This window comes from Streptomyces sp. ISL-11 (assembly GCF_018614525.1).
GTDB lineage: Bacteria > Actinomycetota > Actinomycetes > Streptomycetales > Streptomycetaceae > Streptomyces.
Genome location: NZ_JAGGOL010000047.1, coordinates 1 through 57,671 on the forward strand (window position 1 = coordinate 1; position 57,671 = coordinate 57,671).

General features: G+C 71.8%; 45 protein-coding genes, 1 tRNA gene and 1 pseudogene (1 of these 47 running past the window's edge). 33 read left to right on the forward strand and 14 right to left on the reverse strand.

What is annotated here, in order from left to right:
• The 22 genes from J7E86_RS11895 to J7E86_RS12000 form a co-directional block, all read left to right on the forward strand.
• Window positions 1–1,546, forward strand: a 1,546-nt coding sequence (locus J7E86_RS11895) for a DUF5941 domain-containing protein (protein WP_215081568.1), incomplete at its 5' end; no start/stop codon positions are given.
• Window positions 1,543–2,280, forward strand: a complete 738-nt coding sequence (locus tag J7E86_RS11900) for a sugar phosphate nucleotidyltransferase (RefSeq protein WP_215081569.1) — start codon at window positions 1,543–1,545, stop codon at window positions 2,278–2,280. The genes J7E86_RS11895 and J7E86_RS11900, both read left to right, overlap by 4 nt.
• On the forward strand, window positions 2,268–3,329 hold the full coding sequence (locus J7E86_RS11905; RefSeq protein ID WP_215081570.1) for an iron-containing alcohol dehydrogenase family protein: 1,062 nt from the start codon (window positions 2,268–2,270) through the stop codon (window positions 3,327–3,329). Before J7E86_RS11900 ends, J7E86_RS11905 begins: the two co-directional genes overlap by 13 nt.
• Entirely contained in the window at window positions 3,307–4,092 is a 786-nt protein-coding gene (locus tag J7E86_RS11910; protein WP_215081571.1) for a CDP-alcohol phosphatidyltransferase family protein, read from the forward strand. The genes J7E86_RS11905 and J7E86_RS11910 overlap by 23 nt, the downstream gene beginning before the upstream one ends.
• Window positions 4,089–4,985: a glycosyltransferase family 2 protein gene (locus J7E86_RS11915; protein ID WP_215081572.1), complete on the forward strand. Its 897-nt coding sequence runs from the start codon at window positions 4,089–4,091 to the stop codon at window positions 4,983–4,985. The genes J7E86_RS11910 and J7E86_RS11915 overlap by 4 nt, the downstream gene beginning before the upstream one ends.
• 78 nt (window positions 4,986–5,063) lie before the next feature.
• Window positions 5,064–5,999, forward strand: a complete 936-nt coding sequence (locus tag J7E86_RS11920; RefSeq protein ID WP_215081573.1) for an ABC transporter permease — start codon at window positions 5,064–5,066, stop codon at window positions 5,997–5,999.
• A complete protein-coding gene (locus tag J7E86_RS11925) occupies window positions 5,992–6,783 on the forward strand; it encodes an ABC transporter ATP-binding protein (RefSeq protein WP_215081574.1) in 792 nt (263 codons plus the stop codon). The genes J7E86_RS11920 and J7E86_RS11925 overlap by 8 nt, the downstream gene beginning before the upstream one ends.
• 420 nt (window positions 6,784–7,203) lie before the next feature.
• The gene (gene hpnC, locus J7E86_RS11930; RefSeq protein ID WP_215081627.1) at window positions 7,204–8,103 is read left to right on the forward strand and encodes a squalene synthase HpnC; all 900 of its coding nucleotides are present in this window, start codon (window positions 7,204–7,206) and stop codon (window positions 8,101–8,103) included.
• Window positions 8,100–9,050, forward strand: a complete 951-nt coding sequence (hpnD, locus tag J7E86_RS11935; protein WP_215081575.1) for a presqualene diphosphate synthase HpnD — start codon at window positions 8,100–8,102, stop codon at window positions 9,048–9,050. Before hpnC ends, hpnD begins: the two co-directional genes overlap by 4 nt.
• A gap of 91 nt (window positions 9,051–9,141) precedes the next feature.
• Window positions 9,142–10,608 (forward strand): hydroxysqualene dehydroxylase HpnE, encoded by a 1,467-nt coding sequence (gene hpnE, locus J7E86_RS11940; protein WP_215081576.1) that lies wholly within the window; start codon window positions 9,142–9,144, stop codon window positions 10,606–10,608.
• Between the two features lie 71 nt (window positions 10,609–10,679).
• Window positions 10,680–11,744, forward strand: a complete 1,065-nt coding sequence (locus tag J7E86_RS11945; RefSeq protein WP_215081577.1) for a polyprenyl synthetase family protein — start codon at window positions 10,680–10,682, stop codon at window positions 11,742–11,744.
• Between the two features lie 117 nt (window positions 11,745–11,861).
• Window positions 11,862–13,886 (forward strand): squalene--hopene cyclase, encoded by a 2,025-nt coding sequence (gene shc / locus J7E86_RS11950; protein ID WP_215081578.1) that lies wholly within the window; start codon window positions 11,862–11,864, stop codon window positions 13,884–13,886.
• Complete coding sequence (locus J7E86_RS11955; RefSeq protein WP_215081579.1) at window positions 13,886–14,542, forward strand: 1-hydroxy-2-methyl-2-butenyl 4-diphosphate reductase; 657 nt, start codon at window positions 13,886–13,888, stop codon at window positions 14,540–14,542. The genes shc and J7E86_RS11955 overlap by 1 nt, the downstream gene beginning before the upstream one ends.
• A 5-nt stretch (window positions 14,543–14,547) precedes the next feature.
• Window positions 14,548–15,570: an adenosyl-hopene transferase HpnH gene (gene hpnH, locus J7E86_RS11960; RefSeq protein ID WP_215081580.1), complete on the forward strand. Its 1,023-nt coding sequence runs from the start codon at window positions 14,548–14,550 to the stop codon at window positions 15,568–15,570.
• Window positions 15,571–15,575: 5 nt separating this feature from the next.
• A complete protein-coding gene (gene ispG / locus J7E86_RS11965; RefSeq protein ID WP_215081581.1) occupies window positions 15,576–16,742 on the forward strand; it encodes a flavodoxin-dependent (E)-4-hydroxy-3-methylbut-2-enyl-diphosphate synthase in 1,167 nt (388 codons plus the stop codon).
• A gap of 105 nt (window positions 16,743–16,847) precedes the next feature.
• Window positions 16,848–18,809, forward strand: a complete 1,962-nt coding sequence (gene dxs / locus J7E86_RS11970) for a 1-deoxy-D-xylulose-5-phosphate synthase (protein ID WP_215081582.1) — start codon at window positions 16,848–16,850, stop codon at window positions 18,807–18,809.
• Window positions 18,806–20,215 (forward strand): aspartate aminotransferase family protein, encoded by a 1,410-nt coding sequence (locus J7E86_RS11975; protein WP_215081583.1) that lies wholly within the window; start codon window positions 18,806–18,808, stop codon window positions 20,213–20,215. The genes dxs and J7E86_RS11975 overlap by 4 nt, the downstream gene beginning before the upstream one ends.
• A 903-nt stretch (window positions 20,216–21,118) precedes the next feature.
• On the forward strand, window positions 21,119–21,454 hold the full coding sequence (locus J7E86_RS11980) for a MerR family transcriptional regulator (RefSeq protein WP_215081584.1): 336 nt from the start codon (window positions 21,119–21,121) through the stop codon (window positions 21,452–21,454).
• Window positions 21,455–21,835: 381 nt separating this feature from the next.
• Window positions 21,836–22,039 (forward strand): cold-shock protein, encoded by a 204-nt coding sequence (locus tag J7E86_RS11985; protein ID WP_215081585.1) that lies wholly within the window; start codon window positions 21,836–21,838, stop codon window positions 22,037–22,039.
• A gap of 323 nt (window positions 22,040–22,362) precedes the next feature.
• The gene (locus J7E86_RS11990) at window positions 22,363–23,874 is read left to right on the forward strand and encodes a DEAD/DEAH box helicase (RefSeq protein ID WP_215081586.1); all 1,512 of its coding nucleotides are present in this window, start codon (window positions 22,363–22,365) and stop codon (window positions 23,872–23,874) included.
• Between the two features lie 45 nt (window positions 23,875–23,919).
• On the forward strand, window positions 23,920–24,324 hold the full coding sequence (locus J7E86_RS11995; RefSeq protein WP_215081587.1) for a CBS domain-containing protein: 405 nt from the start codon (window positions 23,920–23,922) through the stop codon (window positions 24,322–24,324).
• Window positions 24,325–24,378: 54 nt separating this feature from the next.
• Window positions 24,379–24,690, forward strand: a complete 312-nt coding sequence (locus tag J7E86_RS12000) for an SCO5918 family protein (RefSeq protein WP_215081588.1) — start codon at window positions 24,379–24,381, stop codon at window positions 24,688–24,690.
• Window positions 24,691–24,796: 106 nt separating this feature from the next.
• Here J7E86_RS12000 and J7E86_RS12005 read toward each other — a convergent pair whose 3' ends face one another.
• The gene (locus J7E86_RS12005; RefSeq protein WP_215081589.1) at window positions 24,797–25,156 is read right to left on the reverse strand and encodes a hypothetical protein; all 360 of its coding nucleotides are present in this window, start codon (window positions 25,154–25,156) and stop codon (window positions 24,797–24,799) included.
• 97 nt (window positions 25,157–25,253) lie between these two features.
• On the reverse strand, window positions 25,254–26,057 hold the full coding sequence (locus J7E86_RS12010; RefSeq protein WP_215081590.1) for a tyrosine-protein phosphatase: 804 nt from the start codon (window positions 26,055–26,057) through the stop codon (window positions 25,254–25,256).
• Between the two features lie 211 nt (window positions 26,058–26,268).
• Here J7E86_RS12010 and J7E86_RS12015 point away from each other — a divergent pair, with 211 nt between their 5' ends.
• Window positions 26,269–27,060, forward strand: coding sequence for an SGNH/GDSL hydrolase family protein (locus J7E86_RS12015; RefSeq protein WP_215081591.1), 792 nt, complete (start codon window positions 26,269–26,271; stop codon window positions 27,058–27,060).
• A gap of 64 nt (window positions 27,061–27,124) precedes the next feature.
• On the opposite strand, the gene J7E86_RS12020 is transcribed toward J7E86_RS12015, so the two are convergent.
• Window positions 27,125–27,583, reverse strand: coding sequence for an ATP-binding protein (locus J7E86_RS12020; protein ID WP_308312568.1), 459 nt, complete (start codon window positions 27,581–27,583; stop codon window positions 27,125–27,127).
• A 190-nt stretch (window positions 27,584–27,773) separates the two neighbouring features.
• Between J7E86_RS12020 and J7E86_RS12025 the strand changes: the two genes are divergently transcribed.
• Genes J7E86_RS12025 through J7E86_RS12035 form a run of 3 tightly spaced genes read left to right on the forward strand, consistent with a single transcriptional unit; the run spans window position 27,774 to window position 29,761 of the window.
• Complete coding sequence (locus tag J7E86_RS12025) at window positions 27,774–28,640, forward strand: helix-turn-helix transcriptional regulator (RefSeq protein WP_215081592.1); 867 nt, start codon at window positions 27,774–27,776, stop codon at window positions 28,638–28,640.
• Between the two features lie 3 nt (window positions 28,641–28,643).
• A complete protein-coding gene (locus J7E86_RS12030) occupies window positions 28,644–28,916 on the forward strand; it encodes a DUF397 domain-containing protein (RefSeq protein WP_374223793.1) in 273 nt (90 codons plus the stop codon).
• Window positions 28,913–29,761, forward strand: coding sequence for an SAM-dependent methyltransferase (locus tag J7E86_RS12035; protein ID WP_215081593.1), 849 nt, complete (start codon window positions 28,913–28,915; stop codon window positions 29,759–29,761). Before J7E86_RS12030 ends, J7E86_RS12035 begins: the two co-directional genes overlap by 4 nt.
• 73 nt (window positions 29,762–29,834) lie before the next feature.
• On the opposite strand, the gene J7E86_RS12040 is transcribed toward J7E86_RS12035, so the two are convergent.
• Window positions 29,835–30,401: a carboxymuconolactone decarboxylase family protein gene (locus tag J7E86_RS12040; protein ID WP_215081594.1), complete on the reverse strand. Its 567-nt coding sequence runs from the start codon at window positions 30,399–30,401 to the stop codon at window positions 29,835–29,837.
• Between the two features lie 150 nt (window positions 30,402–30,551).
• On the opposite strand from J7E86_RS12040, the gene J7E86_RS12045 reads away from it, so the two are divergent.
• The 3 genes from J7E86_RS12045 (at window position 30,552) to J7E86_RS12055 (ending at window position 34,023) form a co-directional block, all read left to right on the forward strand.
• Window positions 30,552–31,208: an alpha-ketoglutarate-dependent dioxygenase AlkB gene (locus tag J7E86_RS12045; protein ID WP_215081595.1), complete on the forward strand. Its 657-nt coding sequence runs from the start codon at window positions 30,552–30,554 to the stop codon at window positions 31,206–31,208.
• Window positions 31,209–31,470: 262 nt separating this feature from the next.
• Window positions 31,471–32,646, forward strand: coding sequence for an MBL fold metallo-hydrolase (locus J7E86_RS12050; RefSeq protein WP_215081596.1), 1,176 nt, complete (start codon window positions 31,471–31,473; stop codon window positions 32,644–32,646).
• Window positions 32,647–33,135: 489 nt separating this feature from the next.
• Window positions 33,136–34,023, forward strand: coding sequence for a chitosanase (locus J7E86_RS12055; RefSeq protein ID WP_251019018.1), 888 nt, complete (start codon window positions 33,136–33,138; stop codon window positions 34,021–34,023).
• Between the two features lie 59 nt (window positions 34,024–34,082).
• On the opposite strand, the gene J7E86_RS31860 is transcribed toward J7E86_RS12055, so the two are convergent.
• The gene (locus J7E86_RS31860; RefSeq protein ID WP_215081597.1) at window positions 34,083–37,211 is read right to left on the reverse strand and encodes an amidohydrolase family protein; all 3,129 of its coding nucleotides are present in this window, start codon (window positions 37,209–37,211) and stop codon (window positions 34,083–34,085) included.
• 403 nt (window positions 37,212–37,614) lie between these two features.
• Between J7E86_RS31860 and J7E86_RS12065 the strand changes: the two genes are divergently transcribed.
• A tRNA-Pro gene (locus J7E86_RS12065) sits at window positions 37,615–37,691 on the forward strand.
• Between the two features lie 316 nt (window positions 37,692–38,007).
• Here J7E86_RS12065 and J7E86_RS12070 read toward each other — a convergent pair.
• The 4 genes and pseudogenes from J7E86_RS12070 to J7E86_RS12085 form a co-directional block, all read right to left on the reverse strand.
• Window positions 38,008–39,267 (reverse strand): phosphatase PAP2 family protein, encoded by a 1,260-nt coding sequence (locus J7E86_RS12070; protein ID WP_251019019.1) that lies wholly within the window; start codon window positions 39,265–39,267, stop codon window positions 38,008–38,010.
• 152 nt (window positions 39,268–39,419) lie between these two features.
• Window positions 39,420–39,962: pseudogene (locus J7E86_RS12075) on the reverse strand (transposase family protein).
• Window positions 39,963–40,248: 286 nt separating this feature from the next.
• Window positions 40,249–41,121 (reverse strand): hypothetical protein, encoded by an 873-nt coding sequence (locus J7E86_RS12080; RefSeq protein ID WP_215081598.1) that lies wholly within the window; start codon window positions 41,119–41,121, stop codon window positions 40,249–40,251.
• Window positions 41,118–41,462, reverse strand: coding sequence for a hypothetical protein (locus J7E86_RS12085; protein ID WP_215081599.1), 345 nt, complete (start codon window positions 41,460–41,462; stop codon window positions 41,118–41,120). The genes J7E86_RS12080 and J7E86_RS12085 overlap by 4 nt, the downstream gene beginning before the upstream one ends.
• A gap of 96 nt (window positions 41,463–41,558) precedes the next feature.
• Between J7E86_RS12085 and J7E86_RS12090 the strand changes: the two genes are divergently transcribed.
• A complete protein-coding gene (locus J7E86_RS12090) occupies window positions 41,559–42,617 on the forward strand; it encodes a magnesium and cobalt transport protein CorA (protein ID WP_215081600.1) in 1,059 nt (352 codons plus the stop codon).
• 53 nt (window positions 42,618–42,670) lie between these two features.
• Here the strand turns inward: J7E86_RS12090 and J7E86_RS12095 are convergent, their stop codons facing one another.
• The 3 genes from J7E86_RS12095 to J7E86_RS12105 are packed head-to-tail and all read right to left on the reverse strand — an operon-like array spanning window position 42,671 to window position 45,563.
• The gene (locus tag J7E86_RS12095; protein ID WP_215081601.1) at window positions 42,671–43,612 is read right to left on the reverse strand and encodes an alpha/beta fold hydrolase; all 942 of its coding nucleotides are present in this window, start codon (window positions 43,610–43,612) and stop codon (window positions 42,671–42,673) included.
• The gene (locus tag J7E86_RS12100) at window positions 43,609–44,589 is read right to left on the reverse strand and encodes an NAD-dependent epimerase/dehydratase family protein (RefSeq protein ID WP_215081602.1); all 981 of its coding nucleotides are present in this window, start codon (window positions 44,587–44,589) and stop codon (window positions 43,609–43,611) included. Before J7E86_RS12100 ends, J7E86_RS12095 begins: the two co-directional genes overlap by 4 nt.
• On the reverse strand, window positions 44,586–45,563 hold the full coding sequence (locus J7E86_RS12105; RefSeq protein WP_215081603.1) for an alpha/beta fold hydrolase: 978 nt from the start codon (window positions 45,561–45,563) through the stop codon (window positions 44,586–44,588). Before J7E86_RS12105 ends, J7E86_RS12100 begins: the two co-directional genes overlap by 4 nt.
• A 190-nt stretch (window positions 45,564–45,753) precedes the next feature.
• Between J7E86_RS12105 and J7E86_RS12110 the strand changes: the two genes are divergently transcribed.
• Window positions 45,754–47,523, forward strand: a complete 1,770-nt coding sequence (locus J7E86_RS12110) for an AMP-binding protein (protein WP_215081604.1) — start codon at window positions 45,754–45,756, stop codon at window positions 47,521–47,523.
• 66 nt (window positions 47,524–47,589) lie between these two features.
• Here J7E86_RS12110 and J7E86_RS12115 read toward each other — a convergent pair whose 3' ends face one another.
• Window positions 47,590–54,984, reverse strand: a complete 7,395-nt coding sequence (locus J7E86_RS12115; protein ID WP_215081605.1) for a type I polyketide synthase — start codon at window positions 54,982–54,984, stop codon at window positions 47,590–47,592.
• Window positions 54,985–55,251: 267 nt separating this feature from the next.
• Here J7E86_RS12115 and J7E86_RS12120 point away from each other — a divergent pair, with 267 nt between their 5' ends.
• Entirely contained in the window at window positions 55,252–56,304 is a 1,053-nt protein-coding gene (locus J7E86_RS12120) for a 3-oxoacyl-ACP synthase III family protein (protein ID WP_251019020.1), read from the forward strand.
• Window positions 56,305–56,636: 332 nt separating this feature from the next.
• Here J7E86_RS12120 and J7E86_RS12125 read toward each other — a convergent pair whose 3' ends face one another.
• On the reverse strand, window positions 56,637–57,671 hold the 3' portion of the coding sequence (locus J7E86_RS12125) for a PP2C family protein-serine/threonine phosphatase (RefSeq protein WP_215081606.1). The gene runs 93 nt beyond the window's last position; only the last 1,035 of its 1,128 coding nucleotides appear in the window; its start codon lies beyond the right edge, outside the window; the stop codon is at window positions 56,637–56,639.

Genomic DNA, 57,671 nt, shown 5'->3' on the forward strand with positions numbered 1-57,671 from the left:
CACGCACGCGGTCGCCGCCGCGACGGCCGGTGGCCCCGGGGCGACCGGAGCCCCCGCGAGCCTGCCCGACGCCCTCGCCGACCGGCTGACCGCCGACGGCGTCGCCCTGCACCGCCCGGACCTGGGCGTGCTCGTCGCCGCCGTGCCCGACGACGCCGAGGCCCGCGCCAAGACCCGGGCCGAGGTCGAGGCCGTCGACGACGAGGCCGTACGGCTGCGCACCGCCGTGAAGTCCCGCGACGGGTTCTTCACCACCTTCTGCATCAGCCCGTACTCCCGCTACCTCGCCCGCTGGTGCGCCCGCCGCGGCCTCACCCCCAACCAGGTGACCACCGCCTCGCTGCTCACCGCGCTGATCGCGGCCGGCTGCGCGGCCACCGGCACCCGGCCCGGGTTCGTCGCGGCCGGCGCGCTGCTGCTGTTCTCCTTCGTCCTGGACTGCACCGACGGCCAGCTCGCCCGCTACTCCCTGCAGTACTCCACGCTCGGCGCCTGGCTCGACGCGACCTTCGACCGCGCCAAGGAGTACGCCTACTACGCGGGCCTCGCCATCGGCGCGGCCCACGGCGGCGGCCACGACGACGTCTGGGCGCCGGCCCTCGGCGCGATGGTCCTGCAGACCTGCCGGCACGTCGTCGACTTCTCGTTCAACGAGGCCAACCACGACGCCGCCGCCAATACGAGCCCCACGGCCGCCCTCTCCGACCGGCTCGACAGCGTCGGCTGGACCGTCTGGGTGCGCCGCATGATCGTGCTGCCCATCGGCGAGCGCTGGGCGATGATCGCCGTCCTCACCGCGCTCACCACGCCCCGCGTCGTCTTCTACGCGCTGCTCGTCGGCTGCGCGCTGGCCGCCTGCTACACCACCGCTGGCCGCGTGCTGCGGTCCCTGACGCGCAAGGCCCGGCGCACCGACCGCGCCGCCCGGGCGCTGGCCGACCTCGCCGATTCCGGGCCCCTCGCGGAGGCCGTGAGCGGCAGCGTCGGGCGGAGGGTGCCCGCGAGCTCCTACAGCGCGCCCTTCTGGGCCGCGCTGGCCGCGGCCTCGCTCCTCGTGGGACCCCTCTTCGCGGACAACGGCGGCACGTGGTGGGCCGTCCTCCAGGCCGCCGGCTACGCCGTCTTCGCCGGTCTGGCCGTCGCACAGCCCCTCAAGGGCCCCCTGGACTGGCTCGTGCCCCCGGTCTTCCGGGCGGCGGAGTACGGGATCATCCTCGTCCTCGCGGCGCGGTCCGGTGCCCCCGGCGCCCTTCCTGCGGCTTTCGGCCTCGTGGCCGCGGTCGCCTACCATCACTACGACACGGTGTACCGCATCCGCGGCGGCACCGGCGCCCCCCCGCACTGGCTGGTGCGGGCGATCGGCGGGCACGAGGGACGGGTCCTGGCGGTCACGACCGCCGCCGCCCTGTGGCATGACCAAGGTTTCACCATCGCGCTGACGGTCCTCGCGGCCGCCCTCGCGATCGCGGTGCTCATCGAGAGCATCCGCTTCTGGGTGTCCTCCGGGGCGCCCGCAGTACACGACGAAACAGGAGAACCCGCATGATCGGCCTCGTGCTGGCCGCCGGCGCCGGACGGCGTCTGCGTCCCTACACCGACACTCTGCCCAAGGCCTTGGTGCCGGTGGACGGTGACACCACCATCCTCGACCTCACCCTGGCCAACTTCGCCGAGATCGGTCTGACCGAGGTCGCGATCATCGTGGGCTACCGCAAGGAAGCCGTGTACGCGCGCAAGGAGGCCCTGGAGGCCAAGTACGGCCTCAGCCTCACCCTGATCGACAACGACAAGGCCGAGGAGTGGAACAACGCCTACTCCCTGTGGTGCGGCCGTGACGCCCTCAAGCACGACGTGATCCTCGCCAACGGCGACACCGTGCACCCGGTCTCCGTCGAGAAGACCCTGCTCGCCGCCCGCGGCAACGGCCGGAAGATCATCCTCGCTCTCGACACGGTGAAGCAGCTCGCCGACGAGGAGATGAAGGTCGTCGTGGACCCCGACAAGGGCGTCCAGCGCATCACCAAGCTGATGGACCCCGCCGAGGCCACGGGCGAGTACATCGGTGTCACCCTGATCGAGGGCGAGGCCGCCGCCGACCTGGCGGACGCCCTCAAGGTCACCTTCGAGCGCGACCCCGACCTCTACTACGAGGACGGCTACCAGGAGCTGGTAAACCGCGGCTTTACGATCGACGTGGCCCCCATCGGCGATGTGAAGTGGGTCGAGATCGACAACCACGACGACCTCGCCAAGGGCCGGGGGATCGCGTGCCAGTACTGACGAGGCTCATCCCCTCGCCGGTCGTCGTCGACATCCGGGCCGGAGCGCTGGACGATCTGGCGAAGATCCTCGCCGATCAGCGGATCTCCAGCTCCGGCAAGCTGGCCATCGCCATCAGCGGCGGCTCCGGGGCGGTGCTGCGCGAGCGGCTCGCCCCGGCGCTGCCCGGCGCCTCCTGGTACGAGGTCGGCGGCGGCACCCTCGACGACGCCATCCAGCTCGGCGACGCCATGAAGAAGGGGCACTACGACGCGGTCGTGGGCCTCGGCGGCGGCAAGATCATCGACTGTGCGAAGTACGCCGCCGCACGGGTCGGCCTGCCGCTCGTGGCGGTCGCGACGAACCTGTCGCACGACGGCCTGTGCTCGCCGGTCGCCACGCTCGACAACGACGCGGGCCGCGGCTCGTACGGGGTGCCCAACCCGATCGCCGTGGTCATCGACCTCGACGTCATCCGCGAGGCACCCGTCCGTTTCGTCCGCTCCGGCATCGGCGACGCGATCTCCAACATCTCCTCCGTCGCGGACTGGGAGCTCTCCCACCGCGAGACGGGCGAGTCGATCGACGGCCTGGCCGCCGCCATGGCCCGCCAGGCCGGCGAGGCCGTGCTGCGCCACCCCGGCGGCGTCGGCGACGACAGCTTCCTCCAGGTGCTGGCCGAGGGCCTGGTCCTCACCGGCATCTCGATGTCGGTGGCCGGCGACAGCCGCCCCGCCTCCGGCGCCTGCCACGAGATCAACCACGCCTTCGACCTTCTCTACCCCAAGCGCGCGGCCAGCCATGGCGAGCAGTGCGGCCTCGGCGCCGCCTTCGCGATGCACCTGCGCGGGGCCTGCGAGGAGTCCGCGCTGATGGTCGAGGTGCTGCGGCGCCACGGCCTGCCGGTGCTGCCGCAGGAGATCGGCTTCAGCGCCGAGGAATTCGTCAAGGCGGTCGAGTACGCCCCGCGGACCCGCCCCGGGCGCTACACGATCCTGGAGCACCTCGACCTCTCCATCGACCAGATCAGGGACGCTTACGCCGACTATGCCAAAACCGTCACTAGCTGAACTCCGCCCGGTCGTTCACCCCGGCGGTCTCAAGGACCGGCGCAGCGGTGAGCACTGGGCCGGGCGCATCTACATGCGGGAGATCTCGCTGCGGTGCACCCGGGTCCTGGTCAACACCAGGCTCTCGCCCAACGGATACACCGGCCTGATGATCCTCGCCGGCATCGCGGCGGGCGCGGCACTGCTGGTGCCGGGCCTGACCGGAGCGATCCTCGGGGCGCTGCTCATCCAGCTGTACCTGCTGCTGGACTGTGTGGACGGCGAGCTCGCCCGCTGGCGCAAGGTCACCTCGACCACCGGTGTCTACCTCGACCGGGTCGGCCACTACCTCTCCGAGGCCGCCCTCCTGGTGGGCTTCGGCATCCGCGCGGCGGACGTCTTCCACCGCGACGGTTCCGCCACGCAGTGGCAGTGGGCGCTCCTGGGCACGGTGGCCGCCCTCGGCGCCATCCTGATCAAGGCCGAGACGGACCTGGTCGACGTGGCCCGCGCCCGCAGCGGCATGGCCGCGGTCGAGGACTCCGCGGCCACCCCCCGCTCCTCGGGCATGGCCCTGGCGCGGAAGGCCGCAGCCGCCCTGAAGTTCCACCGGCTGGTCGGCGGCGTCGAGGCGTCGCTGGTGATCCTGGCCGCCGGGATCGCCGACGCGGTCCACGGCGACCTGCTGTTCACCCGGATCGCCGTGGTCGCTCTGGCCGCCATCGCGGTACTGCAGACTGTGCTGCATCTCGTGTCCATCCTCGCTTCGAGCAGGCTCAAATGAGTGCTTCCTCCCTGCGGCTCGGCGCGGTTGTCCTCACCATGGGCAACCGCTCCGCGGAGCTGCGCGCACTGCTGGAGTCGGTCGCCAAGCAGGACGGTGACCCGATCGAGGTCGTCGTCGTCGGCAACGGCTCCCCGCTGCCCCCGCTGGCCGTCCCGGGCCTGACCGTACGGACCGTCGAGCTGTCGGAGAACGTCGGCATCCCGGCCGGCCGCAACGTCGGCATCGAGGCGTTCGGCCCCGCCGGGCGCGACGTCGACGCCCTGCTCTTCCTCGACGACGACGGGCTGCTGCCGGGCCAGGACACCGCCGAGCTGTGCCGGCGGGCGTTCGCCGACGACCCGAAGCTGGGCATCATCAGCTTCCGGATCGCCGACCCCGACACCGGGGTCACCCAGCGCCGCCACGTCCCCCGGCTGCGCGCCTCGGACCCGATGCGCTCCTCGCGGGTGACCACCTTCCTCGGCGGCGCCAACGCCGCCCGTACGAGGGTCTTCGCCGAGGTCGGCGGCCTGCCCGACGACTTCTTCTACGCGCACGAGGAGACCGACCTGGCCTGGCGGGCCCTCGACGCCGGCTGGCTGATCGACTACCGGTCGGACATGGTGCTGCACCACCCGACCACCGCGCCCAGCCGCCACGCGGTCTACCACCGCATGGTGGCCCGCAACCGCGTCTGGCTGGCCCGCCGCAACCTCCCGGCCCCCCTGGTCCCCGTCTACCTCGGGGTCTGGCTGCTGCTGACCCTGGCCCGGCGGCCGTCGCCGGCCGCGCTGCGGGCCTGGCTCGGCGGTTTCAAGGAGGGCTGGGCGACTCCCTGTGGTCCACGGCGCCCCATGAAGTGGCGTACCGTTTGGCGCCTGACCCGACTGGGTCGGCCTCCCGTGATCTGACAAGCTCGTGTCTGAGAGCATCGGGCGCGAACCGGGGCCACACCCCGGCAGCGCACCTTGAGGACGAAAGTGTCAACTGTGAGCGAGACAACGCACGACAGTGCGGTCGCCATGAGTGCCCCGCCATCACCCGACGACGGACTCCCCGCCGGCGAGCTGGCCAGGAAGTACGGCCTCGCGGTGAGCGGTGCCCGGCCCCCGCTGGGGGAGTACGCCCAGCAGCTGTGGGCGCGGCGGCACTTCATCCTCGCGTTCTCCCGGGCGAAGCTGACCGCGCAGTACAGCAAGGCGAAGCTCGGCCAGGTCTGGCAGGTGGCCACGCCGCTGCTGAACGCGTCGGTGTACTTCCTCATCTTCGGCGTGCTCATGCAGCAGAGCAAGGGCCTGGGGATCAGGACGTACATCCCCTTCCTGGTGACGGGCGTCTTCGTCTTCACCTTCACCCAGAGCTCGGCGATGGCGGGCGTGCGCGCCATCTCGGGCAACCTGGGGCTGGTGCGGGCGCTGCACTTCCCCCGGGCGGCGCTGCCGATCTCCTTCGCCCTGCAGCAGCTCCAGCAGCTGCTGTACTCGATGGTGGTGCTCTTCCTCTTCCTGCTCGGCTTCGGTCACCTCCCGAAGCTGACCTGGCTTTTGATCGTCCCGGTGCTGGTGCTGCAGTTCTGCTTCAACACCGGCCTCGCGATGATCCTGGCCCGTGCGGGCAGCAAGACCCCGGACCTCGCGCAGCTGCTGCCGTTCATCACCCGTACCTGGATGTACGCGTCCGGCGTGATGTACAGCCTGACCGACGCGCTGCAGAAGGCGAAGGCCCCCGCGTGGGTGGTCGACGTGCTCAGCGCCAACCCCGCCGCGGTCTACATCGACCTGATGCGCTGGTCGCTGATCGAGAACCACAGCAAGATCCACCTGCCGCCGCACGTGTGGGCCCTGGCCGTCGGCTGGGCGCTGCTCTTCGGCGTCGGAGGCTTCGTGTACTTCTGGAAGGCTGAGGAGCAGTACGGCCGTGGCTGAACAGAACCCCACCGGGGCCCCCGCCCCCCGTATCCCCACCGTGATCGCGGACGACGTCCACATCGTCTACCGCGTCTACGGCGGCAACACCGGCCGCGGCAGCGCGACCGCCGCGCTCAACCGGCTGGTCCGCCGGACGCCGGGGGCCGGCGTCCGGGAGGTGCACGCGGTCAAGGGCGTCAGCTTCACCGCCTACCGCGGCGAGGCCATCGGCCTGATCGGCTCCAACGGCTCCGGCAAGTCGACCCTGCTCAAGGCCATCGCCGGGCTGCTGCCCGCCGAGCGCGGCAAGGTCTACACCGACGGCCAGCCGTCGCTGCTGGGCGTCAACGCGGCCATGATGAACGACCTCACCGGCGAGAAGAACGTGATGCTCGGCGGCCTGGCCATGGGCATGAGCCGCGAGCAGATCAAGGCGCGCTACCAGGGGATCGTCGACTTCTCGGGCATCAACGAGAAGGGCGACTTCATCACCCTGCCGATGCGCACGTACTCCTCCGGCATGGCGGCCCGCCTGCGGTTCTCCATCGCGGCGGCCAAGGACCACGACGTGCTGATGATCGACGAGGCGCTGGCCACCGGCGACCGGTCGTTCCAGAAGCGCTCCGAGGCCCGCATCCGCGAGCTGCGCAAGGAGGCCGGCACCGTCTTCCTCGTCAGCCACAACAACCGGTCCATCCGTGACACCTGCGACCGGGTGCTGTGGCTGGAGCACGGCCGGCTGCTGATGGACGGACCGACCGAGGAGGTCGTGCGGGCCTACGAGAAGGAGACGGCCCGCTAGGGGCTGTCCGGCCGGCCGCCCGGGCCCCCGCCGCCCCGCGCGGCCGGGGGCCTTGACCTATCCGTAACGATCAACTCGCTTATTGTCAGGGCCGATTCGCCCCTCGCGTGGCATTGTATGGATCAAGCACCTACCCGGTGGCGCGGCGCACAGCTGTACGGCGTACGCTGTACCGTGCTGATTTGCGCAGAAGCGGGGCGATACCGGTGTATCCCGCCGGGATAAACCCCGGCGAAGAGGCGGCAGGCGCCCAGGGGGCGCAGGGCGGCCGTGGGGCGCCCGCCCTGCGGCGTGTCCGAAATAGGATGTTCTGGGTCGGCAGTGTAGAACGGGAGATGTGACGGCAATGGCTACGGGAACTCTCCAGCTCCGAGGCGCTCACGCCGTCGCCGACCGTGTGACGTGCCCGGGCAGTCCGCGGTGACGGCGGGGACGGCCGCGCACGAGCGCGCCGTACTCGACAAGGCCGCGCACGAGAACTTCCCCGTGGCCCCCTTCTTCCTGCCGCGCGCCTGGCGCGACGATCTCATGGCCGTCTACGGCTACGCCCGCCTCGTCGACGACATCGGCGACGGAGACCTGGCCCCCGGCGGCCGCGACGCCGAGCTGCTGGGCCTGGACCGCGACCGGACCGACGACCGCCCGGCCATGCTCGACGCCTTCGAGGCCGACCTGAAGCGCGTCTTCGACCGCTCCGGCACCGGCCCCCGCCACCCCCTGCTGCTGCGCCTGCGCCCGACCGTCCGCCGGTGCGGTCTGACCCCCGAGCCGTTCCTCGGGCTGATCGAGGCCAATCGCCAGGACCAGCGGGTGCGCCGCTACGCCACCTACGAGGACCTGCTCGCCTACTGCGAGCTGTCCGCCAACCCCGTCGGCCGCCTCGTCCTGGGCATCACCGGCACCGCCAGCCCCGAGCGGATCCGCCGCTCGGACGCGGTCTGCACCGCTCTGCAGATCGTCGAACACCTGCAGGACGTCGCCGAGGACCTCGGGCGCGACCGCGTCTATCTCCCGGCCGAGGACATGAAGCGCTTCCATGTCGGCGAGGCCGATCTGGCCCGTCCGACCAGCGGCGCGTCGTTGCGCGCCCTGGTCGCGTACGAGGCGGAACGCGCCGGGGAACTGCTGAATGAAGGCACCCCCCTGGTGGGTAGCGTCCACGGCAGGTTGAAGCTGTTGCTCGCGGGGTTCGTGGGCGGGGGGAGGGCCGCGCTCCGCGCGGTCGCCGCCGCGGGACACGACGTACTGCCCGGACCGCCCAAGCCCACCAAGCTCAGCCTGCTGCGCGAGGTGGGAGCGACACTGCGAAGAGAGGGGTGAGCGGGACCGTGAACGGATCGCCAGACGCGTCCGGGCCGGTGCTCGCCGCGTACAGCTACTGCGAGGCGGTCACCGGCCACCAGGCCGGTAACTTCAGCTACGGCATCAGACTGCTGCCGACCGCCAAGCGGCGCGCCATGTCCGCGCTGTACGCCTTCTCGCGGCGGGTCGACGACATCGGTGACGGCCCGCTGGACGCGGCCGCCAAACAGCTGCGGCTGGAGGAGACGCGCGCGCTGCTCGCCCGGATCCGGGAGGGCAGGATCGAGGAGGACGACACCGACCCGGTGGCCGTCGCGCTCAGTCATGCCGCGCGCCGCTTCCCGATCCCGCTCGGCGGGCTCGACGAACTGATCGACGGCGTTCAGATGGATGTGCGGGGGGAGACCTACGAGACGTGGGACGACCTCGCCGTGTACTGCCGCTGTGTCGCGGGCGCCATCGGGCGGCTCTCGCTCGGAGTGTTCGGCACCGTGCCCGGCGCGCGTGACGCCGCGCGCGCCTCGGAGTACGCCGATACGCTCGGACTCGCGCTCCAGCTCACCAACATCCTGCGTGACGTCCGCGAGGACGCGGCCAACGGCCGCACCTACCTCCCCTCCGACGACCTCGCCAAGTTCGGCTGCTCGGACGGTTTCCACTCCACCCGGCCCCCGGCCGGAGCCGACTTCACCGGCCTGATGCACTTCGAAATCCGGCGTGCCCGGGCCCTGTTCGCCGAGGGCACCAAGCTGCTGCCCATGCTCGACCGGCGCAGCGGCGCCTGCGTCGCCGCCATGTCCGGCATCTACCGCAGGCTACTGGATCGTATCGCCGAGGACCCCGAGGCCGTCCTGCGCGGCCGTGTCTCGCTCCCCGGCCGCGAGAAGATCTACGTCGCCGTGCGCGGCCTGTCCGGATTCGACGCCCGCAGCGTCCACCGGCGGACCGCCGGGGGGCGCGCTTGATCCCCCGGACGCCCCGTACCCGGACGGGCAAGCGGTGTGCAACCCTCCGCCGATGGCACACGTCACTGACAGCAGCCGAGGGGAAGGGCGCATGACGACACCAGGCACGACGACGCGGCCCGAGCGGCAGCGCGCGGCCGCGGCGGACCGCCCGTCCGGCGCGGCCGCGGTGGTCGTCGGCGGCGGGCTCGCCGGCATCACGGCCGCCCTCCAGCTCGCCGACGCCGGGCTGCGCGTCACCCTGATCGAGGCCCGGCCCCGGCTGGGCGGGCTCGTCTTCTCCTTCCGCCGCGGCGACCTCACCATCGACAACGGCCAGCACGTCTATCTGCGCTGCTGCACCGCCTACCAGTGGTTCCTCGACCGCGTCGACGCCGCCGAACTCGCCCCGCTGCAGAGCCGCCTGGACGTCCCCGTCCTCGACATCGGCCACCCCTCGGGCAAGCCGCGCCTGGGTCGGCTGCGCCGCACCGCCCTGCCCGTGCCGCTGCACCTGGCGGCGAGCCTCGCCACCTACCCGCACCTCTCGCTCGCCGAACGCGCCAAGGTCGGCCGCGCCGCGCTCGCCCTGCGCGGCCTCGACCTGGACGACCCCGCCCTGGACGACGAGGACTTCGCGAGCTGGCTGCGCCGCCACGGCCAGTCCGACCGCACCGTCGAGGCGCTCTGGGACCTCGTCGGCATCGCCACCCTCAACGCCACCGCCGACCGCTCCTCGCTGGGCCTGGCCGCCATGGTCTTCAAGACCGGGCTGCTCTCCGAGCCCGGCGCCGCCGACATCGGCTGGGCGCGCGTACCGCTGGGAGAGCTGCACGACACCCGCGCCCGCGCCGCCCTCGACAAGGCCGGCGTACGGACCGAGCTGCGCACCCGCGCCACCGCGGTCACCCGCGACGCGACCGGCTGGCACGTCGACACCGAGGCCGGGCCCGGCGGCGGCGAGCGGCTCGACGCGGACACCGTCGTGCTCGCCCTGCCCCAGCGCGAGACCTGCGCGCTGCTGCCCGACGGCGCGCTCGACGAACCCGACCGGCTCCTGGACATCGACACCGCGCCGATCATCAACCTCCACGTCGTATACGACCGCAAAGTCCTGCGTCAGCCGTTCTTCGCGGCGCTGGGCTCGCCCGTGCAGTGGGTCTTCGACCGCACCGACTCCTCCGGCCTCGCCGACGGGGGCGGGGAGAAGGCGGACTGGCAGTATCTGGCCGTCTCCCAGTCGGCCGCCCACGACGACATCGACCGGCCCGTCGCCGAGCTGCGCGAGCGCTATCTTCCCGAGCTGGAGCGGCTGCTGCCCGCCGCGCGCGGCGCCGGCGTACGGGACTTCTTCGTGACCCGGGAGCGGACAGCGACGTTCGCCCCCACCCCGGGCGTCGGCCGGCTCCGGCCGGGCGCCCCCACGAACACGCCCGGCCTGTTCCTGGCCGGCGCGTGGACCGCCACCGGCTGGCCCGCGACCATGGAGGGCGCGGTGCGCAGCGGTGTCCACGCCGCCGGCGCGGCACTCTCCGAGCTCGGCCGACCGCATCACGACCCCTTGCGGGAGCCGGTATGACCGAGGCGAGCCATCAAGCGTCGCGTTCCCGCAACGGGGCGCGTACGAGCACGACCACCAGAGGAGAGACCGTGACTTCGGCGATCCCAGCTGTCGACACCGCAGGCGTCAACGCCCTGCTGGAGCGCGGACGGACGCTTGCCACGCCGGTGATGCGTGCCGCCGTGGACCGGCTCGCGCCGCCCATGGACACCGTCGCCGCCTACCACTTCGGCTGGATCGACGCGGAGGGCCGGCCCACGCACGGCGACGGCGGCAAGGCCGTCCGGCCCGCCCTCGCCCTGCTCTCGGCCGAGGCCGCCGGCGCGGCGCCCGAGGTGGGCATTCCCGGCGCCGTCGCCGTGGAGCTCGTGCACAACTTCTCGCTCCTCCACGACGACCTCATGGACGGCGACGAGCAGCGCCGCCACCGCGACACGGTGTGGAAGGTCTACGGTCCCGAGCAGGCCATCCTCGTCGGCGACGCGCTCTTCGCGCTCGCGAACGAGATCCTGCTGGAGCTCGGCACGGTCGAGGCCGGCCGCGCCACCCGCCGGCTGACCACCGCCACCCGCAAGCTGATCGACGGCCAGGCCCAGGACATCTCCTACGAGCACCGCGAGCGGGTCACCGTCGAGGAGTGCCTGGAGATGGAGGGCAACAAGACCGGCGCGCTGCTCGCCTGCGCCGTGTCCATCGGCGCGGTCCTCGGCGGCGCCGACGACCGGACGGCGGACCAGCTGGAGGCGTACGGCTACCACCTCGGCCTCGCCTTCCAGGCCGTCGACGACCTGCTCGGCATCTGGGGCGACCCGGAGGCCACCGGCAAGCAGACCTGGAGCGACCTGCGCCAGCGCAAGAAGTCCCTCCCGGTCGTCGCCGCCCTCGCCGCGGGCGGCCCCGCCTCCACGCGACTCGCCGACATCCTCGCCGCCGACGCCAAGCTCGGCGACGCGCAGTCCGCCGACTTCGACGAGGAAGAATTCGCCAGCCGCGCGGCGTTGATCGAGGAGGCGGGCGGCCGGGAGTGGACCTCCCAGGAAGCCCGCCGCCAGCACGCCACCGCCATCGAAGCGCTCGACGGCGTCGACATGCCCGCGGAGGTCCGCGCCCAGCTCGTCGCGCTCGCCGACTTCGTCGTCGTACGAAAGAGATGATTCCCATTCACCCGATCTGAGTAGATCGCAGTCGCCGGCCGACGCCCTGACGGGAGCGTCGGCCGACGGAACCCCCAGCACGGCAGAGAAGAAAGATCACTGCAAAAAGGGGAAACCATGACAGCGACGACCGACGGAAGCACCGGGGCCCTGCCGCCCCGCGCAGCCGCGGCCAAGGACAGCACCACCGTTACCGACAGCACCACCCTCACGCCCCCGCCCGCCGCCGACGGGCCGGAATCGCCCCGGGCGGCCGCCGAGCGGGCCACCGCCCGGGCGGTCGAGCACCTCCTGTCCCGGCAGGACGCCGAGGGGTGGTGGAAGGGCGACCTGGAGACCAACGTCACCATGGACGCCGAGGACCTGATGCTCCGCCAGTTCCTGGGCATCTCCGACGAGCGGACCACCCGGGCGGCCGCCCTCTTCATCCGCTCCGAGCAGCGCGCCGACGGCACCTGGGCCGGCTTCCGGGGCGGCCCCCCGGAACTCTCCACGACCGTCGAGGCCTACGTCGCCCTCCGGCTCGCCGGCGACGCGCCCGACGCCCCGCACATGGCCGCCGCCTCCGCGTGGGTGCGCGAGCAGGGCGGCATCGCCGCCGCCCGCGTCTTCACCCGGATCTGGCTCGCGCTCTTCGGCTGGTGGAAGTGGGACGATCTCCCCGAACTGCCGCCCGAGATCATGTACCTGCCGAAGTGGTTCCCGCTGAACATCTACGACTTCGGCAGCTGGGCGCGGCAGACCATCGTGCCGCTCACCGTCGTGTCGGCCAAGCGGCCCGTACGCCCGGCCCCCTTCGCCCTCGACGAGCTGCACACCGACCCGCGCAGGCCCAACCCGCCGCGGCCCCTGGCCTCTGCCGCCAGCTGGGACGGCGTCTTCCAGCGCCTGGACAAGGCGCTCCACCAATACCGGAAGTTTCCGCTCAAGGCGGTGCGCCGGGCCGCGCTCAACGCGGCGGCCCGCTGGATCATCGAACGCCAGGAAAATGACGGCTGCTGGGGCGGCATCCAGCCACCCGCCGTCTACTCCGTCATCGCCCTGCACCTGCTGGGCTACGACCTCGGCCATCCCGTGCTGCGAGCGGGCCTTGAGTCGCTGGACCGGTTCGCCGTCTGGCGCGAGGACGGCTCCCGGATGATCGAGGCGTGCCAGTCCCCGGTGTGGGACACCTGTCTCGCCACCATCGCGCTCGCCGACGCGGGCGTACGGCCCGACCACCCGGCGCTCGTCAAGGCCGTCGACTGGATGCTGGACGAGCAGATCCTGCGGCCCGGCGACTGGACCGTACGGCGGCCCGAACTCCCTCCGGGCGGGTGGGCGTTCGAATTCCACAACGACAACTACCCCGACATCGACGACACCGCCGAGGTCGTCCTCGCGCTCAAGCGCGTCGGGCACCCCGACCCCACCCGGGTCGAGGCGGCCGTCCAGCGCGCGGCACGCTGGACCCTCGGCATGCAGTCGAGCGACGGCGCCTGGGCCGCCTTCGATGCCGACAACACCAGCTCCCTGCCCAACCGGCTGCCGTTCTGCGACTTCGGCGAGGTCATCGACCCGCCGTCCGCGGACGTCACCGCGCACGTCGTCGAGATGCTGGCGGTCCTCGGCAAGCAGCACGACCCGCGTACCCGGCGCGGCATCGAGTGGCTGCTCGCCGAACAGGAGGAGAACGGCGGCTGGTTCGGCCGCTGGGGCGTCAACTACGTCTACGGCACCGGGTCGGTGATCCCCGCCCTCGTCGCCGCCGGCCTCCCCGCCTCCCACCCGGCGATCCGCCGGGCCGTGCGCTGGCTGGAGAGCGTCCAGAACGACGACGGCGGCTGGGGCGAGGACCTGCGCTCCTACCGCGACCCCGAGTGGATCGGCCGCGGCACCTCCACCGCCTCGCAGACCGCCTGGGCCCTGATGGCCCTGCTCGCGGCGGGCGAGGGGGAGGGCAAGGCCGTCGAACGCGGGGTGGCGTGGCTGGTGGAGCGCCAGGCCCAGGACGGCTCCTGGGACGAACCGGAGTTCACCGGCACCGGCTTCCCGTGGGACTTCTCCATCAACTACCACCTCTACCGCCAGGTCTTCCCGGTCACGGCCCTCGGCCGCTACGTCCACGGCGATCCCCTCGCCGCCGAGCGCCGGGAGGCGTGATGACCCACGGCACGGGGAACCCCGGTCCCGTACCGCCGCTGCTGATCGCCTGCGCGCTCGGCATCGAGCGCCTCGCCCTGCGCGGCGGCGGTCTCGGCGGTGCGGCCGGCCCCGTGACCGTACTGCGCACCGGCATGGGACCGCACGCCGCGGATCAGGCCGTCACGCGCGCGCTCGCCGACGACGCGGCCATGCGGGACGCGGCCGTGATCGCCACCGGTTTCTGCGCCGGCCTGGCCCCGGGGATGCACCCCGGGGACCTGGTCGTCGCCGACGAGACCCGCGATCCGCGGGGCCGCACGGAGTGCGTCGGGGTGGAGCTGCTCGCCAAGGAGCTCGCGCGGGCGCTGCCCCGGCGCGTCATCCACACCGGTCCGCTGGTCGGCTCGGACCACGTCGTACGCGGCGCGGAGCGGGCGGCCCTGCACGCCGCGGGAGCGCTCGCGGTCGACATGGAGTCCGCCGCCACGCTCCGAAGCGCCGTCCGTGCGGGCTCACGCCCCGTTGCGGCCGTCCGAGTGGTCGTGGACGCTCCGGAACATGAACTCGTACGAATCGGGACGTTGCGGGGTGGAATATCAGCCTTCCGGGTGCTCCGCACCGTCCTTCCGGCTTTTATCGAATGGCACCGATCTTTACTGCTCCCCAGGAGGTGAGCCAGATGGCCATGCCGCTCCGTCAGTCCATCCGGGTGGGAACCTACCTTTTTGAACAGAAGGTCCGGAAGCGGGAGAAGTTCCCTCTGATCGTCGAGCTGGAACCGCTCTTCGCCTGCAATCTCAAGTGCGAGGGCTGCGGGAAGATCCAGCACCCGGCCGGTGTGCTCAAGCAGCGCATGCCCGTCGCCCAGGCCGTGGGCGCCGTGCTGGAGTCCGGCGCGCCGATGGTGTCCATCGCCGGTGGCGAGCCCCTGATGCACCCGCAGATCGACGAGATCGTGCGGCAGTTGGTTGCCAAGCGCAAATACGTCTTCCTCTGCACCAACGCGTTGTTGATGCGCAAGAAGATGGAGAAATTCACCCCCTCACCCTATTTCGCGTTCGCGGTGCACATCGACGGGCTGCGGGAGCGGCACGACGAATCCGTTGCGAAGGAAGGCGTCTTCGACGAGGCCGTGGAGGCGATCAAGGAGGCGAAGCGGCGCGGCTTCCGGGTCACCACCAACTCGACCTTCTTCAACACCGACACCCCGCAGACCATCGTCGAGGTCCTCAACTTCCTCAACGACGATCTCAAGGTCGACGAGATGATGATCTCGCCCGCCTACGCCTACGAGAAGGCTCCCGACCAGGACCACTTCCTGGGCGTCGAGCAGACCCGCGAGCTGTTCAAGAAGGCGTTCTCCGGCGGCAACCGGAGCCGCTGGCGGCTCAACCACAGCCCGCTCTTCCTGGACTTCCTGGAGGGCAAGGTCGACTTCCCGTGCACGGCGTGGGCCATCCCCAACTACTCCCTCTTCGGCTGGCAGCGCCCCTGCTATCTGATGAGCGACGGCTATGTGCCGACCTACCGGGAGCTGATCGAGGAGACCGACTGGGACAAGTACGGCCGCGGCAAGGACCCGCGCTGCGACAACTGCATGGCCCACTGCGGCTACGAACCCACGGCCGTCCTCGCCACCATGGGCTCGCTCAAGGAGTCCCTGCGCGCGGTGCGCGAGAGCGTCGCCGGGAACCGGAGCTGACCGCCGTGGGCTCCGCGCAGCCGGTCCCCCTCGGGCTCCCCGGCGTACCGGCCCGGCCACTGGCGGAGCGCCGCGCCTCGCGACGCATCCAGGTGGGTTCGGTGGCGGTGGGTGGTGGTGCGCCGGTGTCGGTGCAGTCGATGACGACGACGGTGACGGCGGATGTCGGTGCGACGCTTCAGCAGATCGCGGAGCTGACGGCGTCGGGCTGTCAGATCGTGCGGGTCGCCTGTCCGTCGCAGGACGACGCGGAGGCGCTGCCGGTCATCGCGAAGAAGTCGCAGATCCCGGTGATCGCCGATATTCACTTCCAGCCGAAGTACGTCTTCGCCGCGATCGACGCGGGTTGTGCGGCGGTGCGGGTGAATCCGGGCAACATCCGGCAGTTCGACGACAAGGTCCGCGAGATCGCGAAGGCGGCCGCGGACGCGGGCACGCCGATCCGGATCGGTGTCAACGCCGGCTCGCTGGACCGGCGGCTGCTGGAGAAGTACGGCAGGGCCACGCCGGAGGCTCTGGTGGAGTCGGCTTTGTGGGAGGCGTCGCTCTTCGAGGAGCACGGCTTCCGGGACATCAAGATCTCGGTCAAGCACAACGACCCGGTCGTGATGGTCAACGCCTACCGCCTGCTCGCGGCCCAGTGCGACTATCCGCTGCACCTCGGTGTCACGGAGGCGGGTCCGGCGTTCCAGGGCACGATCAAGTCCGCCGTCGCCTTCGGCGCGCTGCTCTCCGAGGGCATCGGTGACACCATCCGGGTCTCCCTGTCGGCCCCGCCGGCCGAGGAGATCAAGGTCGGCATGCAGATCCTGGAGTCCCTGGGCCTGCGCGAACGCCGTCTGGAGATCGTCTCCTGCCCGTCGTGCGGCCGCGCCCAGGTCGATGTCTACAAGCTCGCCGACCAGGTGACCGCCGGCCTGGAGGGCATGGAGGTCCCGCTGCGCGTGGCCGTCATGGGCTGTGTCGTCAACGGTCCCGGCGAGGCACGTGAGGCCGACCTGGGAGTCGCCTCCGGCAACGGCAAGGGCCAGATCTTCGTCAAGGGCGAGGTCATCAAGACCGTCCCCGAATCGAAGATCGTCGAGACCCTCATCGAGGAAGCACTGAAGATCGCCGAATCCATGGCGGCGGCGGGAGTCGCCTCCGGCCCGCCCGATGTCACCGTGAGCTGACACCGGACGAGCCCGCCGGACCCGGGCCGCGGGGGCCGCCACGGACCCCGGCCGAGGGCCCGGCAGACGCCGACAGATGACGCCGAGAGACGAGGAGGGGCCCGCGTGTCACTGCTGGAGAACATCCGCGGTCCGCACGACCTGAAGGCACTGGACGCAGAGGACCTGACCGAACTGGCCGAGGAGATCCGCCACTTCCTGGTGCACGCCGTCGCCAGGACCGGCGGACACCTTGGGCCGAACCTCGGTGTGGTGGAGCTCTCCATCGCCCTGCACCGCGCCTTCGACTCACCGGCCGACCGCATCCTGTGGGACACCGGCCACCAGTCGTACGTACACAAACTGCTCACCGGCCGCCAGGACTTCTCCAAGCTGCGCGGCAAGGGCGGCCTGTCCGGCTATCCCTCGCGGGAGGAGTCGGAGCACGACGTCATCGAGAACAGCCACGCCTCCACGGTCCTGGGCTGGGCCGACGGACTCGCCAAGGCCAACCAGGTCCTCGGCCGCTGGAACCGCCATGTCGTCGCCGTCATCGGTGACGGTGCCCTCACCGGCGGCATGGCCTGGGAGGCCCTGAACAACATAGCCGCCGCCAAGGACCGGCCGCTGATCATCGTCGTCAACGACAACGAACGCAGCTACGCCCCCACCATCGGCGGCCTCGCCGACCACCTGGCCACCCTGCGCACCACCGACGGCTACGAGCGCTTCCTGTCCTGGGGCAAGGAGGCGCTCCAGGGCCTCCCCATGCTCGGCAAGCCGCTCTACGAGTCCTTGCACGGCGCGAAGAAGGGCTTCAAGGACGCCTTCGCCCCGCAGGGCATGTTCGAGGACCTGGGGCTGAAGTACCTCGGCCCGATAGACGGCCACGACATCGCCGCCGTCGAGTCGGCCCTGCGCCGGGCCAAGCGCTTCCACGGCCCCGTCCTCGTCCACTGCCGCACCCAGAAGGGCCGCGGCTACGCGCCGGCCCTGGAGGACGAGGCGGACCGCTTCCACACCGTGGGCGTGATGAACCCGCTCACCTGCGAGCCGCTGGCGCCCCCGGCCGGCCGGTCGTGGACCTCGGTGTTCGGCGACGAGATGTTCCGGATCGGCGCCGAGCGGCCGGACGTGGTGGCGATCACCGCCGCGATGCTGCACCCCGTGGGCCTGACGCGGTTCGCCGAGGCGTACCCCGACCGGGTCTGGGACGTCGGCATCGCCGAACAGCACGGCGCCACCTCGGCCGCCGGCCTGGCCACCGGCGGCCTGCACCCGGTCTTCGCGGTGTACGCCACCTTCCTCAACCGCGCCTTCGACCAGGTGCTCATGGACGTGGCCCTGCACAAGTGCGGCGTCACCTTCGTCCTCGACCGGGCCGGCGTCACCGGCACCGACGGGCCCAGCCACAACGGCATGTGGGACATGTCGATCCTCCAGGTCGTCCCCGGCCTGCGCATCGCCGCCCCGCGCGACGCCGACCAGCTCCGTGCCCAGCTGCGCGAGGCCGTCGACGTCGACGACGCCCCGACCGTCATCCGTTTCCCCAAGGAGACCGTGGGCGACGCCATCCCGGCCCTGGGCCGGATCGGCGGCATGGACGTGCTCGGCGCACCGGAGGACGAGGATCCGCAGGTGCTGCTGGTCGCCGTCGGCGCGATGGCCGGCGTCTGCCTGGAGGCCGCCGATCTCCTCGCCGCGCGCGGCACCCCCTGCACCGTCGTCGACCCCCGCTGGGTCAAGCCCGTCGACGAGGCCCTGCCCGCGCTCGCCGACCGGCACCGCGTCGTCGCGATCGTCGAGGACAACAGCCGTACCGGCGGCGTCGGCTGGGCCGTCGCGCAGGCCCTGCGCGACGCCGGCAGCGACGTGCCCGTACGCACCTTCGGCATCCCCGAGCAGTTCCTGCCGCACGCCAAGCGCGGCGAGGTGCTCGCGGACCTGGGACTCACCCCGGCCGAGATCGCGGGCCGGATCAGCGCGGCCCTGGCCCGTAAGGAGGTGCGCGAGGAGGCCGCGTCCCCGGCGACGACCCCGGCCGCGGCCGGCACGCCACGAAAGGCCCGTAAGGAGAACGACGCATGACACCCCCGGAAGACGCCGGCACCGGCCGAGCGGGATTCGACCTCGCCCGGCTCCTCGCCGAGCGCGGCGGCGAGCGCTACGACCTGCACGCCCGCCACCTCAACCACCAGCTGCCGCGCATGCTGCACACCATCGGCTTCGACAAGGTCTACGAACGGGCCGAGGGCGCGTACTTCTGGGACGCGGACGGGCAGGACTACCTCGACATGCTCGCCGGCTTCGGCGTGATGGGCCTCGGCCGGCACCACCCCGTCGTCCGCAAGGCGCTGCACGACGTCCTCGACGCCTCGCTCGCCGACCTCACCCGCTTCGACTGCCAGCCGCTGCCCGGGCTGCTCGCCGAGAAGCTGCTCTCCTCCACACCGCACCTGGACCGGGTGTTCTTCGGCAACAGCGGCACCGAGGCCGTGGAGACCGCCCTGAAGTTCGCCCGCTACGCCACCGGCAGCCCGCGCGTCCTGTACTGCGCGCACGCCTTCCACGGCCTGACCACCGGTTCCCTGTCCGTCAACGGCGAGGACGGCTTCCGCGACGGTTTCGCCCCGCTGCTGCCGGACACGGCGGTCCCGCTCGGCGACCTCGACGCGCTGGAACGAGAGCTGCGCCGCGGCGACGTCGCGGCCTTCGTGATCGAGCCCATCCAGGGCAAGGGCGTGCACGAGCCCCCGCCGGGCTATCTGCGCGCCGCCCAGGACCTGCTGCGCCGGCACAAGGCGCTCCTGATCGCCGACGAGGTGCAGACCGGCCTCGGGCGGACCGGGGACTTCTTCGCCTACCAGCACGAGGACGGCGTCGAGCCGGACCTGGTGTGCGTGGCCAAGGCGCTCTCGGGCGGCTATGTGCCGGTGGGCGCGACCCTCGGCAAGGACTGGATCTTCAAGAAGGTGTACTCCTCCATGGACCGGGTGCTGGTCCACTCCGCGAGCTTCGGCTCCAACGCCCAGGCGATGGCGGCCGGGCTCGCGGTGCTCTCGGTGATGGAGGACGAGGAGATCGTCGCCAACGCCCGGCACACCGGAGAGCTGCTGCGGACCCGGCTGGCGGCCCTGGTGGACAGGTACGAGCTGCTGCACGAGGTGCGCGGCCGCGGGCTGATGATCGGCATCGAGTTCGGCAAGCCGAAGTCACTGGGACTGCGCAGCCGCTGGGCGATGCTGCAGGCGACCCGCAAGGGCCTGTTCGCGCAGATGGTCGTGGTGCCGCTGCTGCAGAAGCACCGCATCCTCACCCAGGTCTCCGGCGACCACCTGGAGGTCATCAAGCTGATCCCGCCGCTGACCATCGGCGAACGCGAGGTCGACCGCTTCGTGGACGCCTTCACGGCCGTCATGGACGACGCCCACGAGGGCGGCGGGCTGATGTGGGAATTCGGCAGGACGCTGATGAAGCAAGCTCTGCGAACGTAACCACACTGCTCACCATGACCTTCCCACCACCTTCACGCAGTCAGGCGGGGAAGCCGCGGTGTTCGCGGCGTCGAGGCTGCTGCGTATCGGCGCTGCTCGGAGCGGGTGTCCCCGGTCGGAGTGGGGTCGCCGCGCGACCCTTCTGCGCTCGAGGTCGAGTACCTGTCCGCCTGACGCCCGGAAATCTATGTCGGCTGGAGTAGACATTGGGCAGCGGTGTGGCTATGGTTTCTCTCGTAGCCGAGATCGAGCAAGCCCGGCAGAGATGAACTGCCGGGCAGCAGTACAGGCAGTTCGCAGGACGGTGCGGTGGTGGAGTTCCGAAGCCAGGGTTGTTGCAGGACGGCGACGGGACTGACGATCGGACCGGGTGGCCCGCAGTGATCAGGGGCCGCCGTGAGCAGTACCGCAGTAGCAGTTCAGTAGGTGCAGTTCGCAGTACCAGCAGTGCGGTTGTCGGTGGTTCCTCGGTAAAGGCGTCGGCTGCGGGCGCGCGTGCCGGGAGGTTCGGCAGTGGGGTTCCAAGCCAGAGCTGATGCAGGACGGGCGACGGGGCTGGCTGCCGAAGAGTGGCGCTGTTCGAGGCCACCAGCAGTTCGCAGTACCAGCAGTACGCAGTTCCCGATTGGTAAGTAGTTCATCCAGAGGGAAAGAACGGAGGAGTTGAGCGCCATCAGGATCGCCCGGGCGGAAGTCTTGAGCCCGGGTACCGCAGGACATCGATAGGCAGGTGGTCTCCGGTCAAGCAACTGCGATCCCCGCACCCCCGACAGCATCTCGGTCGGGTCTGCGGAAACAGAAGGCCGACGCAGTACCAGGGTCGGCAGATGGTGTAGCAGTTCCTTCGGGGCCCTGGTGCCACATGGCACCAGGGCCCCTCCACGCGTTCCACAGAGAGGTGCAATGACAGCAGACGACTCGTTCGGACGTCTCGATGACGACGACTACCCCGCCTACACCATGGGCCGGGCCGCCGAGATGCTCGGCACCACCCAGGGCTTCCTCCGAGCCATCGGCGAAGCCCGCCTCATCACCCCGCTCCGCTCCGCGGGCGGCCACCGACGCTACTCCCGCTACCAACTGCGCATCGCCGCCCGCGCGCGCGAGCTCGTCGACCAAGGCACCCCCATCGAGGCCGCCTGCCGCATCGTCATCCTCGAAGACCAGCTCGAAGAAGCCCAGCGCATCAACGCCGAATACCGCCGCGCCGCCGGATCGTCCGGTCCGCCCGTGGCCTGAGGCAGTGCGCTCGCCGGGTACCGGCGGGTCCCCGCACACGCATGTCGGGTGTGACGCGTGGTTCTTTTCCTATGGTGAGACGCTGCGCTCCGGATGGGTCAATATCTATGACCGCGAGGTGAGGGTTTAACGCGCCACGCGGGGAGTGTTTTTACCGCAACTAACAGAGCGGAATTATTTACCGTACGCGGGCCGCTACCTCATGCTACTGTCGCTCTCAGTTGCAGTTGTGGTTCCCAAAACTTCAAGCGCCTTCGCCGGTATTTTCAGCCACGGGAAGCGTTTTCGTATCGCCGGTCATTTTCCGGACGGGGCATCATCGCGGCGACCCGGTCTCCGCGCATCGCGGGTCCCGGCGTACTGCCCTAAAGGAGATATGACGTGGCGACAGGCACTGTGAAGTGGTTCAACGCAGCCAAGGGTTTTGGCTTCATCGAGCAGGACGGTGGCGGCCCGGACGTGTTCGCCCACTTCTCGAACATCGCCGCCCAGGGCTTCCGCGAGCTGCTCGAAGGCCAGAAGGTCGCCTTCGACATCGCGCCGGGCCAGAAGGGCCCGACCGCCGAGAACATCGTTCTCGCCTGACGCCGACGCGCACTTTGCAGCTGGGGCCCGCATCCCTCGGGGTGCGGGCCCCAGCTGCAAACATTTCCCGCACTGGTGCCACCTGTGGGACAACACCGCCCGCAGCCCTTCCCCAGGGACGCGCGCCTCTTCGGAGCTGCACCGGTCGACGTCCGGGATTTCCGTCCACATGACGTCACCCATTTCATCGCCCGCAGCCCGCACCAGATTCACTGCAAGCCAGATGCGCTTTCGCATTCCAATCGGCCCGTTCTTGTGATTCCCCGCGCGGCTCTTCCGCTGCGGAAATTCCTTGATACGTGCCGTATCAAGGAAGGTTCTCAATGAACCCCACACGTACGAACGGCCGCTCCTCCCGCCCCCGCCGGACCGACGGCCCCGCTTTCAGCTCCAGCGCCGGTTCGAGGCAGGGCGGCCGCTTCGGCTCGCCCGCCCCGAGCCGTTCAGGGGGGCCGAGCCGCTCGGGCGGCCACGGCCGGCGGCCCGCAGCGGTCCAGGGCGAGTTCGCCCTGCCGGAGACGATCATTCCCGCGCTGCCCGCGGTCGAGGCGTTCGCCGACCTCGACATGCCCAAGCAGCTGCTGGCCGCGCTGACCGCGCAAGGCGTGAGCGTCCCGTTCCCGATCCAGGGCGCGACCCTGCCCAACACCCTCGCGGGCCGCGACGCCCTGGGACGCGGGCGCACCGGCTCCGGCAAGACCCTCGCCTTCGGCCTGGCCCTGCTGGCCCGCACCGCCGGACAGCGCGCCGAACCCCGCCAGCCGCTGGCCCTGATCCTCGTGCCGACGCGTGAGCTGGCCCAGCAAGTGACCGACGCACTCACCCCCTACGCCCGCTCGGTGAAGCTGCGCCTGGCCACCGTCGTCGGCGGAATGCCGATCGGCAGGCAGGCCAATGTGCTGCGCGGTGGCGCCGAGGTCGTCGTCGCGACGCCGGGCCGCCTCAAGGACCTCATCGACCGCGGTGACTGCCGACTGAACCAGGTCGCGATCACCGTCCTGGACGAGGCCGACCAGATGGCCGACATGGGCTTCATGCCCCAGGTCACCGCCCTCCTGGACCAGGTCCGCCCCGAAGGCCAGCGGATGCTGTTCTCCGCCACCCTCGACCGCAACGTCGACCGCCTGGTCCGTCGCTACCTCACCGACCCGGTCGTCCACTCCGTCGACCCGTCCGCAGGGGCGGTCACCACGATGGAGCATCACGTGCTGCACGTCCACGGCGCCGACAAGCACCGGACGACGACGCAGATCGCGGCGCGCGAGGGCCGGGTGATCATGTTCCTGGACACCAAGCACGCCGTCGACCGGTTGACGCAGGATCTGCTGGACAGCGGTGTCCGGGCCGCCGCCCTGCACGGCGGCAAGTCGCAGCCGCAGCGCACCCGGACCCTGGCCCAGTTCAAGACCGGGCACGTCACCGTGCTCGTGGCCACGAACGTCGCCGCCCGCGGCATCCACGTCGACAACCTCGACCTCGTCGTCAACGTCGACCCGCCGACCGACCACAAGGACTACCTGCACCGCGGCGGCCGTACCGCGCGCGCCGGCGAGTCCGGCAGCGTCGTCACCCTGGTCACCCCCAACCAGCGCCGCGACATGACCCGCCTCATGACCGCCGCCGGCATAGTGCCCCAGAGCACGCAGGTCCGCTCCGGCGAAGAGGCACTCAGCCGGATCACCGGCGCCCGGACCCCCTCCGGCATCCCCGTGACGATCACCGCGCCGGTGGCCGAGCGGCGTAAGCGCAGCGCGGCCTCACGCGGCCGACGCAGCCCCGCTTCGGCTGCCCGGCGCGTGACCGTGCGGCAGTCCTCCTTCGATGCGGCGGCCTAGAGACTTCGTGATCAGGAAGTTGACCCACTCTGCAGGAGGCACATTTTGACGTTGGTTCAGATGCAGCCCCGCTCGACGAGCGCCACCCCCGTGCACAGGACGGTGGCCGACGCCATGGACACAGGCGGACCGCAGGTCTGGGGCGACATGACCATCGAGGTCGCCCTGTCCGTCATGACAAGCGCCCGCACCGGACACCTGCTCGTCTGCGACGACAGCGGCCTGTGCACCGGACTGGTCACCCAGGCCCAGCTCACCGCAGTCCGCGACAGCTCCGCGTACACGGACCGGGTCCAGCTGCGGGACATCCTCGGCGATCGAGGGCCGTTCACCTCTCCCGTGACCACCATGGCCGAAGCCGAGCACGCGATGCGCTACCGCCGGCTCGATGCCCTGCCCGTGGTCGACGAACAAGGCAGCGCCTTGGGCGTCCTCGCCCTTGCCCGCTGAACCGCCTCAACCGTGGCGGAACCATCCCCCTCGTTCTTCTCCCTGTGAGGCATCATGCGCTGTGTCATCGCCCGCTTCCCGTTCGACCTCACCAAGAGCGGCGTCCTGGAATCGATGAAGGGCGTCAAGCCTGAGGAAGTCTTCGGGGCGTCCGTGATCGTCGGCCGCCGCACCTACCCCGTCAAGCAGGTCGGGCAGGTCGTCACACGCCAGGACCGCCGCGATTTCAGCGCCGCCGAAGTCCTCCGGGCCATGACCCAGCTCGGCTTCACCTGCCGCGGCCTTCCCCAGGCCGCCGCGCCCAAGCGCGTTCTCACCCCGTTCCAACAGGCTTCCGCGATGCTCGGCGCCCCGGCGGCCGTCTGACCGACGGGCAGGCGCGAGCCGCCATCACAGCAGCGGTGAGGGTCCGACCGGAATGCGCCGGTCGGACCCTCACCGCGTACCGATGTTTTCTCGGCGCGACAGTGGGTCAGTGGTCGGAGTAGCTGAAGTCGCCCATGGTCCAGGCGCTGACGTCCTCGATCGCCACGCGGTACATCCCGCCCGTCTCCGGGATCCCCACCGCACCCTGCAGAATCCGCGCCACATGGAAATGCAGATGCGTGGGCGGCCTCTCCTCGCGCGTCGCAGCGGTGAACACGGCAGAGAATTCGCTCAGGCGGGCCGAGTCCGCCAGAACCTCCGACACCCGCTGCCTCCAGACGGTTTCGGGAGCCAGTCGACCCGTGATGACGGCGCCACCGGCGACCACGGTCAGGGACATCTGATTGCTGTGCCCGGACTCCACCAGGGCGGCGACGGCAACAAGCAGTTCGTCAGGCTTAGACATGAGAGACGATTTTAGTCGGCTGAGATCCCGACGCGGACGGGCTGCATGGCAGCCCGCCCGGCGTTCGAGGGGGTTACGGGAGGGGGAAGGGGGAAAGTCAGTCCGTGAGCAGCCGCTCCCGCAGCCGCTCCCGCGTGGCAGAGCCCAGCCCCAGCCCCTCGGAGAGATACCGCTCCGCGGCCCCCCACCGCTCCTCGATCGCGGCGAACGCGGCGCCGAGATACTCCGCCCGCGCCTCGAACATCGGCGACAGCAGCTCCGCGACCTCCCGCGACCCCGTCCCCTCCTCCGCCTCGCGCCGCATCCGGTACCGGCGGTGCGGAGCGTTGGACTCCAGGTAGTCCGCCTCGATGACCTCCCGCGGCACGCCGACCGCGAGCAGGGTGACCGCGATCGACAGGCCCGCCCGGTCCTTGCCCGCCGCGCAGTGCATCAGCGCGGGAACGCCGTCCTCGGCGAGGGTGTGCAGGACGCGGCTGTGCTCGGCGGTGCGGGTGAGGACCACCTCGCGGTAGCTCTCGGCCATCCGCTCGGCGCCCCGGTCGCCGGCCAGCACCGTTCTCAGCTGGGTGAGGTCACGGGCGCGCACCATCTTCCAGAACTCGGCGCCGTCGGCGGGGTCGTTGAGGGGGACGTTCAGGTGGCGCACGCCGTCGAGCGCGATGTCCTCGCCGTCGAGCTCGATGTCGGCGGCGTTGCGGAAGTCGAAGACCGTGTGCAGGCCGAGCGAGGAGAGGAAGCGGGCGTCCTCCTCGGTGGCGTGCGCGAGGTGGCCGCTGCGGAACAGTACGCCGGACCGCACGCGTCGCCCGTCGGCGGCCGGAAGGCCGCCCAGGTCACGGAAGTTGCGGACCCCCGCCAGCTCGGGTTCGGTGGACGGGACATGCGGCGTCTGTGTCACGGGCGCTCCCTGGACTCTGCTGTCGACGCTGCTCGTCGACGAAGCGGCTGACTGACTTTACGCCACCGGCGCACGGTGCGACCGGCGTCCGCCGGCGCCCGCGTCGGCGTATTCCGCAGGAGTCGACTTTGCCGGGGTGGGATACATCACGGCACGTCAACCCCTGGTTACGGTGGCGTAGGTCACTCCCGAAGGTGAAAGATGTGCTGACGTGGCAGACGATTCGAATTCATTCAGCAAGGGCGCGATCGGGTCGTACGCAGCCGTCGGGGACAGCTTCACCGAAGGCGTCGGCGACCCGGGTCCGGACGACACCTTCATCGGCTGGGCCGACCGACTGGCCGTACTCCTCTCCGATCAGCAGGCGGAGCACACCTTCCGGTACGCCAACCTCGCCGTGCGCGGCCGTCTCCTCGACCAGATCGTGGAGGAGCAGGTACCCCGGGCCAAGGAGCTCGGCCCGGACCTGGTGACGTTCTGCGCCGGCGGCAATGACATCCTCCGGCCGGGCAGCGACCCCGACGACGTGGCCGAGCGCTACGAGGCCGCGGTCGTCGACCTCGCCGGTTCGGTCGGCACGGTGCTGCTGTGCACCGGCTTCGACACCCGTGGCGTCCCGGTCCTGCGCCACCTGCGGGGGAAGATCGCGACCTACACCGCGCACGTCCGGTCCATCGCCGACCGGCACGGCTGCCCGGTCCTCGACCTGTGGTCGCTGCGCTCGGTGCAGGACCGGCGGGCCTGGAGCGACGACCGGCTCCACCTCTCGCCCGACGGGCACACCCGCGTCGCCCTGCGCGCCGCCCAGGTGCTCGGCCTCCAGGTGCCGGCCGACCCGGACCAGGCGTGGCCGGCCGAGGGCGTGCGATCGCCCGCCGAGGTGCGCCGGGACAACATCCACTGGGCACGGGAGCATCTGGTGCCGTGGATCGGCCGCCGGCTGCGCGGCGAGTCCTCGGGTGACCACGTGGAGCCGAAGCGGCCGGATCTGCTGCCGCTGTAGCCGACCGGGCGTCAGGCGGGGGAGTACGGCCCGGAGCGCGGGTGCCGCGACCGGGTGGCCCGGTTCACCGGGGGAGCCGCCCGTGCGGCAGATCGGCCCAGACGACACGGCCACGGCCGCTGTCGTCGGGCCGGACCCCCCACGCCTTCGACAGGGCGCCCACCAGCAGCAGTCCGCGCCCGCTCTCCTCGTCCGCGCCGCTGCACCGCGCGCGGGGCTCCGTCGAGGTGTGCCCCTGGTCGGTCACCTCGATCCGCAGGTGTGCGCCGCTCAGGCGCAGTTGACAGCCGACCTTGTCGCTGTCGGTGTGCCGTACCGCGTTGGTGAACAGCTCCGACACCACCAATTGGGCGTCGTCGCACGCCCCTTCGTCGATTCCCCACTCCCGCAGCTGCGCGAGAACTCTTCTGCGCGCCTCCGCCACCGAGGTGTTGAGAGCCGGGAAGTGGAAGGCGTCCTGAAGACGCGCGGCTATGGAGCAGCCGTAGCGTCCGAGCGAAGGTGCGTCATGGGAGGGGACCACTCCGCAACTATGTGCGATGCGGGTCAGGTGTGGCAAGGTTCAATCTGTAAATTACAGAATCGTCAGTGCAGTCTGTTGGCTCCGGTGAGCCGCGTGACACACTGCGGGTCACCTGGCGGGCATATGCCAGGCGTTGGGGCCGGGGACCGGGGAAACCCCGGGGACCGGGAAAATGGGGAAGGGGAGAAGAGTGGCGGACGCACGGCCGGCAGGTGCCCCTACGGTCCTGAGGGTCGTCCTCGGCAAACGGCTGCACGACCTCCGGGAGAAGGCCGGGCTCTCCTACGAGCAGGCGGGCCGCGCCCTCGACGTCACGCACGCCACCGTCCGCAGGATGGAGAAGGCCGAGGTCGGCCTCAAGCTTCCCTACGTCGAGAAGCTGCTGCGCGTCTACGGCGTCGTCGACCCCAAGGAGGTCGAGGGCTTCGTCTCCCTGGCCCGGGAGGCCAACCGCCCCGGCTGGTGGCACCGCTTCCGGGACGTCCTGCCCGAGTGGTTCAGCGCGTTCGTCAGCCTCGAGGGAGAGGCCAACCTCATCCGCGCCTACGAGCCGCACTACGTCCCCGGACTGCTCCAGACCGAGGGCTACGCGCGCGCCGTGCTCCGCGCCGGCATGCCGCACGCCTCCGACGCCGACATCGACCGCGCGGTCACCGTCCGCCGCGAGCGCCAGTCGCTGCTCACCCGGGACGGCGCCCCGCTGCTGTGGGTGGTCATCGACGAGACCGTGCTGCGCCGGCCCATCGGCGGGCCGGGCGTCATGCGCGAGCAGATCACCCACCTCATGGCGGCCACCGCGCTGCCGAACGTAAGGCTCCAGATCATGCCGTTCGCCGCCGGGCCGCACCCGGCGATGTACGGACCGTTCCATATCTTCCGGTTCCCGCTCCCCGAACTGCCGGACATCGCGTACGCCGAGAACCTGGTCGGAGCCTCGTACTTCGACCAGCGCGACGATGTCTCGGCCTTCCTGGAGGCGCTGGACCGGATGTGCGCGCAGGCCGCGCCGGCACACACCACCGAGGCACTCCTGGGTGGCATTCGTAAGGAGATCTGAACCATGGATCCGACCACCATGGATCGCGTATACAACGGCATGCCCGCCACCGACCTCGGGACCGAGGGCTGGAGCAAGCCGTGGAGCGGCGGCAACGGGGGAAGTTGCGTCGAGGCCATGCGCCTGCGGGACGGCCGGGTCGCGCTGCGCCAGTCCACCGATCCGGACGGCCCCGCGCTGATCTACACGCATCACGAAATCGAGAGCTTCATCAAGGGCGCGAAGGCCGGCGAAGCCGACTTCCTTCTCGCGGGAACGAGTGTGAGCTGCGAATGAAAGGGCACGGCGTGAGCGAGCAGGGCTTCGCGGCCGAGGAGATCGACACCAGCCGGCCGCACCCGGCCCGGATGTACGACTACTACCTCGGCGGCTGGGACAACTACGAGGTCGACCGGCAGGCGGCCGAGCACGTCATCGAGGCGCACCCGCAGGTACGGCTGTCCGCCCGCGCCAACCGCGCCTTCATGGCACGCGCGGTCCGGGACGTGGTGCGCGGTGGCGTCCGGCAGATCATCGACATCGGTACGGGCATACCCACCTCCCCGAACACCCATGAGGTGGCCCGGGAGACCGACCCCGACGTCCGCGTCGCGTACGTCGACAACGACCCGATCGTGGCCACCCACGCGGGGGCCAAGCTGACGAACGCCGGCCACGCCGCGTTCGTCCTCGGCGATGTGCGCGAGCCCCGGGCGATCCTGGACCACCCCGTGGTCCGCGACCTGATCGACTTCTCCGAGCCGGTGGCCCTGCTGCTGGTCGCCGTCCTGCACTTCGTCAAGGACGAGGAGGACCCGGCCGGCATCGTCGCCGCCCTGGGCGAGGCCCTGCCCGCCGGCAGCTGTCTCGTGCTCTCCCACGCCACGGCCGAACCGTACGAGGGGTACGTGGACGGCTACACCGACGTCAAGGCCCGCGACAGCGTCCTGGGCGCGTACAAGAACGCCACCGCCGCGCTCAACCTGCGCGGCCGCACGGCGATCGAGCCGCTCTTCGGCGACTTCGCGCTCCAGGACCCGGGCCTGGTCCGCGTGCCGCTGTGGCGCCCGGACGGCCCGGTGCCGGGCGCCGAGGAGCTCAACGACACGATCTTCTACGGGGGAGTGGGCAGAAAGGGCTAGCGCGATGCCCCCATCGCCGGGCGGGCTCGAACAAGCCCAGCCGAATCCAGCCCGTCCGGCGTCGGAGCCCCGGTCACCGACCGGCAGTCACCCCACTCGGCACCTCGCAACTGTCCTTGAACCCCTGGCTCGTCAGGCCGAGCGCCGCGTTCGTGCGGGACCGGAGGTTCTCCACCGCCACCATCGCCGTCAGCTCGACGAACGCGGCATCGCCCAGGCTCGTCCGCAACCGCTCGGCCAGGTCGTCCCCGACCGTGGGCGGCGTCGCGGTCATCGCCTCGGCGTACTCCATGACGTCCCGCTCCAGCGGGGTGTACGCGTCGCTCTCGCGCCACACCGGCACATCGAGCAGCTTCTCGTGCGGCACCCCGTGCTTGCGGCTCGCCCAGTAGCCGAAGTCCACGCACCAGGAGCAGCCGATGGACACGGACGACGCCATCTCCGCCAGCGACTTGAGCTGAGGATCGAGCTTCTTCCACCGGGCGAGCGCCATCTCGAACCGGGACGACGCGAGCAGCACCCGCGGGTTGTGGGCGAACGCCATGACCGGGTCGAGGGTCCTGCCGTAGGCGCGCTTGCAGTACCACTCCACCAGGCGGATCAGCGGGGTGGGCTTCGGGTCGAGCGGGATACGGGCCATGGCCGGTGCCTCCATCGGGGACGTGTGGTCGCTTCCGCCCGTACGACGGACGCGCCCCGCGGCTTTGTGACATCCGCCCGCCGCGTCCGGGTGAGACCGTGGTCACAGTGCCGCACCGGCGGTGTCACAGCCCCGATCTACGCTGGCGGCATGGACGACGAGCTCTTCCCGCGGCCCGCGGCCGAGATCGCCCCGGGGGCCGTGCACGTCCCCGGCTGGCTGGACCTGCCCGCCCAGGCCCGCCTGCTCGCCGCCTGCCGTGCCTGGGCCGCCCCACCCGCCGGCCTGCGCACCGTGCGGATGCCCAGCGGCGGCGAGATGTCGGTGCGCACCGTCTGCCTCGGGTGGCACTGGTTCCCCTACGGTTACGCCCGCACCGTCGTCGACGGCGACGGTGCGCCGGTCAAGCCCTTCCCGGCCCGGCTGGACGCGCTGGCCCGGGACGCCGTCGCGGCGGCCTACGGCACCGAGGCGGCCCCGGATCCGTACGACGTGGCGCTGGTCAACTTCTACGGCCACGACGCCCGCATGGGCATGCACCAGGACCGGGACGAGCGCTCGGACGCGCCCGTCGTCTCCCTCAGCCTCGGTGACACCTGCGTCTTCCGGTTCGGCAACACGAGCGGCCGCAGCCGCCCTTGGACCGATGTCGAGCTGCGCAGCGGTGACCTCTTCGTCTTCGGCGGACCGTCCCGCCGGGCCTACCACGGTGTGCCGCGCACCCGTCCGGGCACCGCGCCGCCCGCTCTCGGGCTCACCGGGCGACTGAACGTCACCCTCCGCGCCAGCGGTCTCCCCAATCCCTGAGCGCGTGCGCATGCACGTGAAAATTCACGTGCATCCGGGCGCCCGACCCTGCACAGTAGAGGGCGGGGTAACACCCGCCGTCGGCCGGGCTCGTATCACGGGGGCGAGCCCGGCCGACGGCACCCGGTGTTCGCCCGTGCGCTTACGGCCCGTAGGACGGGGGCCATCGGGCGGCTCCGGGGCAGGGGCAGATAATGGCGGGACCCGAGCTCCCCCACGGCCTCAGCCGCACGGGGTCGCCCCCCTCGCCCCTGGAGGTGCCGTGACCGGCTTCCGCCCGAAAAGCTTCCCGCTCGACGCCCTGCGCCCGGCCGCCTTCGGAGCGGACCCGTCGGGGGAGCGGATGGCGCGCATCCGGCGGTCGCCGCACTACGCCGACGGTGTCTTCACCAACCCCGTGGGGGTCGACCGCACGCCCTCCGGAGCGATGCTGAAGTTCCTGCCCACGTATTTCCGCAAGGAGGAGCGCGCCCGCCGCGCGCCCGCCGGAGCCGTGCCCGTCCACCCCACCACCATCGCCGACCTCGCCGCCCCCGCGGTCTCCGGACTGCGGCTGACGTGGATGGGCCACTCCAGCGTGCTCGCCGAGATCGACGGCCACCGGGTGCTCTTCGACCCGGTGTGGTCCGAGCGCTGCTCGCCCTTCGCCTTCGCGGGCCCCAGGCGCCTGCACCCGGTGCCGGTGCCGCTGGCCGAGGTGGGGACCGTGGACGCCGTCGTCATCTCCCACGACCACTACGACCACCTCGACATGCCGACGGTCAGAGCGCTGGCCCGTACCGGCACCCGGTTCGTCGTACCGCTGGGCGTCGGTGCCCACCTGGAGCACTGGGGCATTCCGGCGGACCGGATCGCCGAGCTCGACTGGCACGAGTCCACGGCCGTCGGCGGCCTCACCCTCACCGCCACTCCCGCCCGCCACTTCTGTGGCAGAGCGCTGCGCAACACCCAGCACACCCTCTGGGCCTCCTGGGTGGTCGCCGGCCCCGACCACCGCATCTTCCACAGCGGCGACACCGGCTACTTCCCCGGCTTCGCGGACATCGGCGCCCAGTACGGGCCGTTCGACGCCACGATGGTGCAGATCGGTGCCTACAGCGAATTCTGGCCCGATATCCACATGACGCCCGAGGAGGGCATGCGGGCTCATTCCGACCTCCAGGGCGACCCGGCCCGCGGCGTCATGCTGCCGATCCACTGGGGCACCTTCAACCTCGCTCCCCATCCCTGGGAGGAGCCGGTCGAGGGAACCGTCGCCGCAGCTCGGCGCGCTGGTGCGCACATCGCCGCGCCCCGCCCGGGGCAGCCCTTCGAGCCGGCCGCCGGGCTGCCGCTCGACCTGTGGTGGCAGGCGATCACGGGCCGGCCGGCGGGCGGCCGGCCCGAGCCGGTGGCGGACCTGCCGAGCCGCGCCGGGGCCGCCACCGTCCGCGTGTAGGCCATCTCCGGCGGCCGGCGCGGTGGTGTCCTCAAGCGCCGGACGGGCTGCTGTGCTGTGTCCTCAATCTCCCCCAGCTACCGCTGGGGGTCCCCCAACAGGCTGAAGGCGGCTGAGCCCAGCCGAATCAAGCCTGTCCGGCGCTTGAGGACGCGCCCGCAGGGCGCTCGCCGCCGCAGGCGGCAAAGCCGGCCCGCCCCGCCGCAGGCGGCCAGGCGGCAAAGCCGGCCCGCAGCCGAAGCCTCGCCGGGCACGGCCTGGTCCGGGGTTCGGCGGCCGCCCCGTGGCGATGGCGTGATCTCGCGCCGCCGCGTAAATGAGTCGCCCGCACCTCTTGTGGCGGAAGCGGCGGGACCGCTTCAATGCCGTTCATGGTTAGGAAAGCTTCCTAACAGAGCTTCCTGACCGCCGATGCTCCATGCGAACCGCCATCGGGTGCCCTCGGCGATCCACCGAGGGCCCTCGGTAACCATCGGGAACGGAGACCACATGCTCACGCGCACCTCGAAGAAGACCCCCCGCATCGCCCTCATGGGACTGGCCGTCGCCCTCCCCGCCCTCGCCTTCGCCGGATCGGGCGGGGCCACCGCGGCCACCGCCGCCCCGGACACCCACGTCGCCACCGCCCCGGCCACCGAGCGAATACAGCGGGTGGCCACGGCGGCGGCCGGGCTGGACGACCCGCACAAGAAGGACATCGCCATGCGGCTGGTGTCGAGCGCGGAGAACTCCTCGCTCGACTGGCGCGCCCAGTTCGCGTACATCGAGGACATCAAGGACGGCCGCGGCTACACCGCCGGCATCATCGGCTTCTGTTCCGGCACCGGCGACATGCTCGACCTCGTCGAGCGCTACACCCGGCAGAAGCCCGGCAACCCGCTGGCCAAGTACCTCCCCGCCCTGCGCAAGGTCAACGGCAGCGACTCCCACGCCGGCCTCGGCAAGCCCTTCGAGGACGCCTGGAAGAAGGCCGCCCAGGACAAGGACTTCCAGAAGGCCCAGGAGTCCGAGCGCGACCGCGTCTACTTCAACCCCGCCGTCAAGCAGGGCAAGGACGACGGCCTGCGCGCGCTGGGCCAGTTCGCCTACTACGACGCGATCGTCATGCACGGCCCCGGCACCGGCAAGGACAGCTTCGGCGGCATCCGCAAGGCCGCCATGGCGAAGGCCCGGACCCCCGCGCAGGGCGGTGACGAGAAGAGCTATCTGAACGCCTTCCTGGACGCCCGCAAGAAGGCCATGCAGAACGAGGAGGCGCACAGCGACACCAGCCGCGTCGACACCGCGCAGCGCGTCTTCCTCGACAACGGCAACTTCGACCTCCAGCCGCCGCTGAAGTGGAAGGTCTACGGCGACTCGTACCAGATCAACGAGTAGCCGTTCGCGCCCGCGGCCGCCCTCGCTCCCCCGACCGGGGGCGAGGGCGGCCGCCGGTGTCAGTGCGAGAGCTCCATGTCGCAGCAGGAGTCCCGGCGCAACTGCCGCCCGACCTCCAGCCACTGGCCGAGCGAACGCTCCGGGTGTCCGGCCGCGCCCTGGTCGCCCTCGTACGCGCCGACCAGCTCCGCCTGCTCGTACGGCACCCCGCCGCGCAGCACCGACACCGTCCGCACCAGCTGGTCGAAGTCCGTGAACGGATCGCCGTCCACCACCGTCACATCGGCCAGCTTCCCGGGCTCCAGCGTGCCCAGGTCCCGCTCCGCGCCGAACGCCCGCGCCGCCAGGACGGTCGCGGTGCGCAGCGCCTGCGCCGCCGAGAGCCCGTAACGGTGCAGCGCGCGCAGCCCCATGTGCAGCGAGAGCCCCACGGGCACCAGCGGTGCGTCCGTGCCGAGCGCGACGATCCCGCCGCGGGCCAGCACCCGGCGGTAGACGTCGACCTCGCGCTCCAGCGTGGCCAGCTGGTCCGCGGTCGGCCGGCTGCCGGCCGTCTGCCGTACGAGCGCCTCGTCCCACGGCGGCATCAGCGCCGTCACCCGCGGGTCCCGGGCGAGCGCGGGCGCGTCGCCCAGCAGCGGCACCGACGTGAAGAGGGTCGCGATCAGATGGAAGTCCGTACCGGTGTAGATCTCCACCAGGTCCTGGTACGCACGTCCCGACGCCGACGTGGCGTGCCCGAACTCCAGCCGCTGCGTGGCCTGGAGGTGGGTCGTCAGGTCCTGGCCCAGCTGCACACCGGGCGAGCACAGGTGGCTGCCGGTGCGCACGCCGAGCCGCTCGTGCGCGAAGTGCGCCGCGTCCCGCATCACCCACCCCGGCGCGCGGACGTACGTCTTCACGAAGTCCCAGTCCAGCGCCGCCGCCCGGGTCAGCGACCTGCGCAGCCCCTCCCGGGTGCGGTGCGCGCGGCCCATGCTGTAGGCGACGCGCGCGCCGTCCAGCAGCTCCCCGCTGGTGAGCATCCGTGGCCCGGCCAGGGCGCCCGCGGCCACCGCCTCACGGATGCGGGCCTGCTCGTAGGCGAATCCGCCGAGCGAGACGGCCGTCGTGATCCCGTAGGCCAGCTGCAGCGCCGTCTGCCGGCCGCCGTAGGTGTTCTGGTACGGGTGCGTATGGGCGTCCCAGAGCCCCGGGATCACCGTGCGGTGCGACGCGTCGATCCTGCGGAGCGAGGCGCGCCGTGTCCGGTGCGGCTCGACGGCCGCGATCCGCCCGCCGCGCACCACGAGGTCGACGTCCTCCCGTACGGTCTCGCCGGTGCCGTCCCAGAACCTTCCGGCGTGCACGACGGTGTCGGCGGGCGTCGGGCGCCGGTAGTCGAGGGTGACGGGGACCGTACGGGCCGAGCCGTCCGCCACGTCCAGGAGCCGCAGCCGCCCTGCCGACAGGTAGAGGATCGTGCGGGAGTCCGCCGACCAGGAGGGGTGGTCGGCGGCCTCGTCCGTCAGCCGGCGCGGCTCTCCCTCGGGCGTCCCGTCGGCCCGTACGGGCAGCAGCCACAGCGCGGACTCGCTGATCACCGCCATGTGGCGGCCGTCGGGCGACCAGACGGGCCCCGAGTCGTACCGGTCCGAGAGCGAGGTGTGCGGGGCGATGGCGTGCAGCCGCGCGGTGCCGGTGGCGGCGTCGACGACCCGGATGAGGTTGTAGCCCTCGCGGAACCGCTGGTTGAGACGGTTGCGGTCGCAGAGGGCGACGAAGCGCCCGTCCGGCGACCAGCTCGGTCTGCCGGGCAGGCCACCGCCGCCGAGCGGGGCGGCGAGGACGCGGTCGGTGCGGGAGGCGAGGTCGCGCACGAGGAGATTCCCGGTCATGTCCAGGCACGCCAGGTTCTTCCCGTCCGGCGAGAGGGCCGGATAGACCCGGCCGCCGTCGGCCAGCACGGTCTCCTCGCCGGAGGCGAGGTCCCGGCGGCGCACGGCGAGCAGGCCGTCACGGTCGCCCGCGTAGATCAGGGCGCGCCCGTCGCGGGTCCAGGTGGGGCCGAGCAGATAGCGGGTGGGGCCGGCGTCGACGACGCGGCGCGGGCGGCCGCCGGCCACATCGCAGACCCAGAGGGAATTGAGCGCGGCGAACGCCACCCGCCGGCCGTCGGGCGAGAGCGCGGGCAGGTGCAGGGCGCGGGCCGTATGGGTGCCGCCGCCGTCGAGGTCGTACCGCTTGACGCGGTAGCGGGGCCGGTCGAGGGGCAGCGCGGCGGTGAAGGGGATGGGCGTGGCCTTCGGGGCTTTCCCTTGAGCCCCGTCCGTGCGGAGCAGCCGAAACTGCCCGCTCACGGTCAGCAGCAACTCCTCCCGCGACACCCAGCGCGGCGGTACGGGCTCCACGTCGCCGTCGACCGCCACCGCCGCCCCGTCGACGACGAGGGTGCAGGAGGCGGTGGGGGAGGCGGTGGTCCGCAGATAGGCGAGCCGCCCGGCCGGGGAGACGGCCGGGGTCATCACCTGCGCGGCGGCGCTCTCGGTGTGCTCGGCCCGTACCGCCCCCTGCCCGTCGGACGCCACGGAGGCGACCGTACGGGCCTCCAGCGCGGCCCCGGCGACGCGCGCCCGGACGAACAGCAGCCGGGTGCCGTCCGGTGACCAGGCGGGGTCGAAGTCCTCCCAGGCCCCGTCCTGCGCCGGCCCCTCCTGTCCGGGCACTCCCGTGATCCGCGTCAGGGCGCCGGTGCGGACGTCCACCACCCACACGCGGTACGGGCTGCCGGCCACCGGATCACCGCCGCGCTCGGAGGCGAAGGCGATCCGCGTCCCGTCCGGCGACCACGCCGGCCCGCGGTCGTCCCACGGCCCGTCGGTGAGCTGCCGCAGCCCCGAACCGTCGGGCCGCAGCGTCCAGAGGTGGAACCCGCCCCCGCGGTACGCGCAGACGGCGAGCTGCCTGCCGTCGGGGGAGTGGACGGGACGGGTGGGCTCAAGATCCGCGGGCGTGATCGCGACGGCCTCCCCGCCCGCGCGGGGAACGGACCACAGCACGTTCTGCACCTCGGCGACGAGCCGGTCACCGGCGGGGGAGAGGCTGGCGGAGCCGTTGGTGGCGGCGGTGAAGGAGAGCGTGGAGCCGGCGGTCCGCGGACTCGCGGCGACCGCGACGTCCCCCGGCAGAGCGCCGGTGACGCCGGCCACAACGGCGGTCCCGGCGGCCGCCTGAAGAAACCTGCGCCGGGAGAGGGGAGAGGGAGGGGAAGTAGGGGGGAGGTCCGCGCCGATGTGACCAGGGGTGTCCAACTGTCCTCCTGCTGCGGGGGAGTTGTGCGGGTCTGGAGCCGAGATCGGGACGCCTGATGGTCGCATGGAACGCGGGAGGGGGGTCAACACCGCGCTGGGTGGGGAGGGTGTGCGGGGGTGGGCAGGTGCGACGCACGCCAAGGAATGCGATGAATCAGGGTGAATGGGGCATTTACCCTCGGCGCGAGGGTCGCCCGCCCTGGGATCGACCCCGCTCAAAGCCGTGCGCGGCCACCCGGTGAAGTGCGGTATTGTTCTCATGCGCGGTCGGCCAGGGCAGAAGCCCGAGCCGGACAAGCACCGGGACGTGGCGCAGTTTGGTAGCGCACTTGACTGGGGGTCAAGGGGTCGTGGGTTCAAATCCCGCCGTCCCGACCAGCGATTTTCGCAGGTCAGAGGCCGTTTCCTCGTAATGAGGGAACGGCCTTTCTCGTGTTGTGTCGGCTTGTGGTGGCAAGGTGGTCGCAGTGCTGGGGACGCCGTGACGCGGCCGAGATCCGCCGCTCGGCCGCAGCCGGCCGGGGCGTGATCGTCGGCCGGGCGGGACTGCGGTCCAGCCGGTCGCGGCGGACGGCCTCGCCGAGCGTGCTGGAGAGGGTGGCGAGGATCCGGCGAACGGTTACTGGACCGCGGTCGCGCGCGAACTGTGTCCGTATGGCGTGGAACCAGGACGTCGGACCTGATGCACCATGACTCACACCAGTTCGGGTTGCGGTTCCGGTTGCCGCGCCGGTGTGGCCTTCGGTGTCTTCGGTTCCCACCGTTCGGTGGTCCGTACGAAGCCGTAGACCACTGAGGCCATCGCCAGAATGAGGAGTGGTCCGAACACCCACGGATGCTGGGCCATCTCCATCGGCAGATAGCGATATGACACCAAGAGGGCGGCGAAGACCGTGGTGCCGTAAGCGACCAGCTGGATTCCTTGCCGGTCCCAACCACGGTCGAACGAGCGCACAGCTGCCTCGATCGTGAGCGCGAACACCACGCCGGCAACGAGATCCACGCCGTAGTGGTAGCCGAATCCCAGCGTTGCGCTCAGCGTGGCGATCAGCCAGAACGCGCCCGCGAATCGCAGAATGCGTGGGCCCTTGCGGGAATGGATGAAGATTGCGGTGGCCCATGCTGTGTGCAGGCTGGGCATGCAGTTGCGTGGGGTGATCGCGTCGTACGGCACCGGATGCGGGGTATGGATCGGTGGAGGCGTGTGCGGCCACAGGTTGGCCACCGCCCACTGCACGCCGCCGGTGCCGGAGGTGCCCGGGCCGTAGGCGAAGATCGGTCCGACCACCGGGAAGATCATGTAGATGGCCGGCCCGAGGAGGCCGATCACCAGGAAGGTGCGCACCAGATGATGGCGCGGGAAGCGGCGCTCGGCCGCCACGTTACGCAGCTGGTACAGCGCGACGACGACCGCGGCCACCGCGAGCTGCGCGTAGACCACGTCGAGAAGTGTGGCGATCGGGCCGCTGGCCCTGAGAATCCGGCCTGCCAGCCACGACGGGTTGCCCAGCGCGTGATCGGCGGTTGCCAGGTACGGGTCCAGCACCGCCGGGCGGGTCTTCGACGTGATGAGCAGCCAGGTGTCGCCGATCTTGCGGCCGGCCACCAGCAGCAGGCCCAGCCCGACGCCCTTCAGCAGCAGGACACGTTCCCGGCCGGTGCGGCGCGTGATGGCGATGACCGCACAGCCCAACAACACCCACAACGCGCCGTTGCCGAAGAAATGGCCCTCGGGCGCCTTGGCGCCGACCGCCCACCGCACCAGCACGAAGACGACGTCGATGCCGATCGCGGCACCCGCCGCGATGAACCGTTGCCGCCAGGTGAGCACCACCATCATCAACGCCATGCCGGCGTACAGCGGCCCTGGTTTGGGAGCGAATATCACCTCTCGCACCTGGTTGGTCATCGGCCCCGGCACACCGCCGTAGCGACGCGCGACGATCTCCAGCATGATGAGGAACCCGAGGGCCACCGCACCCGCCGTGGCCCACAGGATCGCTCGTGGTTGACGCCACGCGGCGAACGTAATTCTGCAGTTTATTCGCGAAAACACCCTCGCGATACTATAGGTATCAATTGTTTGACCGATTTGCTGGATGTCGGTTAAAGAGGCCACTCTTCGTGCCGGACGGCGTGGCGAGACGCTGGACCATCGAGCGCAGCACCCTTCGTCCTGGCGAAGGCGTGCTCGACGCGGGCACGGGCCCTGCGGTGCTCGGCGTTGTCCTCTTCCTCGCCCTTCAGCAGGGGCCGGCCGGGGCGTTTACGGTGGAGGACCACGAGCCCGGTGTTGATGTAGGCCCCGTCACCGAGCACGGTGACGCCCTCGCAGCGCTCGGCCAGGCCGGAAGCCCGCCAGGCCTGCGCATCGGCAGTGGTGCCGGGCACCGGCTGAATCGCACCCTACCGACGGCTGACCGGTGCCGGCGCGAGCAGCGGGCCCAGTCGCTGGATCACCCGGCACACCGTCACCGGCGAGACGCCGAAGGGCGGGGCGAGCTGTCGCATGGTGAGATTCGTGCGGTAGTGCACGGCTGCCAGCAGCACCCGGTCAGCCGGCGGCAAGCACCACGGCCATACAGGGCAGATGCACCCGGGTGCGGGCTGTCCACGGCGAGGGCGGCCGGGGCCCTGAACCCGTTCCATCCGGGCCGACCTTGGCACTGACGCTGGAGGACCAGGTCATGCTGGTAGCGATGTGCGGCCGCATCAACCTCACCATGAGCCAGCTCGCCCCGCTCTTCGGAATCTCCCGGCAGCCGTCGGTCGGATCAACAGCCGGCACGGACCCCTGCTCGGTCGGCCTGGCCCCGGGCAAGCGCGAGCCTGACGGCACCACGTCTTCATCGTGGACGGCACGCTGCTGCCCACGAGGGACCGCACCGTGTCCGCCTCGTCGAATGGTGGTGGCCGCATCGCCGGGGCCGGCGGTTCAGGAATGGAATCTGACTCTGATCACGAAAGCGTCGTTGTCGAGGGAGCGCAGGTATGCGTCGGCGTACCGAAAATACGCGTCGCCTCGTGGCAGGCCAGGATGGTGGACGGGGTCGAGGGTCCCGTCGATCCACGTTCCGTCGAGGGTCAGAAGCACGTTCGTCGGGATGGCCCGGCAGACCTCCTGCTGGACGAAGCCGTCACGGTCAGTGCCGAAACAGGCGATCGCGTCCCCGACGCGCGGGAGGAATCCGGCGCCCTCGGGCGCGTGCAGAACCGCCTGCGCGAGCGGCTGGCTCAGATAGTCCTGCCGGGCCTTTTCGAAGGGGTATCCCAGGGGGTCGTCCTGAAACCGCCGGTGGAAGTCGTCCAGCGGCCGAGCGGGCGGATACGGCGAGGCGAACCGGCTCCATCCGTCCCACTTCGCTGTTGCCTCGGCCGCCCTGGCCGACCGGTCCGTGTCGAAGTCCAGCAGTCCTCGGGCACCGCCGTCGCAGCGCGCCGTCCTCCGGGCCCGGGGGCGTCCGTTGGAGAACACCGGATGGTGAATGATGCGCGGGTCGTCCTCATGACCGGCGAGAACCGGAAGTCCTGTGTCACCGTCTCCGCCGTAGACGTGATACCAGTCCCACTCGCCCTGCGGCTCTTCCCCGCCGGCTGGTTCCGGTTGATTCATGTCGAACGGGGCCATAGCGGCCTTCAGTGCTTCTTCCCATTCCTCGATCGGAACCGAAGGAAGGCAGACCGTCACTATCTCCTTGGCCACGTTCCATCCCTTTCCGGGGGCCCTGATCCTAGCCTCAAGCGAGGGCCGCGCCGGCCCGCGCCTTCCGAGGAGAACGCAGGTCGACGCGGCCTCAATCTCAATCACTCAGGCTGCCCGGGCGTGCGGGGCGGCGTTGCGGTGTTGCCTGTCTCGTCGTAGGCATACGTCTCGGCGGTCTTGACCGCGCCGGGCCCCTCGGGGCTGACGGCCGTCAGCGCGTGCGGCTGAGCCGTTCCCGGCGCGGGATAGCCGTACGACCGCTTGGTGTCGCCGGCCGTGCCGCCGGACAGGGTGGCGCCCGTGAGGTCGACGTGGGCCCGTACCGTTTCCGCGAGATCCTCGGGGAAGTCGATCGAGTACTTCTTGCTACGGCTCGTGTTCCCGAAGCTACCGATGGTGGCGACGGCAGCCGCTCCTGGGGAGTCGTGAGGACATTCCGGACTCACCGGAGGAGCATCTATTGCTGTGAGGCGTGTACGGCAGTGCTGCGCCGCCGGTGGGCGACGGGCGGCGCACGTCGGCTGGACGCGAGGAGGAAGGCCATGATCGTCGACTGCGCTCACTACCGCGACGGGCGTCGGCAGCACGAAGGTGCGATGCCGTTGGAGCAGGCCGCCGCGCGCTGTACGCAGGGCGGCTTCGTCTGGCTGGGTATGTTCGAACCGGGGCCCGATGAGCTTGCCCGGGTGCGCGAGTGCTTCGGGCTGCATGAGCTCGCCGTCGAGGACGCCCGGGCCTTTCACCTGCGGCCGAAGGCCGAGCAATACGAGGACGGCACCGAGCTGATCATCCTGCGCACCGCGCGCTACGACGACGAGCGCGAGGAGATCGACACCGGTGAGATCAGCATCTTCCTCGCCGAACACTTCGTGATCACCGTTCGCCAGGGCATCGCCAGCGAGCTGCGCGGTGCGCGCAGCCGGCTCGAACGCCGCCACGAACTGCTGCGCACCGGGAGCGCCTCGACGCTGTGGGCCATCCTCGACCAGGTCGTCGACAGCTACGCGCCGGTCGTCGCGGAACTCGAACACGACATCGAGCAGATCGAGGCCATGGTGTTCTCCGGGGCGGTCGCCCCGACCGAACGGATCTACTCCCTGCGCCGTGAGGCCACCGACTTCTACCGTGCCGTGCACCCACTCCTCGCCGTGCTCGGCCGACGGCTGCAGCCCGGCAAGTCACAGGCCGAACTCCTGCCCTACTTCCGCGATGTGCACGACCATCTGCTGCTGGTCAACGAGGAGGTCGCCGCCCAACGTGACCTGTTGGCCACCGTCCTCGAAGCGAACATCGCGGTGATCTCCGTCGAGCAAAACAAGATCAATCTTCGGCAGAGCGCCACGATGGAACGGCTCACGGTCCTCGCGACCGTGTTTCTTCCGCTGTCCTTCGTCGTCGGCTTCTTCGGGCAGAACTTCGACTGGCTGGTCAGGCACATCAGCGGCTTCACGGCGTTCCTCGCCCTCAGCGTCGTCGGACTGCTGCTGCCGTGCCTGCTGCTGTACGTCTGGCTGCGCCGGCGACGTCGCCTCCCCACACCGCCCGTGCCCGAGATGGGCAACGCCGCCCCGACGCACGCCCGGGCAGCCTCCGAGGAGTGAGGACGGCGCCGACGAGCACGCTCCACCGTGGACGACGACCGGCGGCGGCGTTGTCACCCCCTCTGCCCACGGTCCGTCACGGCGAGGAAATCCCGTATGTCCTCGACAAGTTGCCACGCCATGTCCTCAAGGACGTAGTGCCCGGCATACGGATAGAGGTGGAGTGACGCCCGGGGCAGGCGGCGTGTCCATTCGGCGAGGACGAGATCGTCGTAGAGGGGGTCGCGCATGCCCCAGCCGATGAAGACGGGCAGTTGGGTGAAGGTGACGAGGGCCTCGCCGAGCCGCTGGGCGTGGGGCCATCCGGCATCGGCCGGGCCGAGGGGGATGTCCTGTGCCCAGCGCACGAGCGCGGGCCGGTCCCGCTGCCGCCGGTAGGGGGCCAGGTAGGCGTCGCGGACGGCCTGTGGCAGCGGGCGGCGCGGGCCCTGCCGCAGGGCCATGTGCGCCACGGCGTTCGAGGCGTGCGCGAACCGGCCCACCCCCCGCCGCCTCAGGGCGTGGGTTCCCCACGGAAGCCGGTATCCGGGGGGCATGGGGAACGCGGCGGTGTTGAGCACGACGAGGCGGTCGACGACGCCGGGGTGGAGGTGTGACCACCACATGCCGACGGGCCCGCCCCAGTCGTGCACGACCAGCGTCCAGCCGCGCGTCGGTGCGCCCCGTTCGGCGATGAGGTGGTCCACGAGGCGCCCCAGATCCCGGGCGCGGATCTCGGCGAGGAGTTGTCCGTCCCTGTCGCGCGCCCGGTCGGACAGCCCCATTCCCCTCAGGTCGGGGGCGATGCAGCGGTAGCGTCCCCGCAGCCCGAGGACGAGGTGGCGCCACATGTAGCTCCATGTGGGGTTGCCGTGGACCATGAGGACGGGTGCGCCCCGGCCCTCGTCCAGGTAGTGCTGGTGCCATGCGCCATGGCCGAACCAGTGCCCTTGGAAGGGGTAGTCCGGCAGGCGGCGTGCCTGCTCGGCGGAGAGGGGCGGTCCGTGATGGGTCATGACGTCTGTCGCAGACGTCGAAGTCCTTCACGGGTGCTGACCAGAGGCGTGTAACCCAGACGGGTGCGGGCGGCGGAGATGTCGAACCAGTTCGCGTACACCGCTCCCGCCACCGTGCAGCGGTCGAGCGGGGGTTCTCCGGGGAGGCGCAGCAGGCGCCATCCGCCCTCGCACAGCATGCCGGCCGTACGGGCGAGGGAGTCGGGGACGCTCTGCAGGCGCGGGCTGCGGCCCAGGGCACGGAAGAAGGCGGTCAGTGTCCGGGCGAAGGTGCAGGGCCTGCCCTGGGAGATGAAGTACGGGCGGCCCGCGGCCGGCGTACCGGGGCGGACGCGATCGAGGGCCAGGAGGTGGGCGTGGGCGGCGTTGTCCACGTAGACGGTGTCGACGCGCTTGCGGCCGCCGCCGGGCAGCGGGAGGACGCCGAAGCGGGCGGCGCGCAGGAGCCGGGGCGCGAAGTGCGGATCACCGGGGCCCCAGATGCAGTGGGGGCGCAGGGCGGCTGTGGCCAGGTTGGGCCCGTTGGCTGCCAGGACCAGGCGTTCGGCGGTGGCCTTGGAGCCCGGGTAGGGGCCCAGGGGCCTACGGGCGTAGGGCAGGGCTTCGTCGCCGCCGTCGATGTCGGTGTTGTCGAAGACCACGCTGGGGCTGGAGGTGTAGATGAGTGTGCCGATGCGGTGGTGCAGGCAGGCGTCCACGACATGGCGGGTGCCGGTGACATTGGTCGCGAAGAAGGAGGCGGGGTCGCCCGCGAGGCCCACGCGGGCGGCGGTGTGCAGGACCGCGTCGCAGCCGGCGGCCGCGTGACGGACGGTGCCGGAGTCGCGGATGTCGCCCAGGCGCTGGTCGGTGCCGAGTGTCGCGAGAGGCCGGCTGAAGCGACGGTGCAGTGACCTGACCTCGTGCCCGGCGGCGGTCAGCTGTTGACACAGTGCGTGACCGAGGAAGCCGCTGCCTCCGGTGACCAGGACCCTCATCGGCGCTCTCCGCGGCCGTCCTGGGGTCGTACGGGCGCGGGGGCGTCGAGGACGTTCGCGCGCCGTCCGGCGGTGTCGAGGAAGTGCCGGATCTCCGGGACGAGTTCGGCGCGCGCGTCCTCCAGCACGTAGTGGCCCGCCTCCGGGTAGCGGAGCACCCGGGCGTGCGGGAAGCGCCGTTGCCACTCGTCGGCCAGTGGCGGTCGCAGGACCGGGTCGCGCATGCCCCAGCCGACCAGCAGTGGTATCTGTCGCAGGGCGGGCAGCATCTGTTCCACGACGGCCAGCAGCGACCAGCCCGGATCGGCGCGGGTGAGGGGGACGTCCTGGATGAAACGGGAGAGGGCGGCGCGGTGCCGGCGACGGCGGTAGGGCGCGGTGAAGGCGCGGCGGACCTCGGCGGGCATCGGTGTGGTCACGCCCAGCCGCGCTGCCCCGTACGCCCAGCCCGGCGTGCTGTGGGCCGCCAGGGCGCTGACGGGGCGCAGCCGCAGCAGGCGGAACCACCGAGGAGGAAGGCCGTGCTCGGGAAAGCGGAACACGGTGGTGTTCAGCACGACGACCCGGTCCACCCGCTCCGCGTTCAGGCAGGCCCAGGCCAGCGCGATGGGTCCGCCCCAGTCGTGGGCCGCCACCGTCCAGCCGCGGTCCGGTGCCCCGTGCTCGTCGACCAGGTGACGGACCAGGTCGTCGAGCGCGGCGATCTGGTAACCCGCCAGGAGCGCGGGCAGCGGCGCGGCCAGGCGCTCGGACAGGCCCATGCCCAGCAGGTCCGGTACGACGCACCGGTAGGCGTCGCGCAGCCCTGTCACCAGATGGCGCCAGGCGTAACTCCAGGCGGGGTTGCCGTGCACCATCAGCACCGGGGGGCCGGTGCCCTCGTCCAGATAGTGCTGCCGGCCATCGGCGTGCTCGAACCACCGTGAGGTGAACGGGTAGTCCGGCAGGCCGGAGCCTTCGGTCGCTGCGCACACGGAACGGCCCTTCGTCATACGGCCCTTCGGTGGTCGTCCCTTCATAGGGTGCCGTCAACTGCGAGGATCTGGCGAAGAGTTCATGCCCCGGAGTGGACCGTTCCGCGCCAGGGCGTGCCTGATTCACTCGTGTAGGTGATGCCCGAGGACGGCGCCACCCGCATGCTGGTAAGGCAGGACCGTCCTGGCCGTGACCCGCCGGCCCGCCCCCCCCGAGCCGGACCGGGACCGTGCGGCATTCCCGGGCAGCCGCCCCCTGCCCGTCCATCGCTGGGGCCGGGCGCGGTGCCGGTGTGGTGCCCGCCCGCTCACCACCGTCGACCACACCGCACCGGAGGTGTCCGCCGTGGCCCCGCTGGCCCGTACCGTCCTGTCCGCCCTGCGGGACGCGCCCGAGGGCGTGTGCCTGTACTACCCGAAGGGCCGGCGGGGTTTCACGGCGCTCAGCAACGCCGACGCCGCCGCGAGGAGCCTGTCGACCGCCGCGGCCCTGGCCCGTGCCGGGATCCGGCCCGGGCACCGCGTGGCCGTACTGACCCGCGACCCGGTGGAGCTGGGGACCTGCGTGCTGACCCTCACCGGCATGGGCGCCGTCCCCGTCCTCGTCGACGGCTCCCTGCCACTGCCCATGATGCGGCGGTGCCTGGCGGCCGCGGCGCCGGACGCCCTGCTGGCCGAGCCGCTCGCCCACGTCGCGGCCCGCCTCCTGGGCTGGGGCGGGGGCACCGTCCGCCACCGCGTGGTGGCCGGTCCGCCGGCCTGGCCCGGCCGGACCCTGGACCGGCTGCGCCGCGCCGTGCCTCCCTGGCAGGTCATGACCGACTCCCGCGACGACGCCCCGGCGATGGTCGTCTTCACCTCCGGTGCGACGGGGCCACCCAGGGGAGTTCTCTACCGGCACGGCACCGTACGGGCGCAGGTCCAGGCGCTCCCGCGGAGCCTGGACCTGGCCGGGCGGACGGTGGTCGCCGCGTTCGTACCGGCCGCGGTCCTGGGACCGCTGCTCGGTGCCACCACGGTGATCCCCCGCCTCGACCTGACCCGGCCCACCCGCGTCCGCGCCCGCGCCCTGGCGGATGCCGTGAACCGCACGGGCGCCGACACGCTGCTCGGTTCGCCCGCGCTCCTGGACCGCCTGGCCCGGCACTGCGTCCGCACGCTCACACCCCTGCCCACCCTGCGGGATGTCTTCTCCTTCGGCGCCTCCTTGCCCTACGCGGTCCTCGACCGGCTGCGGGTGTGCCTGACCGCCGCCGCGACCGTCCACAGCGTCTACGGAGCCACCGAGGCCCTGCCGGTCAGCACGATCGACCACCGGGAGCTGCTCCCGCTGCGCTCCGCCACCGCCCGGGGGCACGGGGTGTGCCTGGGCCGGCCCGTACCGGGTGTCACCGTCCGCGTCCTGCCGCTGGATCCGCTGTCCCCGGAGCGGGACACCGAAGGGCTGCCGTGCGGTGTGGCCGGTGAACTCGCCGTCGCGGGTGCGAACGTCAGCCCGGCCTACCTGGATCCGGCGGACACCCGGGCGGCGAAGGCGTACGGGGCGTACGGCGGCGTCGTCCACCGCATGGGCGACGTCGGCTCGCTGGACGCACAGGGCCGCGTCTGGTTCTACGGCCGCCTCGCGCACCGGCTGCGCACCGCGGAAGGAGACGTGTTCACCGAGCGGGTCGAACCGGCCCTCGACGCCCTGCCCGGCGTGCGCCGCACCGCGCTGGTCGGCGTCGGCGCGGCCACCGCGCAGCGCCCGGTGGTGATCGTCGAGCCGGAGCCGGGGGCACCGCGCGCGGCTCGCGCGATGGTGCGCCGCGCGATCCAGGAGGCGCTGGAAGGTCTGGAGCGGCCGGTGACCGGTGCGGTGCCGGTGCTGTTCCATCGGTCACTGCCGGTGGACCACCGGCACGGCGCCAAGATCGACCGTGCGCGGCTGGCCCGGTGGGCCGCCGCCCGGCTCACGTGACGAGGCCGTCGGCTGTTCGGCCCGTGGCTATGGACCCTGGCACCCATCCCAACCCATGAGCCCCCCTCACGGCACCGGCGGCGCGATGGCATCCCGCCGTTGGTCGGACGCGTGGATGCCCAGGCGATCGTGGATCAGGCGGGCGAAGTGGGTCAGGGTCCGTCCGCTGGCCATGAGTTCGCTGGGCGGGATGTGGACGTCGAAGAACTCGCGGGCCTTGAGGATGAATTCGGCACCCATGAGGGAGTCCAGGCCGAGGTCGTCCAGGCGACGGTCCGGGTCCAGTTCGGACGGGTCGGTGTGCAGGACGGTGGCGAGGTGGCGGGCCAGCATGTCGGTGATGGCGCGCACGGCGTCCTCGGGAGTCATCGCGGCCAGGGCGCGCAGCAGCTCCTCGCGGGTCTCGTCCGTGTCCGCGGCACCGCTGGGGACGAGGTTGGCGAAGCGGGGGGTGGCGAGGGAGGGCAGGAGGCGGCGGGCGCGGGCCCAGCGGTAGCGGCCGACGCCGGCGACGTCGGTGTCCGCGGTGAGGAGGTGGTCCGCGGCGGTGAACGCGTCGGTGGGGGAGACGGGATCGAAGCCGAGGCCGGTCATGGTGGCCGCGAGGTTGTTGCGGGCGACGTATCCGGTGTCGGCGATGGGGCCCCAGGCGATCGCCGTGGCGGTGCGCCCGGCGTGGCGGCGGGCACGCGCGAGAGCCTCCAGATAGGCGTTTCCGGCGACGTACGGTGCCTGTGCGAGGTTGCCGGTGGCCGCGGTGACCGATGAGTACAGCAGGAAGAGGTCGAGGTCGCGGTCGGCGGTGAGCCGGTCGAGGACGTCCGCGCCGGCGGCTTTGGGGGCGAGGACGGCGGCGAAGCGGTCGTCGGTGAGGTCGGCCAGCGGGGCATCGTCGAGGTGCATGGCGCAGTGGACCACGCCGCGCAGGGGATGCCCGGTGGCATCCACGGCGGCGATCACCCGGCGTACGGCCGCCTCGTCGGTGACGTCGGCGGCGTACGGGGTGGCCCGTACCCCGCGCCGGGCGAGCCGGTCGAGGACGTCGGCCGCCTCCGGCGCGTCGGCTCCCCGGCGGCCGAGCAGGGCCAGGTGCCGGGCTCCCCGGTCGGCCAGCCAGTCGGCGGTGGCGGCGCCGAAGCCGCCGAGCCCGCCGGTGACCAGGTACGTCCCCGCCGGGTTCAACGCCGGTACGGAAAGGGCGGGTTCGGTGGGAACGGGCTCGTCCAGCGGGTCGAAGGCGATCACGACCTTGCCGGTGTGGCGGGAGTGCTGGAGCAGCCTGAACGCCTCGTCGACGCGGGCGGCCGGGTAGACGGAGTGCGGGAGCGGACGGTACTCGCCGGAGGCCATCCGCGTGAGGGTGTCGAACATCAGACGAGGGCCGCGTACGGGGTCGAACACGAGGCTGTCGAGATTGAAGCCGAGAAAGGTGATGCTGCGGTGGAAGGGGCGCAACAGGAGCGGGTTGTTGAAGAAGATGTCGCGCTTGCCGAGCTCGATGAAGCGGCCCATGGGGCGCAGCAGGTCGAGGCTCTGGGCGATGGCCTCGCCGCTGAGGGAATTGACGACGATGTCGACGCCCTTCCCGCCGGTCAGTTCGCGTACCCGGGGTGCGAAGTCGAGGGTGCGGGAGTCCAGGGCGTGCTCGACGCCGAGGGTGCGCAGCAGATCGCGTTTGGTCTCGGTGCCCGCTGTGGCGATGACGCGCAGGCCCAGGGACCGGGCGCACTGGATGACGGCCAGGCCGACGGCTCCGGCTCCGCCGTGCACCAGCACCGTCTCGCCGGGGAGCGGCCGGGCCTCGTCGACGAGGGTGTGGTGGACGGTGAAGAAGACCACCGGGAAGGTCGCCGCCTCGGCGAAGCTCATGCCGTCGAGGATGGGCGAGGCGGCCGCGGCGGGCATGACGGAGTGGGAGGCGAGCGCCGCGGGCATCAGCCCGGCGACCCGGTCGCCCACCGCGTACGCGGTGACCCCGGCACCGACGGCCCTCACGATGCCCGCCCCGTCGGTGCCCAGTCCGCGGCTGAGCGCGGTGCCCTCGACGGCCTCGGGTGGCAGCAGCCCGTTGGCGCGCATCGGATCGCGGTAGTTCAGTGCGACGGCCCGCATTTCCACCAGGATCTCGCCGGGCCCCGGGTAAAGCGGTTCGATCCGGCGCCACACGAGCCGGCGGGAGAACCCGGGGTTGCGTACTTCCAGGACGAACGGTGAACCGGAGGGGACGGCGGTGGGCTGATCGGCCGGGCGCTGGACCTGGCGGGGTACGAACCGGCCGCCCGGGGTGAGCACGATCTCGTCCTCGTCGGTGGGCGCCCGCAGTTCGTCGGCCAGGCGGCGGGCGTCGACGGCCGGGTCGCCGGTGCGGTCGAGGGAGATCCGGCGCATCCGCAGGCCGGGCTGTTCGTTGGCCAGGGTGCGGGCGGCGCCCCAGATCGCCGCGTCGGCGGGGTGGGCGGGGCGCTCCGGGGCGGGGAACAGGCCGCTGGGACGGGCGACCAGCCACACCTCGGGGTGGGTTCCGCCCTCCCGCCCGGCGCAGGCGGCGGCCAGGGCCCGCAGGACGGCGGCGCGGCGCGTCGTGCCGGCGACCGGCCCTCGCGGGTCGTCCGGGCTGTCCGGGTGCTCGCCCAGGAGCAGGACGACGCCGGTGGCGTCGGCGGGCAGCGCTGTGGCCCAGGCGGCGGAGTCGTCGGTGGCGGCGGTGATGCCGGCGCCGCCCAGCAGGCCGGACAGCGCCTGGGCGGTGGGTGTCTCGCCGGGCGTCTCGGGGGAGATGACCCAGGCGGCGCCCGGTGCCGGCGCGGGCGGGGCGGGTTCGGCGGCCGGGAGATGTCCGGCGGCGGCCAGGAGGACGGAGCGGTCGTCGGTGCCCGTCCGTACGGTGCCGGTGAAACCGCACTCCCTGAGGAGCGGCACCCACTGGTCCCGGGCCGGCAGCACCGTTTCCGGGCGCAGCGTACGGTCGCGGCGCTGCCAGAACGCCTCGGTGCCGCCGCGGAGAAGGGCCGGCCGCCGCGCATCGTGCGACTCCGCGGCGAGCAGATGCCCGCCAGGGGCGAGCAGGGTGTGGACGCGGCGCAGCCCTTCGGCCAGGTCGGCGACGGCGTGCAGGGCGTCGTCGGCGACGACCAGGTCGAATCCGCCGCCGTCGAAGCCCTGGACGGCCGGGTCGGTGTCCAGGTCGAGGGTCCGGTATTCGACGAAGTCGTACGCGGCGAAGCGGTGGCCGGCACCGGCGAAGCCCGCCGACGAACGGTCGGTGCAGGTGTAGCGGGTGCGGTCCGCCGGAAGCAGGGGGAGCAGGGCCGCGGTGAGACCGTGGGTCCTGGCGCCGAGTTCCAATACGCGCAGCGGGCGGTCGCCGGGCCACCGGCGGACGATCTCGCCGAGCAGGGCCTGGGCGACGCGGTGGGTGAAGCGGCGGGCGGGTGCGACGGCGTACAGCTGCTCGTACGCGCTGTCACCGGCCTGGAGGAGTTCCTGTGCCTCCGGGGCATCGCGCAGCACCGCGGGCAGGCGCCGCAGGTGCGCGTTGAGGTGGGTGGTCTCCGTGATGAAGGCCGGATGATCCTCCACCAGGGCCCGCAGCAGCCCCTCGTGGCGGGGCTCGGCGCCGGTCAGCCGCCATCGGCCGTCGCCGGCGGGCCGGGCCAGTGCGTGCCGGGTCATGAGCGGGAGCATCAGCAGCACCAGCCGCCGGTGCCGGGGCTGGAGTCCGCCGGCCATGAGGTCGGACAGGCCGAACGCGGCGGCCGGGTCGGTGAGCAGGCCGGCCACGGCCGAGGCCCAGCAATGGGCGGCCGTCTCGTCGACGGCCGCCGTGAAGCGGTCGTGACCGGTCTCCCGCAGGGCGTCCCGCAGTCCGGTGATCCGGTCCTGGACGGCGGCCGCCAGGTCCGCCGGCGGGGGCAGCGGCGAAGGGCCGGCCGGGGCCGCCGGGTGCGGTGCGGCACGCAGGACCGTCCGCTGGACGGTCAGCGGGGTGTGCTGGGTGTTGTACGCGCGCCGGGTGCGGAACCCGTCGATCTCGGCGGTGACGGTGCCGTCCTCGTCGGCATAGACGACGTCCCAGCGGAACTCCGTCTCGGTGTGGCTGCGCCGGCGCAGGTGGATGACGCCGGTGGGTGCCGGGGTGCGCCACACCCTCACCGAGTCGAACGTGGACGGCAGATACGCCTCGCCGCCGCGCATGAGCCGCTCCACCAGCGCGACGGTGGCCTGGAAGGGGCCGTCCAGCAGGACCGGGTGCACCGTGTACGCGTCGCTCGGGTCCTCGTGCCGGTAGGAGGCCAGCAACTCGTCCTCGCCGACGCGCAGTTCGCGCAGCAGCTGGAAGGCCGGGCCGACGTCGAGACCGACACTGTGGCACGTACGGTAGAAATCCGGGCCGCTGACCGTGCGGGGGCAGCGTGCGCGAACCGCCGTGGGGTCGAGCGGAGCGGAAGCCGTGCCGAGCAGGGTGCGGACCTGGGCGCGTACGACCGTATGGCTCTCGGTTCCGCGGCCTTCGCTGTTGCTGATGGTCAGCGCGCCGTCCTCGGGCGTCACGGAGGTCTGCATCCGGGCCGTACCGGGGTCGGGCCAGGCGATGGGGAGCGGACTGATGATGCCCAGGTGACGCACCTCCACCGGCCGGTCCAGCGCCCGCCGTCCCGCGGACAGCGCCATCTCGACGTACGCGGCGGCGGGCATCAGCACCGATCCGGCGATCCTGTGGTCGCCCATCCAGGGCACCAGCTGGGGCTCGATGGCGCCTTCCCACACCGGGTGGGGAGCCGGGAGGCGCTCGCCGAGCAGCGGGTGGTCGAGCCGGCCGGTGCCGCTGGTGCGGATGACCAGGTCCTGCGGGGTGCCCAGCCAGTGCCGTTCGCGCTGCCAGGGGTAGGCCGGGAGGTCGGTCACCCGGCCCGGGCGGGGGAAGTGGGTCCGCCAGTCGACGTGGGCACCGGCCGCGAGCAGGGCAGCGACGGCCGCGGCCGTCTCGCGGGGGCCGTCGCCGTCGCGGTGCAGGGTGGAAACGTACGTGGCGTCGGTGCGCCGCAGGTAGGGGCGCAGCACCGGGTGCGGTCCGATCTCCACGAGCATGTCGGCGTGATCGGCGAGGACGCGGGTGACGGCTTCGTGGAAGCGGACCGGCTCGCGGACGTTGCGCCACCAGTAGCCGGCGGTGAGCTCTTTGCCGGCCAGCGCCGTGCCGGTGACGGTGGAGACGAAGGGGATACGGGTGGTGGCGGGCTCCAGTCCGGCCAGCGCGGTCCGCAGCGGGTCCGCGATGGGGTCCATGGCGCGGCTGTGGAACGCGTGGTCGAGGCCGAGGTCCTGGAAGAAGACGTCCCGGGCCGTCAGTTCCGCGCTGAGGGCGGCCAGGGCCTCCGGGTCCCCGGCGACGGTGACGCTCCGGTCGTCGTTGATGCCGGCGATCTCCAAGGCGGGCGCGTACGCGGACAGTTCCTGCCGGGCCGCCTGCTCGGGCAGTCCGACGGCGGCCATCCGGCCGGTGCCCGCGGTGACGCCCTGGGCGCGGCTGCGTTCGGCGATCACCCGGGCGGCCTGCTCCAGGGTCAGCGCCCCGGCGGCATGGGCCGCGGCCACTTCGCCGACGCTGTGCCCGACGACGGCCGCCGGACGCAGTCCGCTCGCTGCCAGCAGGGCGACCAGCCCCACCTGCACGGCGAACAGGGCGGGCTGGGCGATCTCGGTACGCTGCCAGCGGGACGCGAGGGGCTCGGCCAGCTCCGCCGTCACCGACCAGCCCAGGTGCGGGGCGAGCGCGGCATCGGCCTGTTCGACGGCGGTGCGGAAGACCGGCGCGCCGTCCAGGAGGTCGGCGGCCATGCCGGGCCACTGGGAGGCGTTGCCCGAGAAGACGAACGCCACCGTGCCCCGCTCGGCCTTCCGGACCTTGGCCCCGTGGGCGGGTGTGTCCGCGAAGAGCCGGTCCAGCCGGTCCGCGGCTTCGTCCGGTCCGCAGGCCAGGACGGCGGCGCGGTGCAGGTGGGTGCTGCGGCGCAGGGTGCTGGTGTGCGCCAGGTCGTAGAACTCCTCGGGCGCCGCCTCCCGAAGCCGCGCCGCGACGCGCGCGGCCAGTTCCCGCAGCGCCTTGGCCGAACGGGCGGAGATCACGACGGGAAGCGTGCCGCCGTCGCGGTCGTCCCCGGGCGGCGGAGCCGGTGGAGCGGTGAGGACGACGTGGGCGTTGGCTCCGCCGAAGCCGAAGGAGTTCACGCCCACCGCCGCCCGGGCCGGGCGGGGGAGTTCGACCGGCTCGACCGTGGGGGCAAGGCCGAGTCCGGCGAAGTCGATGTCCGGGTTGAGCGGCCGGGCGTGCAGGGTCACCGGGGCCACGCCGTGCCGCAGGACGAGCAGGGCCTTGAACAGGCTCGCCATGCCGGAGGCCGGTTCCAGGTGCCCCAGGTTGGACTTGACCGAGCCGACCGGCAGCGGCCCCACGGTCCGGCGCCGGCCCAGGGCCTGCCCGATCGCCCGGGCCTCGGCCGGGTCCCCGGCGGGGGTGCCGGTGCCGTGGGCCTCGAAGTACACCAGATCGTCCGGGTCCACCCCCGCCTGCTCGTACACGGTGCGCAGCAGGGCTTCCTGCGCCTGGAAGCTGGGCAGGGCCAGGCCGTGGGTGCGGCCGTCGCAATTGGTGCCGGTGCCGGCGATGACCGCGTGGATCCGGTCGCCGTCGGCCAGCGCGTCGGCCAGCCGTTTGAGGACGACCACGCCCCCGCCCTCCGCCCGGACGAAACCGTCGGCCTCGGCGGAGAAGGCCGCGCACCGGCCGCGCGGTGACAGCATGCCCGCGTGCGAGAAGCCCGCGAAGGAGAAGGGGCTGCCCAGCACGTTGATGCCGCCGGCGAGCGCGGTGCGGCTGGTGCCGTCCAGCACGGTGCGGCAGGCGCGGTCGAGTGCCACCAGCGCGGAGGAGCAGGCGGTGTCGATCGCCATGCTCGGGCCGCGCAGGTCGAAGCAGTACGAGAGACGGTTCGCCGCGATCGACAGCGTGGACCCGCTCATCATGTACGGATTGGCGTACTGTTCGATGGTCCCCTGGACCGTCCCGTAGGACGGGTCGGAAATCCCGACGAAGACACAGGTGTCCGACCCGGCCAGCGATTCGGCGGCGATGCCGGCGTCGTCCAGGGCCTCCGCGGCCAGCTCCAGCAGGATCCGCTGCTGCGGGTCCATGGCCGCGGCCTCCTTCGGAGCGATGCCGAAATAGGCCGCGTCGAACCCGGCGACATCGTCGAGGAAGCCCCCGGCCGCGGTGTAGCTCCGGCAGGGGCGGAGAGCGCCGGGGTCCACGAAACGGGTCTTGTCGAACCGGTCCGCCGGGATCTCGCCGACCGCGTCCCTGCCCTCGCGCAGGGCCGCCCACAGCCCGCCCAGGTCCGAGATCCCTCCAGGCAGTCGGCAGCCGGCGCCCACGACGGCCAGCGCACGGTCGTTGACGTCCATCCTCAGCCCCCGTCCGGTTCCCACATATGGCCGGTTCCGTATACCTACCCGGCCCCGAATCGGTCATGCGACCATTGACTCGTGTCAGGTAAGTCATCGAAAAATCAGGGCAGTTCACCTTCCATCCCCATTGAGGCAACGTGACCCTGTCGGCTCAGGCGCCCCGCCCGGCCGGGGTGGGGGCGCAGCACGATCGGTGGGATCGGCCGAAGTGCCCATGAGACGCTGCGTATGTGATGCTCACATCGGAAAGGTCTGGTCCCGCCCATGCCGCTGCCGAACCGTGATCCGGTGCCACCTCCCCGCCGTGCCCGCCTGGTGTCGACCGCTGTGCACCTGCCACCCCAGTACCGGACCATGGAGCAGGCCCGGGCGGCCATCGCCGCGGCGAAGAGCCCTTTCGTGCCTCCGCCCGGCCTGCTGGAGGACATCACGGGCGTCCGAGGCGTTCACGTGAAGTCCGGTGACGAGCAGGCGTCCGACCTCGCGGTCGCGGCGGCCGCCAAGGCGCTGGACATGGCGGGAGCGGGCGTCGGCGAGCTCGACCTGCTGCTGTTCGCCTCCAGTGGCCAGGACCTTGTCGAACCCGCCACCGCCCACATCGTGGCCGCCAAACTCGGGGCCTTCTGCCCGGTGTTCGACGTGAAGAACGCCTGCAACAGCGTGCTCAACGCCCTGGAGACGGCCGCGGCCTTCATCGAGACCGGCCGGCACCGCACTGTCCTGATCGCCTGTGGCGAGACGGCGACGCTCACCGCCCGCTGGCACGTGCCCGACTACGAGACGTTCATGCGTCACCTGCCCGGCTACACCGTCTCCGATGCCGGTGCCGCCCTTCTCCTGACCGCGGGCCCGGCGGGACCGGACGACCCCGGAGTGCTCCACACGGTCTTCGCCGCGGACTCCTCCGCCTGGGAGGCGTGCACGGTCGCGGCCGGTGGCTCGATGCACCCGCGTTCCACGCACGACGACCACGTGTGCCTCCGGCTCAACGAGGACCAGTTGTCCGAGGCCGGCCGCCACATGGCCTCCTTCGTGGTGGAGTACGCCACGGACGAGATGGCGCTGGTGCGCCGGAGCGCGTTCGTCGCCGTCCACCAGATCTCCATGCCACAGTTCCACGAGGCCCGCGCCCTGCTCGGACTGCCGGAGAGCCGCTTCCTGGCCACGGTGGACAGGTACGGCAACGCGGCCTCCGCGTCCCTCCCGCTGCAACTGGCCCTGGCCCAGCAGGCCGATCGCGTCATGCCCGGAGACCTCGTCGCGCTCGTCGGGCTGGCCAGCGGGTTCAGCATCGGGCTGGCGTTGATCCGGCTCTGAGGGGGCGGCTCGGTCCCGGCGGATGCCGGCGGTGACCGGCGTCGGCCGGTCCGGCACGGAAGGTGCGGGCGAGGGGCGGGGGAGGCGGCCGTCCAGGCCGTGGCCGGCGGGTCTTCGGCTGCGGGTCGTCTTTGCCGCCTGCGGCGGCGAGTGCCCTGCGGGCGCGTCCTCAAGCTCCCCCGGCTACCGCTGGGAGGTGCCCCCAGACGGGCTTGATTCGGCTGGGCTCAGCCGCTTTCAGCCTGTTGGGGCACCCCCAGCGGTAGCTGGGGGAGGGCGCCACCGCGCAGCGGCCCCGCAGCCGCCCGCTCACGTGATCCGCCGGACACGGCCTAGACGGGCTGGGCCCGCTGCTCGTCGAGCGGGTCCGGCTTTTCGCGCAAGCGCACGGCGAGGGCGGCGATGTCGTCGTCGAGGCCGCCTCCGCTGTAGCGGAGGAGGTCACGGTGGAGACCGTCGAGCAGCTCGCGAGGCCGTACCGGGGTGCGCTGCCGCATCCAGTCCGCCAGGGGGAAGAACTCGCCGTCGCGGTCGCGGGCCTCGGTGACGCCGTCGGTGTAGAGGAGCAACTGGTCGCCACGAGCGAGGCCGAAGGTGTCGATGGTGTAGTGATCGCCGATCAGGTCCGCGAGGTTGAGAAGCGGTGAAGGGGAGGTGGGACTCAGGATGCGGAGCCCCTCCCGGGTCAGGAGCAGTGGTGGCGGATGCCCGCAGTTGAGGATCCGGATGAGGCCGTCCTCGTACGGGATCTCGACGAGCACGGCGGTGGTGAAGCGCTCCATCAGGTCCTCGGGGGGAAAAGCGGCGCTGTAACGGGTGCTGCTGGCCTCCAGGCGGCGTGCGATGCCGCCCAGATCGGGCTCGTCGTAGGCCGCCTCCCGGAACGAATTGACCACCGTCGCGGCCGCGCCCACCGCCGGCAGCCCCTTGCCCCGCACATCGCCGATGAGCAACCGGACACCGAACCGCGTGTCGGCCACCTCGTAGAAGTCGCCACCGATGCGGGCCTCCGCGGCGGCCGCGAGATACAGCGACTCGATCTCCATGCCTCCGAAGCAGCGCGGCATCGGGCTCAGGACCACCTGCTGCGCCGCGTCGGCGACGAGCCGGACCTGGAACAGGGACTTCTCCCGCTGGAGCCGGACATGACTTCCGTACGCGGCCGCCACGGTGACCGCGACGATGCCCGCCACCGTGTACCAGGCCCCGAGGCCGGGGAAGACGAGGCTGAGACCGATCATGAGCAGAAAGCAGACCGTCCCCAGCGCCACGGTGGGAAGCACGGGCCACATGGCGGCCGCGAGGGCGGGGGCCGCGGGCAGGATGCGGCTGAAGGCCATGTCCGGGGGCGTGGCGTAGGCGAGGCC

What these genes read in the sequence shown, in the direction of transcription:
- J7E86_RS11900 (WP_215081569.1), top strand. Translation starts at nt 1,543, where the DNA reads ATGATCGGCCTCGTGCTGGCCGCCGGCGCCGGACGGCGTCTGCGTCCC.
- J7E86_RS11910 (WP_215081571.1), top strand. Translation starts at nt 3,307, where the DNA reads ATGCCAAAACCGTCACTAGCTGAACTCCGCCCGGTCGTTCACCCCGGC.
- J7E86_RS11915 (WP_215081572.1), top strand. Translation starts at nt 4,089, where the DNA reads ATGAGTGCTTCCTCCCTGCGGCTCGGCGCGGTTGTCCTCACCATGGGC.
- hpnE (WP_215081576.1), top strand. Translation starts at nt 9,142, where the DNA reads ATGACGACACCAGGCACGACGACGCGGCCCGAGCGGCAGCGCGCGGCC.
- shc (WP_215081578.1), top strand. Translation starts at nt 11,862, where the DNA reads ATGACAGCGACGACCGACGGAAGCACCGGGGCCCTGCCGCCCCGCGCA.
- J7E86_RS11955 (WP_215081579.1), top strand. Translation starts at nt 13,886, where the DNA reads ATGACCCACGGCACGGGGAACCCCGGTCCCGTACCGCCGCTGCTGATC.
- hpnH (WP_215081580.1), top strand. Translation starts at nt 14,548, where the DNA reads ATGGCCATGCCGCTCCGTCAGTCCATCCGGGTGGGAACCTACCTTTTT.
- J7E86_RS11975 (WP_215081583.1), top strand. Translation starts at nt 18,806, where the DNA reads ATGACACCCCCGGAAGACGCCGGCACCGGCCGAGCGGGATTCGACCTC.
- J7E86_RS11980 (WP_215081584.1), top strand. Translation starts at nt 21,119, where the DNA reads ATGACAGCAGACGACTCGTTCGGACGTCTCGATGACGACGACTACCCC.
- J7E86_RS11990 (WP_215081586.1), top strand. Translation starts at nt 22,363, where the DNA reads ATGAACCCCACACGTACGAACGGCCGCTCCTCCCGCCCCCGCCGGACC.
- J7E86_RS12000 (WP_215081588.1), top strand. Translation starts at nt 24,379, where the DNA reads ATGCGCTGTGTCATCGCCCGCTTCCCGTTCGACCTCACCAAGAGCGGC.
- J7E86_RS12005 (WP_215081589.1), bottom strand. Translation starts at nt 25,156, where the DNA reads ATGTCTAAGCCTGACGAACTGCTTGTTGCCGTCGCCGCCCTGGTGGAG.
- J7E86_RS12030 (WP_374223793.1), top strand. Translation starts at nt 28,644, where the DNA reads ATGGATCCGACCACCATGGATCGCGTATACAACGGCATGCCCGCCACC.
- J7E86_RS12035 (WP_215081593.1), top strand. Translation starts at nt 28,913, where the DNA reads ATGAAAGGGCACGGCGTGAGCGAGCAGGGCTTCGCGGCCGAGGAGATC.
- J7E86_RS12040 (WP_215081594.1), bottom strand. Translation starts at nt 30,401, where the DNA reads ATGGCCCGTATCCCGCTCGACCCGAAGCCCACCCCGCTGATCCGCCTG.
- J7E86_RS12045 (WP_215081595.1), top strand. Translation starts at nt 30,552, where the DNA reads ATGGACGACGAGCTCTTCCCGCGGCCCGCGGCCGAGATCGCCCCGGGG.
- J7E86_RS12055 (WP_251019018.1), top strand. Translation starts at nt 33,136, where the DNA reads ATGCTCACGCGCACCTCGAAGAAGACCCCCCGCATCGCCCTCATGGGA.
- J7E86_RS12070 (WP_251019019.1), bottom strand. Translation starts at nt 39,267, where the DNA reads ATGCTGGAGATCGTCGCGCGTCGCTACGGCGGTGTGCCGGGGCCGATG.
- J7E86_RS12090 (WP_215081600.1), top strand. Translation starts at nt 41,559, where the DNA reads ATGATCGTCGACTGCGCTCACTACCGCGACGGGCGTCGGCAGCACGAA.
- J7E86_RS12095 (WP_215081601.1), bottom strand. Translation starts at nt 43,612, where the DNA reads ATGACCCATCACGGACCGCCCCTCTCCGCCGAGCAGGCACGCCGCCTG.
- J7E86_RS12100 (WP_215081602.1), bottom strand. Translation starts at nt 44,589, where the DNA reads ATGAGGGTCCTGGTCACCGGAGGCAGCGGCTTCCTCGGTCACGCACTG.
- J7E86_RS12115 (WP_215081605.1), bottom strand. Translation starts at nt 54,984, where the DNA reads ATGGACGTCAACGACCGTGCGCTGGCCGTCGTGGGCGCCGGCTGCCGA.
- J7E86_RS12120 (WP_251019020.1), top strand. Translation starts at nt 55,252, where the DNA reads ATGCCGCTGCCGAACCGTGATCCGGTGCCACCTCCCCGCCGTGCCCGC.